Genomic DNA, 57,671 nt, shown 5'->3' with positions numbered 1-57,671 from the left:
ATTGCCCGTCTGCTGATATTGCTGGTGTTCCTGCTGGCCGGTCTGGTCATCGGATCGCTGAATTCGCAGCAGATCGTCGTCAGTTTCGGTTTCACCGACCTCCATACCACCTCCGGTATCGCCATCATCGTCTCGCTGTTCGCCGGGCTGGTGATCGGTACGGCCCTGGTGCTGGCGGCGCTGGTGATCCCGCTGTACGCCAAGCTGCGCCGCGCCAACAAGGCCGCGGTCGCCGCTTCCGCGCCGGCCGTCGCGCCGGTACCGACCTATACCCAGCCCGTGGACGGACGCTGATCTTCGATGGACTTCCTGACCGAGTGGTTCTGGTTCTTCCTGTTCCTGCCGCTGGCAGCGCTGAGCGGATGGGTCATCGGCCGCCGCGGCGGCCAGCGCCATGGCGACACGCAGGTCAGCCGGCTTTCCAGCACGTATTTCCGCGGCCTGAACTACCTGCTCAACGAAGAGCCGGACAAGGCGATCGAGCTGTTCCTGCACATCGCCGAGCTGGACAAGGAAACCTTCGAGACCCAGGTCGCGCTCGGCCACCTGTTCCGCCGGCGCGGTGAAGTCGACCGGGCGATCCGCCTGCACCAGGGCCTGGTGCAGCGCGCCGACCTGAGCGACCCGCAGCGCGTGCAGGCCTTGCTGGCACTGGGCGAGGACTACATGAAGTCCGGCCTGCTGGACCGCGCCGAGACCGTGTTCACCGAACTGGCGCAGATCGACCAGCGCGCGCCGCAGGCGCTCAAGCACCTGATCGGTATCTACCAGGCCGAGCGCGACTGGGAAAAGGCGATCGACAACGCCACTCGCTACGAGGAAGTGACCGGCGAGCCGATGGGCAAGCTGATCGCGCAGTTCGAATGCGAGCTGGCCGACCGCTACCGCGCATCCGGCACTTCCGAACTGGCGCGGGCCGCGATCGCGCGCGCCTACCAGGCCGACGCCACCTCGGTGCGTGCCGGCATCCTGGAAGGGCGCATCGACGTGGACGACGGCAACGACGAGGCCGCGATCCGCGCCTTCGAACGCGCCGCGCGCCACGACCCGGACTACCTGCCGGAGATCATGCCGGCGCTGATGGATTGCTACCGGCGCGGCCACGATCTCAGCGGCGCGCGCGCGTTCCTGTCGGAAATGACCGAGCACTACCGCGGCATCGCCCCGGTGCTGGCGCTGACCCGGCTGATGGAATCGCAGGAAGGCGTGTCCGCGGCGCGTGCCTACCTCGGCCGGCAGCTGAAGGATCGGCCCTCGGTACGCGGCGAGTCGGCCTTGATCGACCTGACCCTGGCCGAAGGCGCGGATTCCACCGCCACCCTGCAGGACCTGAAGCACATCACCGACCAGTTGCTGGTGCGCAATCCCAGCTACCGCTGCACGCGCTGCGGCTTCGGCGCACGCACCCACCATTGGCAATGCCCGAGCTGCAAGGAGTGGGGCACGGTCAAGCCGCTGCTCAACTACGCGGTGGTGTAGGTGCCGGTTGCAGGTTGGGCGCTGCTCGCGGCGCTGGCGGCGCTCAGCGCGATCGGGACGTGGCTGTCGCGCCGCTACGCCCTCAAGCGCAACTTGCTGGACGCTCCCGGCGAGCGTCGCAGCCATACGGTGGCCACGCCGCGCGGCGGCGGTGTCGCGATCGTGGCGACGGTGCTGGTGGCCTGCGCCTATGCGGCCTCGGTCTGGCCACAGCAGGGCGTGGCCATCGCGATGTTCGCTGCTGGGCTGATGCTGGTCGCCGGCATCGGCTGGTGGGACGACCACCGCCCGCTGTCGGCCGCGCTGCGGCTGCTGGTGCACGCAGTCGCCGCCGGCCTGCTCACTGCACTTGTCTACCGATTGCACCAAAACCCGTGGCTGGCCGCGCTGACTTGGTTGGCGACGATCTCGCTGATCAACATCTGGAACTTCATGGACGGCATCAACGGCCTGGCGACCAGCCAGGCGATGCTGGCGGCGCTGGGTTTTGCCGGGTTCCTGCCCGAACCGCTGCGCTGGGCGTGCCTGGTGCTGGTCGCAGCCTGCGCCGGCTTCCTGCCGTTCAACTATCCGCGGGCGCGGATCTTCCTCGGCGACGTCGGCAGCGGCGCGCTGGGCTATCTGCTCGCAGCGCTGTTCGCGCTGTGCAATGTCGCGACCGGGCTCACACCATGGTTGCTGCTGATACCGATATCGGCGTTTGCCATCGACGCCGGCTTCACGTTGTTGTCGCGCATGCTCGCCGGCGAACGTTGGTGGCAACCGCACGCGCAACATGTCTACCAACGTTGGGTCCACGCGGGCAGGAGCCATACGGTCGTGACCCTCGCCTATGCCCTGTTCAGCATTGTCGCGATTACAATTGCCTGGTTCGGTGGAACGTTGCAGACCGGGGGGCAGGTTGCATTGGCGCTTGGCTGGTATCTATCGGCAAGTGCGCTTTGGCTGACTTTGCGTAAGGGATTGCGCTGAACTCATATGGATAACTGATGCTTTCGATCCGCGACCGCTTTACCGAGATGTTCCCCAAGGCCTCCGTGGTCGTCCACGATCTGGCGATCGTCTGGATCTGCTGGCAGTTGCTGCATGCGGCGCGCTACACGATGCTGCCCGGCGAGCATCCGCTGCCGTTGTGGAACCTCAATACTGCCATCGTGCTGGCGGCGCAGGGCCTGGTGTTCTGGAAGGTCGGCCTGTATCGCGGGCTGTGGCGCTTCGCCAGCGTTCCGGACCTGTTGAACATCTTCAAGGCCAGCTTCTACGGCCTGGTCGCGATCGTGCTGGGGCTGGCCTACAGCCGCTTCGATTCCATACCGCTGTCGGTGCTGATGGTGTATCCGTTCGCGCTGTCGGCGCTGCTGGGCGCGCCGCGGCTGCTGTACCGCGCCTGGAAGGATTACCAGATCGCGCATTCGGACGAGACCGCGCGGCGCGTGCTGATCGTCGGTGCCGGCCGTGCGGCCGAGGCGCTGGTGCGCGACCTGCGCCGCTCCGGCGCCTATCACCCGGTCGGATTCGTCGACGATGCCGGCCATCTGCACGGCGCCAAGCTGCAGGGCCTGCCGATCCTGGGCCGGATCGACGAAGCCGGGGCGATCGCCAAGGAAACCGCGGCCAAGCTGCTGGTCATCGCGATCCCGTCGCTGGACGCGGCCGGCATGCAGCGGGTGGTGGCGATCTGCGAAAGCACCGGGCTGCCGTTCCGCACCGTGCCGCGCCTGCTCGACGTGCTCGAAGGCCACTATCTGCCGGGCGAACTGAAGGAGGTCGCGATCGAGGACCTGCTCGGGCGCAAGCCGGTGACCCCGGACTGGAAGCTGATCAAGGGCTGGTTGTCCGGGCGCACGGTGATGGTGACCGGTGCCGGCGGGTCGATCGGTTCGGAACTGTGCCGGCAGTGCGCGCGCCATGGCGCACGCAAGGTGGTGCTGCTGGAGATCGACGAACTGGCGCTGATCACCATTCACGCCGATCTGCACCGAACCTTCCCGGACCTGGAAATCGAGTGCGTGCTGGGCGACTGCGGCGATCCGGCGGTGACCCGCCATGCGATGCGCATCGCCGAGCCGGATGCGGTGTTCCATGCCGCGGCCTACAAGCAGGTGCCGCTGCTTGAGAAACAGTTCCGCGAGGCGGTCCGCAACAACGTGCTGTCCACCGAGACCGTGGCCCGCGCCTGCGTCGCCGCCAAGGTCTCGACCTTCGTGTTCATCTCCACCGACAAGGCGGTCAATCCGGTCAACGTGCTCGGCGCGTCCAAGCGCTACGCGGAGATGGTGTGCCAGTCGCTGGACGACCAGACCGTGGGCACCCGTTTTGTCACCGTGCGCTTCGGCAATGTGCTGGATTCGGCCGGCAGCGTGGTCCCGCTGTTCCGCGAGCAGATCCGCCAGGGCGGCCCGGTCACGGTGACCGATCCGCAGGTGACCCGCTACTTCATGACCATTCCCGAGGCCTGCCAGCTGATCGTGCAGGCCGCTGCCTCGGCGTCGCACGGCGCGATCTACACGCTGGACATGGGCGAGCCGGTGCCGATCCGTCTGCTCGCCGAACAGATGATCCGCCTGGCCGGCAAGCAACCCGGCCGCGACATCGCGATCGTCTACACCGGGTTGCGCCCGGGCGAGAAGCTGCACGAAACCCTGTTCTATGCCGACGAGAACTATCGTCCCACCTCGCATCCGAAGATCCTGGAAGCCGGCGCGCGCAGCTTTTCGCGCGAAGACATCCTGCAGGGCCTGCAGCAATTGCGTGCGGCCGTGGCCGACTACGACAGCGACGGCATCGAGAAAGTCCTGCGCACGACCATGCCCGAATTCGCGCCGTTGCGACAACAGGCCAGTCACGATAGCTCCGCTACAATCGTTCCTTTCCCCGCACGCGAGGCCAGAAGGCTCTGATGAGCAAGAGAATCCGCAAGGCAGTTTTCCCGGTTGCAGGTCTGGGTACCCGCTTTCTTCCCGCCACCAAGACGGTGCCCAAGGAAATGCTGCCGATCATCGATCGGCCGTTGATCCAGTACGCCGTCGACGAGGCGATCGAGGCCGGTTGCGACACCCTGATCTTCGTCACCAACCGCTACAAGCACGCGGTTGCGGATTATTTCGACAAGGCCTACGAGCTGGAGCAGAAGCTCGAGCGCGCCGGCAAGGTCGAGCTGCTGGAAATGATCCGCAACGTGCTGCCCAAGGGCGTGCGCGCCGTCTTCGTGACCCAGGCCGAAGCGCTGGGCCTGGGCCATGCGGTGCTGTGCGCCAAGTCGGTGATCGGCGACGAACCGTTCGCCGTGCTGCTGCCGGACGACCTGATCTGGAACCGCGGCGCCGGCGCGCTCAAGCAGATGGCCGACCTCAACGAGGCCAGCGGCGCCAGCGTGATCGCTGTGGAGGACGTGCCGCACGAGAACACCGCCAGTTACGGCATCGTCGCCACCGACGCCTTCGACGGCCGCAAGGGCCGCATCGCGCAGATCGTCGAAAAGCCCAAGCCGGAAGACGCGCCCAGCGACCTGGCGGTGGTGGGGCGCTATGTGCTCAGTCCGAAGATCTTCGAACTGCTGGAAAGCACCGGCACCGGTGCCGGCGGCGAGATCCAGCTGACCGATGCCATCGCCGCGCTGCTGAAGAGCGAGCAGGTCGACGCCTATCGCTTCGAGGGAACCCGTTTCGATTGCGGCACCCACCTGGGCCTGGTCGAGGCGACCATCCGCTTCGCGCTGGAGAACAAGAAGCTGGCCAAGCCGGCGCGCGCGAAGCTCACGCAGATGCTGGCCGAAGACTGACCGAGCTTGCCGCCGCGCCCGCTTCGTTGCGGTGCGCGGCCGGAATCCTCGTGCCGGCAACGGAAAAGGCAGCCTCTCGGCTGCCTTTTCCGTTGCTGCGCCAGCCCTGCGAACGTCTTGCCGATCGGTGAAGCGGATCGGCAAACAGGCGGGGAACGACTAATCCGATGCCGCAGGCGGCAATGGCTGGATGGGTGGCGCGGGCGGGCTGCATTCTTACCCGCGCCACGCAACCCACCAGGGGTGATTGCCTTACAGCGCCTCGATGATCCCGGCCGCGCCCATGCCGGTGCCGATGCACATGGTGACCATGCCGTACTTCTGCTGGCGGCGGCGCAGGCCGTGCACCAGCGTCGCGGTGCGGATCGCACCGGTGGCGCCAAGCGGATGCCCGAGCGCGATCGCGCCGCCGAGCGGATTGACCTTGGACGGGTCCAGGCCGCTGTCGCGGATCACCGCCAGCGACTGCGCGGCGAAGGCTTCGTTGAGCTCGATCCAGTCCAGTTGGTCCTTGCTCAGGCCGGCCTGCTTGAGCGCCTTGGGAATCGCCGCGATCGGGCCGATGCCCATCACTTCCGGACGCACGCCGGCGACCGAGAAGCTGACGAAGCGGGCGAGGGGGGTCAGCCCGTAGTCCTTGATCGCCTGCTCGGAGGCCAGCAGCACCGCACCGGCGCCGTCGCTCATCTGCGAGGAGTTGCCGGCGGTGACGCTGCCGCCGAACTGGCCGTTGCGGAACACCGGGCGCAGTTTGGCCAGGCCTTCGATCGAGCTGTCCGGGCGCGGGCCTTCGTCGGTGTCGACCAGGCGCTTGCGCAGCGCGATCACGTTGCCGGCCAGGTCGGGCTGGTGCGACAGGATCTCGTACGGGGTGATCTCGTCGCGGAACTCGCCGGCGGCGATCGCGGCGATGGCCTTCTGGTGCGAGGCCAGCGCGAACGCGTCCTGGTCCTCGCGCGACACCTTCCATTCCTCGGCCACCTTCTCGGCGGTGATGCCCATGCCGTAGGCGATAGCCACGTGGTCGTCGGCGAACACGCTCGGCGACAGCGCGACCTTGTTGCCCATCATCGGCACCATCGACATCGACTCGGTGCCGCCGGCCAGCATCAGGTCGGCGTTGCCCAGGCGGATCTGGTCCGCGGCCAGCGCCACGGCCTGGATGCCGGAGGAGCAGAAGCGGTTGATGGTCTGCCCGGCCACCGAGTTGGGCAGCCCGGCCAGCAGCACGCCGATGCGCGCCACGTTCATGCCTTGCTCGCCCTCGGGCATCGCGCAGCCGATGATCGCATCGTCGATGCGCGAGGTGTCGATGCCCGGCGCCTGCGCGACTACTGCGCGCAGCACATGCGCCAGCATGTCGTCCGGACGGGTGTTGCGGAACACGCCCTTGGGCGCCTTGCCGACCGGGGTACGGGTGGCGGCGACGATGTAGGCGTCTTGGATTTGTTTGCTCATGGCTTTCTCCGAAAGCCGGGATTGGGGATTCGGGATTGGGGATTCGTCAGAGCGGATCCCGGTACCCGAATGCGTCGTGCCCGGCGGATGAATTTGTTGGAGGCGATCGTTGCAGAGAGGGGGAGCCGCTGTCGCGAATCCCCACTCCCCAATCCCGAATCTCAGTTCCTAAGCGGCTTGCCCGTCTTCAGCATGTGCCCGATCCGCGCCTGGGTCTTTTCCTGCTGGGCCAGTTCGACGAAGTGCTTGCGCTCGAGCTTGAGCAGCCATTCCTCGTCGACCAGCGCACCGCGATCGACTTCGCCGCCGCACAGCACGGTGGCGATGCGGGTGGCGATCTCGTAGTCGTACTCGCTGATGAAGCGGCCTTCCAGCATGTTGACCAGCAGCATCTTGAAGGTGGCGATGCCGACGTCGCCGGCGACCTGGATGCGCCGTGCCGGCAGCGGCGGGCGGTAGCCGCCCTCGGCCAGCGCGCGCGCTTCGGCCTTGGCGATGTACAGCGCCTCGTAGCTGTTGAACACGACCTTGTCGGTGCCGCGCAGCAGGCCCAGTTCCTTGGCGTTGGCCGCCGAGGTGGAGACCTTGGCCATCGCCACGGTCTCGAAGGTCTTCTTCAGCTCGGCGAACACGTCGCCGCCCGGACCGGCCGCCTGCGAGGCGCGCACCGCGATTTCCTTGAGCCCGCCGCCGGCCGGCAGCAGGCCGACGCCGGCCTCGACCAGGCCGATGTAGCTTTCCAGCGCGGCCACGGTCTTGGCGCTGTGCATCTGGAACTCGCAGCCGCCGCCCAGGGCCAGGCCGCGCACCGCCGCGACCACCGGCACCAGCGAATACTTGATGCGCTGGCTGGTGGCCTGGAAGTTGGCGACCATCGCCTCGAACGCATCGACCTTGCCAGCCTGCAGCAGGCCGAGCGCGCCGGCCAAGTCGGCACCGGCGGAGAAGGGTTCCTTCTGCTGCCAGATCACCAGGCCCTTGAAGCCCTTCTCGGCGCGGCCCACCGCTTCCTGCAGGCCGTCGAGGACCTGGTCGGAGACGGTGTTCATCTTGGTCTTGAAGCTGACCACGGCGATGTCGTCGCCGTCGTGCCACAGCCGCAGGCCGTCGTTCTCGAACACGGTCTCGCCCGGGGCGAACTTCTCGCCGAGCAGCGGATCGGGGAAGCGCTGGCGCTGGTACACCGGCAGCGCCGAGCGCGGCAGCTTGGCGTTGCGCGCCGGGCTGTAGCTGCCCTCGGCGGCGTGCACGCCATCGCGGCCGTCGAACACCCAGTCCGGCAGCGGCGCGCTGGACATGGTCTTGCCGGCGACGATGTCGTCGGCGATCCACTGCGCCACCTGCTTCCAGCCGGCCGCCTGCCAGGTCTCGAACGGGCCCAGCGACCAGCCGTAGCCCCAGCGAATCGCCAGGTCCACGTCGCGCGCGGTTTCGGCGATGTCGGCCAGGTGGTAGGCGCTGTAGTGGAACAGGTCGCGGAAGGTCGCCCACAGGAACTGCGCCTGCGGATGCTGGCTCTCGCGCAGCTTGGCGAACTTCTCGGCCGGGTTCTTGATCTTCAGGATCTCGACCACTTCCGGCGCCGCGCTGCGGTCGGCCGGACGGTAATCCTGCTTCTCAAGGTCCAGCACCACGATGTCCTTGCCGACCTTGCGGAAGATGCCGGCGCCGACCTTCTGGCCGAGCGCGCCCTTGCCGATCAGCGCGTCCAGCCACTTCGGCGCAGCGAAGTACTGGTGCCACGGATCGTCGGGCAGGGTGTCGGCCATGGTCTTGATGACGTGAGCCATGGTGTCCAGGCCGACCACGTCGGAGGTGCGGTAGGTCGCCGACTTCGGCCGCCCGACCAGCGGGCCGGTCAGCGCGTCGACTTCGTCGAAGCCCAGGCCGGACTGCGCGGTGTGGTGGATGGTGGACAGGATCGAGAACACGCCGATGCGGTTGCCGATGAAGTTCGGGGTGTCCTTGGCGTAGACCACGCCCTTGCCCAGGGTGGTGACCAGGAACGCTTCCAGGCCTTCCAGCACCGCCGCGTCGGTGCCCTTGGCCGGGATCAGCTCGGCCAGGTGCATGTAGCGCGGCGGGTTGAAGAAGTGCACGCCGCAGAAGCGGTGGCGCAGTTGCTCGGGCAGCACGTCGGACAGCTTGTTGATGCCCAGGCCGGAGGTGTTGGACGCCAGCACCGCGTGATCGGCCACGAACGGCGCGATCTTCTTGTACAGGTCCTGCTTCCAGTCCATGCGCTCGGCGATGGCTTCGATGATCAGGTCGCAGCCGCGCAGCTGCTCCAGGCCGGACTCGTAGTTGGCCGGGGTGATCGCCTCGGCCAGCGACGGGCTGGCCAGCGGCGCCGGGCTCAGCTTGGTCAGGTTGGCGATGGCCTTGAGCACGATGCCGTCGGGATGGCCTTCCTTGGCGGGAAGGTCGAACAGGACGGTGTCGACGCCGGCGTTGGTCAGGTGCGCAGCGATCTGCGCGCCCATCACGCCCGCGCCCAGGACGGCGGCACGGCGGACTAGCAGGGGGTTGGACATAGCGATCAGCCTCTGTGGGTCAACGATTGCGGGTTCGGGTCTGGAAGCAGCGGGTATAGCGAAACGGTTCTTTCGGATCAGGGCACGGCGCGGGCCAGGAAGCCCGCTTCGGCGAAACGGATCAGTTCGCGCGCGGCGTGGGCGCGGTGCGCGCCTTCGCTGACGCCGGCGGGGCGCTTGATCAGGCCGAAGTCGGCCATGGCGTAGGTCAGGGCACCGGCCAGGAAATCCAGGCGCCAATAGAGTTCTTCCTTGCTCAGCTCGGGCACGCAGACGGCGATGGCCTTGCCGAATTCGCGCAGCACATGGCCGTAGTGGTCGGACAGGAACTGGCGCAGGCTGTCGTTCTTCTCGGCGTAGGCGCGGGCGATCACGCGCACGAAGGCGCCGCCGCTCTGGCGGTCCTGGGCCATCGCCAGCGCCGGCTCCACGAACGCGGCCAGCACCGGGCCGAGCTGGCCCGGATGTTGGCGCTGGGCGGCTTCCAGCTGCGCCAGGCGCGCCGCGGTCATCTCGTCCATGCGCCGCCGGAACACCTCGTTGACCAGGTTTTCCTTGGAGCCGAAGTGGTAGTTCACCGCGGCGATGTTGACGTCGGCCTGGCTGGTCACCTGGCGCAGCGAGGTGCCGGTGAAGCCGTGCTGGGCGAACAGTTCCTCGGCCGCGCTGAGGATGCGGTCCTTGGTGGAGAAGTGCGCTTGCTTTGCCATGCGGCCGCCGGAATCAATCAAACGATTGTTTGAGTCTAGGCTTCGCCAACCGGTGCGTCATGTTGCGGTGCAGCACGATTCAGCCGGCGCCCGTGCAAACCCCGCTGCGATTGGATAGAATTGTCCATCGCAATTCTGGCTAAGCCCGCGTTTTGACGCGGGTTTTTTTCATGCTAACCTCGGGCCGTCTAGTGGCCCGCCCAACGGAGAACTTCCCATGGCGCTGGAGCGCACCCTGTCCATCATCAAGCCCGATGCCGTTGCCAAGAACGTCATCGGCGAGATCTATTCCCGTTTCGAGAAGGCCGGCCTGAAGGTCGTGGCCGCCAAGTACAAGCAGCTGTCGCGCCGCGAGGCCGAGGGCTTCTACGCCGTGCACCGCGAGCGTCCGTTCTTCAACGCGCTGGTCGAGTTCATGATCTCCGGCCCGGTGATGATCCAGGCGCTGGAAGGCGAGAACGCCGTGGCCGCGCACCGCGACCTGCTCGGCGCCACCAACCCGAAGGATGCCGCACCGGGCACCATCCGCGCCGATTTCGCCGACTCGATCGACGCCAACGCCGCGCACGGTTCCGATTCGGTCGAGAACGCCGCCAACGAAGTGGCGTATTTCTTCGCCGCAACCGAAGTGGTTTCGCGCTAAGAGGTCATCGTGAACGAGGTCGCCCACACTCCGTTGGCGCTCGCCGATCCGATCCGGACCGGCGCCACGACCAAGCAGAACCTGCTCGACCTCGATCGCGAGGGGCTGGAGCGTTTCTTCGCCGAGACCCTCGGCGAAGCGCGCTACCGCGCCCACCAGGTGATGAAGTGGATCCACCACCGCTACGTCACCGACTTCGACCAGATGACCGACCTCGGCAAGGCGCTGCGCGCCAAGCTGCAGCAGCATGCCGAGGTCGTCGTCCCCAACATCGTGTTCGACAAGCCGTCCACCGACGGGACCCACAAGTGGCTGCTGGCCATGGGCACCGACGGCAAAAACGCGATCGAGACCGTGTACATCCCCGACAAGGGCCGCGGCACGCTGTGCGTGTCGTCGCAGGTCGGCTGCGCGCTGAACTGCACGTTCTGTTCGACCGCCACCCAGGGCTTCAACCGCAACCTGTCCACCGCCGAGATCATCGGCCAGGTGTGGGTCGCGGCGCGGCACCTGGGCAATGTGCCGCACCAGCAGCGCCGTCTCACCAACGTGGTGATGATGGGCATGGGCGAGCCGCTGATGAATTTCGACAACGTCGTGCGCGCGATGAGCGTGATGCGCGACGACCTGGGCTACGGCCTGGCCAACAAGCGGGTGACGCTGTCGACCTCCGGCCTGGTGCCGATGATCGATCGCCTGTCCACCGAGAGCGATGTGTCGCTGGCGGTTTCGCTGCACGCGGCCGACGACGCGCTGCGCGAGACGCTGGTGCCGCTCAACAAGAAGTACCCGGTCGCCGAACTGATGGCCGCCTGCGCGCGCTACCTGCGCGCCAACAAGCGCCGCGAGTCGGTGACCTTCGAATACACGCTGATGAAGGGCATCAACGACCAGCCCGAGCACGCGCGGCAGCTGGCGCGGCTGATGCGCCAGTTCGACAATGCGGTGCAGGCCAAGGATGCGGGCAAGGTCAACCTGATCCCGTTCAATCCGTTCCCGGGCACGCGCTACGAGCGTTCCGGCGATACCGAGATCCGCGCGTTCCAGAAGATCCTGCTCGATGCGCAGGTGCTGACCATGGTGCGACGCACGCGCGGCGACGACATCGATGCGGCCTGCGGCCAGCTCAAGGGGCAGGTCATGGACCGCACGCGCCGCCAGGCCGACTTTCAGCGCGAGTTGCAGACGCGGGCGGACCGGGATGCGGCGGCCTAGCCATCCTCTGGCCATCGCCGGATTGAGCGTGGCGCTGCTGGCGCTGTCGGCTTGTGCCGGGCGCAGCAGCACGCCGGGCAAGCTGCGCAGCGTCGAGCAGGTAGCGCCGGACTACGATTTCCGCGACGACGGTGCGGTCAAGGCGCGCTACGCGCTGCAGGAGCAGTTGGGCCTGGCCGGCAACCGGCTCAGCGGCGGCGATCTGGCCGGCGCCGAGGACCATGCGCGCAAGGCGTTGGCGCTGGCGCCGGATTCGGTGCAGGCGCAGACCTTGCTGGCCGTCGTCGCCGACCGCCGCGGCAATGCCGCCGCGGCCGGCGAGCACTACCGCAAGGCCGCCGAGCTGGCGCCGAACCGCGGCGAGACCTTGAACAACTACGGCGCCTGGCTATGCGCCAACGGCGCCGTCGCCGAATCGCTGCAATGGTTCGACCGCGCCCTGGCGGCGCCGGACTACGCCACGCCGGCGTCGGCCCTGGCCAATGCCGGCGGTTGCGCGCTGCAGATCGGCCAGCGCGAACGCGGCGCGCGCGACCTGCGCAAGGCGCTGGCGCTGGAGCCGGGCAACGCGTACGCGCTGGAAGCGATGGCGCGCGACGAAGCGGCGCAGGCGCGCTTTTTCCAGGCGCGTGCGTTCTCCGAACGGCGTTTGTCGGCTGCGCCGGCCACCGCATCCGTGTTACAACTTGCTATTCAGATTGAACAAGGGCTGGGCGACAGGGCTGCCGCCGGCCGTTACCAACAGCGGTTGCGCAAGGAGTTTCCCGACGCCGCGACCACGACTCCCGGGGCTAGTGCATTGTGATCAGCGATTCCAATCCGAACGCTTTCGACGGCGCCAAAGGTTGCGGACAACACCTCCGCGAAGCGCGCGAAGCGGCGGGCCTGAGCATCGACGACGTCGGTAACCGCTTGCGCATGCCGGTGCACGTGGTCCGTGCGCTGGAAGAGGAGCAGTGGCAGCGCCTCGGCGCGCCGGTGTTCGTGCGCGGGCAGTTGCGCAGCTACGCGCGTTTGCTCAAGGTGGATCTGGAGCCGCTGCTGGAGAGTGCGCACCTGGCGCCGGTGCAGCCGGTGGAACTGATCAGCCACACCCATACGCCGCCGTTGCGGCGCATGCTCGAGAGCGCCACCCGGCGCCTGGTGTACGTGGTGATCACCGCCGGGCTGGCGGTGCCGGTCTGGTATGCGACCCGTACCCATTTCGCCGAGGACGGCCCGAGCACCGCGTCGCTGGACGTGGTGCCGGCTGCCCCGGGCGACGTTGCACAGCCTGCGCCGTCCGGCGCAGGCAACCACGCCGCGGCCGCCGCGCCGGTCGACCGCGCCGCGCCCAGCGCCGCGCCGTATATCGCCTCGCTGACCCCGCTGCCGCGCGTCTCCAGCGAAACCGAACGCGCGTCCGGCACGGCGCAAAAGCCCGGCCTGAGCCTGTCGTTCCAGGGCGACAGCTGGGTGCAGATCATCGCGGCCGACGGCACGCCGCTGGAAAAAGCCTTGCTGAAAGCGGGCGAGAAGCGCGACTACGCGCCGGGCCAGGTGAGCCGCATCGTGCTCGGCAATGCGTCGGCGGTCCAGGTTCAGCAATCCGGTAGTACCGTGGATCTGACCCCGTACAAGCGCGCGAACGTGGCCCGCTTTGCGGTATCCTCTGACGGTTCCGTGGTGCCAGCGTCCGAGTGACGGCGGCGCGGTTCCTCAATCTCAACATTCCATGTCCCGTCGTTGCGGCGGGGCGAGAGTACGCATGGCGATCGACGACCTGCTCGACGAGCACGAACAAAGCGAACGCGTCCGCACTTGGCTCAGGAAAAACGGCGCCGGCCTGATCGGCGGCATTGCCCTGGGCATCGGCGCGATCATTGGCTGGCAGTGGTGGACCAAGCAGCATTCCAGCGACCTGGCGCAGGCCAATGCCCGCTACGACGCCGTGCTCAAGAGCATCCAGGCCAACCAGCTGGATAAGGCGGGCAAGGACATGGCGGCGCTGCAGCAGGGCCCGGCCAACATCTATGCCGAACTAGCCGCGTTGCGCCTGGCCAAGGCGCATGCCGACGCCGGCAAGTACGACCAGGCCCTGGCGACGCTGCGCGGGCTCAAGACCGAGGGCGAACTGAAGCTGCTGGTCGACCAGCGCGTGGCGCGGCTGCTGATCCAGACCGGCAAGAGCGACGAAGCGCTGAAGCTGCTGGCCTCGGCCGACGACAACCAGAGCCTGGAAATCCGCGGCGATGCGCTGATTGCGCAGGGCAAGCGCGATGCGGCACGCGATGCGTACGCCAAGTCGTTGACCACCCTGGACGTGGCGGCGCCGCAACGGCGACTGCTGGAAACGAAATTGATGGATGCGGGCGGCACCGTGCCGAATCCTGCGGAGCCGATCTGATGAAGGTAGTCATGTTCAAGCGCATCGCGACAGTCGCCCTGCTGGGTCTGGCGCTGTCCGGCTGCAGCACGGTCAAGGGCTGGTTCGCGGGCAAGGATGCGGCCGCCAAGAAGGCCGCCGAGCCGGCCGAGCTGGTCGATTTCAAGCCGTCGGTGAAGGTCGCCAAGCTGTGGTCCACCGATGCCGGCAAGGGCGAGCAGCGCATCGGCGTGCGCCAGCATCCGGCGGTGGCAGAAGGCAAGGTGTACCTGGCCGCGACCTCCGGTTCGGTCTACGCGCTGGACCTGCAGACCGGCAAGACGCTGTGGGAATACGACGCCAAGAAGGCGCGCAAGGAGCGGCTGTCGCAGGTTCAGGAGCAGCCGGAGAGCCAGGTCGAGGGCGAGTCCAGCAAGGGCCTGACCAAGGACGAGCGCGCCGCCTACAAGCAGCGCCTGCGCAACGAGAAGCAGCAGGCCAAGGAACGCAAGCGGCTGGAGAAGAACCGTCCGCTGCCGCGCTTCGCCGGCGGTCCTGGCGTGGGCGAGGGGCTGGTGGTGGTGGGCGGCCTGAATGGCGAAGTGGTCGCGCTCGACGCCGCCAGCGGCACCGAGAAGTGGCGCGCCAAGGTCCCCAACGAAGTGATCGCCGCGCCGGTGGTCTCGCAGAACATGGTGTTCGTGCGCAGCAACGACGGCCACGTCACCGCGTTCGACGCGGGCACCGGGCAGCAGCGCTGGTTCCACACGCAGGAACTGCCGACCCTGACCGTGCGCGGCAACGCGCCGGTGGTGTCCGGTCCGGGTGTGCTGTTCGTCGGCAACGACGACGGCACGCTGGCGGCGCTGGCGATGCAGGACGGGCGCGTGCTGTGGGAGCAGACCGTCGGCGTGCCGGAAGGCCGTACCGAGCTGGAGCGCATGTCCGACGTGGACGGCGCGCCGGTGCTGGACGGCACCACCCTGTACGCGGCCAGCTTCAAGAACCAGACCGTGGCGCTGGAAGGCCCGAGCGGGCGTCCGTTGTGGACCCGCGACCATGGCAGCGCCGGCGGTGTCGGCGTCAGCTCCAGCAGCGTGGTGGTAGCCGACAACGCCGGTTCGGTGTGGGCGCTGGACAAGGCCTCCGGCTCGGCGACCTGGTCGCAGCCGGCGCTGGCGCGGCGCTCGTTGACCGGCGTGGCGATCCAGGGCGACTACGCCGTGGTCGGCGACTACAAGGGTTATCTGCATTGGTTGAAGCTCGACAACGGCGAGATCGCCGCACGCGAGCGAGTGGGACGCAAGGCGCTGGTAGCGCAGCCGGTGGTAGCCGATGGCATCCTGCTGGTCCAGAACACGAAAGGCGACCTGACCGCGTTCCGGTTGGGTCAATAAAGGAAGGGAATTCGCGATGCTGCCGCTGGTCGCCCTGGTTGGACGGCCGAATGTCGGCAAGTCCACGCTGTTCAACGCGCTCACGCGCAGCCGCGACGCGCTGGTCCATGACCAGCCCGGCGTCACCCGCGATCGCAACTACGGGGTCTGCCGGCTGGAGCCGGACACCCCGTTCGTGATCGTCGACACCGGCGGCATCTCCGGCGAGGAGGAAGGCCTGGCCGGCGCCACTGCGGACCAGGCGCGCTCTGCCGCCGGCGAAGCCGACCTGGTGCTGTTTGTTGTCGATGGCCGCGAAGGGTCCTCGTCGCTCGACGACGAGATCCTGGCCTGGCTGCGCAAGCTGGCGCGGCCGACGCTGTTGCTGATCAACAAGATCGACGGTACCGACGAGGATCAGGTCCGCGCCGAGTTCGCGCGCTACGGCCTGGGCGAGGCGATCGCGGTCTCCGCCGCGCACCGCCACGGCATCGACGACCTGCTCGAGGAAGTGCTTGCGCGCTTGCCCGAAGAGGGCGCCGGCGCGACGCTGGACACCGATCCGGCGCGCATGCGCATCGCCTTCGTCGGCCGTCCCAACGTCGGCAAGTCGACGCTGGTCAACCGGCTGCTCGGCGAAGAGCGGATGATCGCCTCCGAAGTACCGGGCACCACCCGCGACTCGATCGCGGTCGACCTGCAGCGCGACGACCGCCTGTACCGGCTGATCGACACCGCCGGCCTGCGCCGCCGCGGCCGGGTCGAGGAGGCGGTGGAGAAGTTCAGCGTGTTCAAGACGCTGCAGGCGATCGAGCAATGCGAGGTCGCGGTGCTGCTGCTCGACGCCACCGAAGGCGTCACCGACCAGGACGCCAGCGTGCTCGGCGCGATCCTGGACGCCGGCCGCGCCCTGGTGGTGGCGGTCAACAAGTGGGACGGGCTCACCGACTACCAGCGCGAGCAGGCCGAAGCCTTGCTGTCGCGCAAGCTCGGCTTCGTGCCCTGGGCCGAAGCGGTGCGGATCTCGGCCAAGCATGGCTCCGGCCTGCGCGAGCTGTTCCGCTCGATCCACAACGCGCATGCCTCGGCGACCCGCGTGTTCAGCACCAGCGAAGTCAATCAGGCGCTGGAAGTGGCCTACGAGACCAATCCGCCGCCGAGCATCCGCGGCCATGTCTCCAAGCTGCGCTACGTGCATCCGGGCGGCAGCAATCCGCCGACCTTCATCGTCCACGGCACCCGTCTGAAGGTGTTGCCGGAGTCGTACAAGCGCTACCTGGAAAACTTCTTCCGCAAGCGCTTCAAGCTGGTCGGCACGCCGGTGCGCTTCATGTTCCGCGAAGGCGCCAATCCGTACGAAGGCAAGAAGAACGTGCTGACCGAGCGCCAGGTCGCCAAGAAGCGGCGCCTGATGAAGCACGTCCGCGGCAAGTAGCGCGGATGGACGCGCGGCGCGAGGTCACGCTGGGGATCCTGGCCGGCGGCCGCGCGCAACGCCTGGGCGGCCGCGACAAGGCCTGGCTGCAACGCGACGGGCAACCGCTGGTGCTGGGCCTGGCGCAAGCGCTGGCGCCGTCGGTGGCGGCGGTGCTGGTCAGCGCCAACCGCATGCTGCCGCGCTATGCCGCCGCCGGATTGCGCGCGGTGCCCGATCGGCTCGTGGCGCCCGCGGGCGCCGAACGTTCGCTGGGGCCGATCGCGGGCCTGGATGCCTTGGCCGCAGTCTGCGCGACGCCCTGGCTGCTGACCCTGCCGGTGGACCTGTGCCGGCTGCCGCCTGCATTGCTGGCCAAGCTGATCGCCGCCAGCGGCCCCGGTGCCGGCGCCTATGCCGAGGACGACGACGGCGTGCAGCCGCTGGTGGCGCTGTATCGCCTCGACGCGTTGCGTCCCGCGCTGGCGAGGGCGCTGGCGACGGCGCGTTACGCACCGAGCATCCTGCAGCAGCAGTTGGCGATGGTCCGCGTACGCCTGCCGGGTGTGACGCTCGGTAACCTCAACACGCCGCAGGACCTGCACGCAGCAGGTATCCTGCCGGCGCCATGAACGACTATCCCACCCGCATCGCCTATTCCGAGGCGCTGGCCATCGTCGCCGCCGTCGCCCAGTCGCGCCCGTTGCCGGCCGAACGCCTGGCGCTGCCGCGCGCTGACGGCCGCATCCTGCTCGCGCCGCTGGACGCGCCGATCGACCTGCCGCCGTTCGCCAACAGCGCGATGGACGGTTTCGCGCTGCGTCACGCCGATCTGGATCCGGATGCGCCGAGCCTGCTGCGCCTGGCCGGCGAGCAGTTCGCCGGCGAGGACCTGCGGCAGGCGATCGGCGCCGGCGAGTGCCTGCGCATCACCACCGGCGCGCCGCTGCCGGCCGGTGCCGATACGGTGGTGATCAAGGAAAACGTGATCGAGCGCGACGGCCAGGTGCAGGTGCCGGCCGCGCTCGTCGCCGGCGCGCACGTGCGCACGCGCGGCGAGGACGTGCGCGCCGGCGAGCGCGTGCTCGAGGCAGGCGTGGCGCTGACCCCGTCGCGGATCGGCCTGGCCGCCGCGCTCGGCGTGGCGCAGCTGGCGGTGGCGTCGCGGCCGACAGTGGCGGTTTTCGCCACCGGCGACGAACTGGTCGAACCGGGCATGCCGCTCAAGCCCGGGCAGATCTACAACAGCAACCGCGACATGCTGATGGCGCAGCTACGCCTGCTCGGCCTGGAGCCGACCGCGTGGCCGACGCTGCCGGACGATCCGCAGCGGATCGAACGCATGCTGAGCGATGCCGCCTCGGCGTTCGACGTGGTACTGACCTGCGGCGGCGTGTCCGCCGGCGAGAAGGACTACCTGCCGCGGCTGCTGGCCGAGCGCGGCCGCATCCATTTCTGGAAGGTGCGGATGCGCCCGGGCATGCCGCTGCTGTTCGGCGAGCTGGACCGTGCGCTGTTCCTGGGCCTGCCCGGCAATCCGGTGTCGGTGCTGGCCACCTTCCTGGCGATCGGGCGGCCGTTGCTGGACGCGCTGCAACAGCGCGCCGAGCCGCGGCCGCAATGGCGCGCGCGGCTGGCCTCGGGCTGGAACAAGCGCCACGACCGCCTGGAATTCCTGCGCGGACGCATGCGCTGCGACGCGCACGGCCAGCTGTGGGTGGAGCCGAACCCGGCCGACGGTTCGCATCGCCTGCGCGGCGCCGCCGACAGCGACGTGCTGCTGCGCCTGGACGAGGGCGCGCGCCAGTTCGAGGCCGGCGAAGTGGTCGAGGTGTTCGCGTACTGAGTCACGTGTGCGGTCCCCGGGCAGGGGCAGGTGAGCGCGTCAGGACGAGCGCGGGCTGCGGAGCGTCGCGCTGCCTAAGCCGACCGATTGGCGGTCTGCCGCTCTGGTGCGATCGAGATGGGCCGCGCCGTCGATGTCGGCGAAGTGGTCGAGGTGTTCGCGTATTCGTTCCGCCGTCGGCCCGTGGGCCGCCGAAAGGCGCTCGTTGGGTCGCCCGTGTGAGCAGGCGTTGCGCCGACCGGCCCCGGCCGCTGTGCTGCGGCCTGGGTACCTCGAGGCGATCGAGATGCGCCATGCAGCGCTTGGGGGAGGCGGAGCAGGGAAGAGCGAGGCAGCTTCCGTCCATCGGCCCACATACGATGCGGTCGGTACGTCGCGACGCGAACGACGCGCCGCCGGTTTGCGCCGATAATGGGCGCATGAGCATCAGCGAACTGACTCCGCAGCAGGCCCGCGCGCGCATCGCCCAGGGCGCGCGGTTGATCGACGTGCGCGAGGAACACGAGCGCGCATCCGGCATGGCCGAGGACGCGCTTGGCGTGGCCCGCGCGCAACTGCAGGACGACCCGGCCACGCATCTGGGCACGGCCGACGCCGAGGTGATCCTGATCTGCCAGAGCGGCAAGCGTTCGCACGAGGCCGCGCTGTTCCTGCAGCGGGCCGGATATTCGAGAATCGCCTCGGTGCTGGGCGGCACCACGCGCTGGCAGCGCGACGGCTTGCCGCTGCAGCGGCCGGCGCTGGCGCCGGAGCAGCAGGACTTCTTCGAGCGCTATTCGCGCCACCTGCGCCTGCCCGAGGTCGGCATCGAGGGCCAGCGGCGGCTGCAGGCGGCACGCGTGCTGCTGGTCGGCGCCGGCGGGCTGGGCTCGCCGGCGGGCTTCTACCTGGCCGCGGCAGGGGTCGGCCAGCTGCGCATCGCCGACGACGACGTGGTCGACCGCAGCAACCTGCAACGGCAGATCCTGCACACGGAGGCGCGGATCGGGCAGCCCAAGGTGGCCTCGGCCGTCGCGGCGCTGGGCGCGTTGAATCCGGGCGTGACGGTCGAGGCGGTGCGCGAACGGGTGACCGCAGCCAATGTCGAACGCCTGCTGCAGGACGTGGACGTGGTGCTCGACGGCTCGGACAATTTCCCCGCGCGCTACCTGCTCAACGATGCCTGCGTGAAGCTGGGCAAGCCGCTGGTGTACGGCGCGGTGCAGCGCTTCGAAGGCCAGGTCAGCGTGTTCGATGCCGGCCGCCATCGTGGCCAGGCGCCGTGCTACCGCTGCCTGTTTCCGGAGCCGCCGCCGCCGGAGTTCGCGCCCAGTTGCGCCGAGGCCGGCGTGCTCGGCGTGCTGCCCGGCATCGTCGGCCTGCTGCAGGCCAACGAGGTGCTGAAGCTGCTGCTGGACATCGGCGAGCCCTTGCGCGGACGCCTGCTGTATTTCGACGCACTGGCGATGCGTTTCCGCGAAACCCGCCTGGCCGCCGACCCGCAGTGCCCGCTGTGCGCGCCGGGACGGGCCTTCCCCGGCTACATCGACTACGCGCAATTCTGCGGCGCGGAAACCTGAGCCGGACGCGGAGCCGCCTTCGCTGGCCCACAGTTGCAGTCAGTTGCGCGCAAACGTCACGAAGCAAAAGCCCCTCTCCTCTCGGGAGAGGGGTTGGGGTGAGGGTACGGCGCGAAGCGTCTCGTGGTTCAGGTACACGAGGCTGCGCCCGTACACTCATCCGCCCCTGCGGGGCACCTTCCCCCAAAAAGGGGGCCATGGTCCCGCTGGGAGAAGGGAACAGCAACAGTCGACGCGCGCCTGCGTCCATGCAATACGAAAGCGACTCCCGTCGCGACCACCACGCCACCATGTCGCGCGCCGGCGCATGGGCTGGGGCCATCCCGGCCTTGTGCGTAGAATCGGCGCATGACCAATGCAGTCGACAGCAGTGAATTGATCAAGGTGGTGGCGTTGCTCGGCGCCGCGGTAGTGGCGGTGCCGGTGTTCCGTCGCCTGGGCCTGGGCTCGGTGCTCGGCTATCTCGCCGCGGGCCTGGCGATCGGGCCGTTCGGCCTGGGCTGGTTCGCCGATCCGCAGGCGATCCTGCATGTGGCCGAACTGGGCGTGGTGATGTTCCTGTTCGTGATCGGGCTGGAGATGCGGCCGTCGCATCTGTGGAGCCTGCGCAAGCAGATCTTCGGCCTGGGCACGCTGCAGATCGCGGTCTGCGCCGCGGTGCTGACCGGGGTCGGGTTGGGCCTGGGAATGCCGCTGCCGGTGGCCTTCATCGCCGCGTCCGGGTTTGTGCTCACCTCCACCGCGGTGGTGATGCAATTGCTCGGCGAGCGCGGCGACATCGCCTTGCCGGCCGGGCAGAAGATCGTCGCGATCCTGCTGTTCGAGGACTTGCTGATCGTGCCGCTGCTGGCGGTGGTGGCATGGATGGCGCCGCTGCCGGCGATGCCGGACGCGCCGTCGCGCTGGGTCGGCATCGGCGTGGGCGCCGCGGCGATCGTCGGCTTGCTGGTGGCCGGACGCTGGCTGCTGAACCCGCTGTTCCGGCTGCTGGCCGCGGCCAAGGCGCGCGAAGTGATGACCGCCGCGGCGCTGCTGGTGGTGCTGGGCGCGGCGCTGCTGATGCAGCTCGGCGGGCTGTCGATGGCGATGGGCGCGTTCCTGGCCGGGGTGCTGCTGTCCGAGTCCACCTTCCGTCACCAGATCGAGGCCGACATCGAGCCGTTCCGCGGCATCCTGCTGGGGCTGTTCTTCCTCGGCGTGGGCATGGCCTTGAACCTCGCCGTGGTCGCGCAGAACTGGCCGCTGATCCTCAGCGGCGTGCTCGCGTTCATGGCCGCCAAGGCCGCCTGCATCTACCTGGTCGCGCGCGTCACCGGCAGCGGCAACGCGCAGGCGCTGGACCGCGGCGTGCTGATGGCGCAGGGCGGCGAGTTCGCGTTCGTGCTGTTCGCCGCGGCCGGCGCGGCCGGGGTCATCGATGCCCGGGTCAACGCCAACCTGACCGCGATCGTGGTGCTGTCGATGGCGCTGACCCCGCTGTTCGTGCTGCTGTACCGGCGCTGGGCGCCGGTGGAGGCGCCGTCGCTGGACGGCGTGGAAGCGGCCGACGGGCTCACCGGCAGCGTGCTGATCATCGGCTTCGGCCGCTTCGGCCAGGTCGCCAGCCAGTCGCTGCTGGCGCGCGACGTGGACGTGACCATCATCGACAACGACATCGAGATGATCCAGAGCGCGGCCGAGTTCGGCTTCAAGATCTATTACGGCGACGGCACCCGCCTGGACGTGCTGCATGCCTCCGGTGCGCACAGCGTGCGCGCGATCGCGGTGTGCATCGACAATCGCGAGGCGGCCAACCGCATCGTGGAGCTGGCCACACAGGAGTTCCCGCACGCCAAGTTGCTGGTGCGATCGTACGACCGCGAGCACGCGCTGAAACTGATCGCCGCCGGCGTGGACTACCAGATCCGCGAGACCTTCGAATCGGCGGTGGAATTCGGCCAGGCCGCGCTGATCGAACTGGGCATGGCCGAGGACGAGGCCGCGGGCATCGCCCGCGAGATCCGCCGCCGCGACGCCGAGCGCCTGGAGCTGGAGATCGCCGCCGGCGACGTGCGCGCCGGCAGCGGCCTGATGTACGGCAACGCCGTCCCGACCGTGCCCAAGCCGACTCCGTTCACCCCGCCGCGGCGCGAGAGCCGCACGCTCAATCCGGAAGCGGTGCCGGAAGACGCGCCGTCGGGGCGGGACGACTAGGGCAGGGCGCTGCCCGGCAACGGGACGCTGCGCTCCATTCCTCGGCGAGTGGCCGACGTTCAAGGATCCATCCGGAAAGAGGCCTATTAGGGTCGGGCCGAACAGAGCCCGCCGCGCCCGGTCTGCCATCGGTGGAGATGAAGCCGGAGCCATTTCTCGAGTGTTGCGGAGAGGTTCCAAAAGCACAGGCGGCTCCTGACGGTTCGCCATGGCGCCAGCCTGAGTACCCGCTTGGCCCCACGCACCACGGCGCGTCGATTGGAACGGCGATTGACGGCCGCTGAACCTGTCTATAAAATGCGAATCATTCTTAATTGCACTCATCGGGCGCTTCAGGCATCCGCACCGACCACGCGCCGCTTCCTGAAAGCCCGCTGCCCGGTGCGAAGCCGCGCTCACCGCTTTACTCCTTAGCCCCCCAGACAGGCCAATGCGCTCAAAGAATTCCAGTCGGCTGCAATCCGCGACGTACAAGAATCCGTCGTCCTTCATGCGCGGCCGCCTGGCCATCGCGATTGGCCTGGGCCTGGCGTGCCTGTCGGGCGCCGCGCTCGCCGCGCCGCAGGACGCCGCGGCCGGCGCGCAGGGCGGCAGCGCCGACGCCGCCGCAACCGACCTGGACGCGGTGATGGTGGTCTCCCAGCGGGCCAGCCGGGTCAGCAACGGCGCGACCAACCTGGACCTGGACATCAAGGACACGCCGCAGTCGATCAGCGTGGTCAGCGCCGCGCAGATGGAGCAGTTCGGCACCGACAGCCTCAACGAGGCGCTGCGCCTGAGCACCGGCATCCAGGTCGAGGAATGGGAGACGAACCGCACCACCTTCACCGCGCGCGGCTTCGATATCGCCAACACCCAGATCGACGGCGTCGGCCTGCCCAACGGCTGGGGCATCGTCACCGGCGCGGTGGACACCTTCGGCTACGAGAAGCTGGAAGTGATCCGCGGCGCCAACGGCCTGTTGACCGGCGTGGGCAACGCCGCCGGCACGATCAACTACGTGCGCAAGCGCCCGACCAACGACCCGCGCGGGACGGTCGGCGTCAGCTATGGCTCGTGGGGCACCACGCGCGAAGAGCTGGACTATTCGACCCCGTTCACCGCCGACGGCACCTGGGCCGGCCGCGTGGTGGCCGCCCACGAGGAAGGCGGTTCCTACCTGCGCGGCAAGGACGACCAGCGCGATTTCTTCTATGGCGTGGTCGACGGGCAGATCGGCGAGAACGGCACGTTGACGTTCGGCTACTCCTGGCAGGACGCGCAGACCGACGGCAACATGTGGGGCGCGCTGGGCTTCATGTACAGCGATGGCACCCAGGCCGAATGGAGTCGCAGCGCCTCGACCACGCAGGACTGGACCTACTGGGACACCACCACCCAGACCGCGTTCGTCGAATACATGCACCAGTTCGGCCCGGACTGGCTGCTGAAGCTGTCCTACAACCGCCGCGACATCCGCAACGACGACAAGCTGTTCTACGCCACCGACCTGGCCGGCACCGGCCTGCAGCCGGGCACCAACCTGGGCTTGTACGGCTACCCATGGGGCGGCAAGGACGAACTGACCGCCGACCTGGGCGCGGCCACGCTCAACGGCCATTTCCAGATGTTCGGCCGCGACCAGGAAGTGATGCTGGGGGTGAGCTGGTCCAGGAGCGAGAACACCAATCGCGAATACGCCCAGGCGATGTGCGGCGCCGCGCCTTGCGGCTATCTCGCCATGCCCAGCTTCCCCTGGCCCGGCGACGCCATCGCCGAGCCGGTGTGGGGCGACAGTTCCGTGTACAGCACCCTGGACGAGCGGCTCAAGCGCGCCTACGGTGCGACCCGGCTGACGCTGAGCGACCGGCTCAAGGCCGTGGTCGGCGTCAACTATGCCCAATACCACCGCGACGGCGTCAACTACGGCGTGGTCTTCGACCAGACCGAGAGCAAGACCAGCCCGTACGCGGGGCTGACGTTCGACTTCAACGAACACGTGCTCGGCTACGCCAGCTACTCGGACATCTACCAGCCGCAGAGCCAGTCCGACGAGAACGGCCGCTACTTGGATCCGACCAAGGGGTCGAACTACGAAGTCGGCATCAAGGCCGACTGGCTGGACCAGCGCCTGCTGACCACGCTGGCCGTGTTCAAGGCGGAGCAGAACGGGCTGGCCACCGGCGCCGGCTACAACGCGCTCGGCCAGTTCTACTACACCGGCGTCGATGTCGAGTCCAAGGGCGTGGAACTGGAGGCGACCGGCAAGCTCACCGACGACCTCGACGTGGTGTTCGGCTACACCGCGCTGAAGCTCACCGGCCAGGACGGCGACGACACCTACCGGTGGGTGCCGCGGCGCACCGCCAACCTGATGCTCAGCGCGCGCCTGCCCAGCTACACCGCGCTGTCCTTCGGGATCGGCGGCCGCTGGCAGAGCGATATCTCCAACGTGGAGAGCAGCGGCTTCACCGTGCGCCAGGGCAGCTATGCGGTGTTCAACGGCTTCGTCGCCTGGGATTTCCTGCCCAACGCGACAGTGCGCCTCAACGCCAACAACCTCGCCGACGAGAAGTACATCAACACCTTGCGCTACAGCGGTTACTACGGCGCGCCGCGCAACTACACGCTCAGCCTGAACTGGCGGTTCTGACCCCGCTCCGACCCACGCATAGACCATCGCCGACGCCATGTCCCGCACCGCCGCAAGCTCCGCTCCCTTCGCCGCCCCGCGCCTGCGCCTGGCCTCGCGCATCGCCGCGGCGGTGCTCGGCGGCTACGCCTTCGCGTGGGGAACGGTCGCCGCAGTCACCGCCTTGCTGTTCGCGGCCGACATGGAGTTCCACGATGCCGAGTTCCTGGGCGCCATCGCCGGACTGCTCGCCTATCTGGTGGCGTTCCTGTGGGCGATCGCGGCGCGACGCCTGGCGCGGGTCTGGGCGGTGCTGCTGGGCGCCGGTGCGCTGATGGCCGCCGGCGCGTCGTACGTGCAATCGTTGCTGGCGTAATGTGCCGACCTTGAAACGGAGATAGTCGTGTTCCAGAGCTTCCGTCAATCCATGGCCTGGCTGCACACCTGGTTCGGCCTGGTCCTGGGCTTCGTGCTCATGGCCGCGTTCTTCTTCGGCGCGCTGTCGGTGTTCGACCGCGAGATCGACCGCTGGGCGATCCCGGCCACGCGCATCGAGCCGCAGCCCATGCCCTCGTTCGAGCGCGTGCTGCGCCCGGCGTTCGAGCGGATGCGGCCGACGCCCGAGGCCATCGACGCGATGCGCCCGCGCGTGAACGGCGCCATGCCCGAGCGCTTCGACACGGTGGTCAGCTGGAGCGCCTACACCACCCACCGCGACCCGGTGCTGGCGCTGTACGCCGGCTACGACGTGCCCAATGCCAAGGACCCGGAAGACGCCATCTGGGCCTACAGCACCATCGACCCGCGCAATGGCCGCGCGCTGCCCAACGACCGCCTCAAGCTCGGCAGCGAGTTCTTCTACCCGATGCACTACAGCCTGACGCTGGACTGGAAGAACCTGGGTATCTGGATCGTCGGGTTCTCGGCGCTGATGATGCTCGTCGCGCTGGTCAGCGGGGTGGTGATGCACCGCAAGCTGTTCCGCGAGTTCTTCACCTTCCGTCCGGGCAAGGCGCGGCTGCGCAGCGTGCTCGACCTGCACAACCTCACCGGCGTGGTGGCGCTGCCGTTCCACTTCTTCTTCGCCTTCACCGGGCTGGTGATCTTCGCCAGCAGCTACTACTTCCCGGTCGGCCATACCCAACTGCATGAGTTGCACGACCTGCACGAGCAGGTGGAAGCGCGCGAGACCGGGCTGCCGCACGACCGTGCCGGCGTACCCGCGGGCCTGGCGCCGGTGGATGCGATGGTCGCCGAAGCCCAGCGTCGCTGGCAGGCCAAGGGCAAGGCTGGCGAGGTCGGATTCCTGGTGCTGCAGCACGTGGGCGACGCCAACGGCTACGTCAGCGTGTACCGTGCCGGCACCGACCGCATCGCGCTGGTCGGCGACGGCGTGCACTTCAAGGCCTCGACCGGCGCGCTGATCAGGGAAGACCCGCCGACCACGCCGGTCGGGCGGGTCAGCGAGTTCCTCACCGGGCTGCACCTGCAGCACTTCCGCCATTGGCTGCTGCGCTGGTTCTACGTGCTGGGCGGGCTGGCCGGCGCGGTGTGCATCGCGACCGGCTTCGTGTTCTTCGTCGAGAAACGCAAGCGCCAGCATGCCAAGCAGGGCAGCCAGGGCGCGCGCATCGTCGACGCGCTGGCGGTGACCACGGTCACCGGCATGGTGTTGGCGACGCTGGGAATCCTGCTGGCCAACCGCCTGCTGCCGGAAGACCTGCCAGCGCGCGGCGACTGGGAGCGTTGGGCGTTCTGGGCGACCTGGATGCTGGCGCTGCTGCACGCGACCTGGCGCAGCGCGGCGGTCGCCCAGGGCCTGCCCAATCCCGCCTGGCGCGAACAGTGCTGGGCGATCGCCGCCGGTGCGTTGGCCGCGGTGGCGTTGAACTGGATCACCACCGGCGACCACCTCGTGCGTACGCTCGCGGCCGGCTACTGGCCGGTCGCCGGCATCGACCTGTTCCTGCTGTCCAGCGCCACGCTGGCGTTCGTGGCCGCACGCAGGCTGGGACGGCGCGCGCGCGTCGCGCAGCCGCGTTCGTTGGCCGAGGAGCCTGCACGTGCCTGACGCCCTCTCCTCGGCCTGCCTGTTGGCGGCGGCCGTGCTCGCTAGCGTCGCCGGCATGGGCTGGCTGGCGCTGTCGATGCAGGCGCACGCGCAGCAGGTCCTGGGCCGCGTTCCGTCGCTGCCGGCGGCGCGCGTGCTGCGTTGGATGGGCGCGTCCGCGCTCGTCGTTGCGCTGGGGCTGTGCCTGGCGGTCGATCATGCCTCCATGGCGGCCTTGGTCTGGGTGATGACCCTGACCGGCGCGTCGCTGCTCGTCGCCTTCACCCTGGCCTGGCGCCCGCATTGGCTGCGCGTGCTCGCTCCGTGGGCGCGCCCGCTGCCGGCCCACGCGGGCGAGGCACGCGCGCAGCGGCGCAGGGATCCTCTACGGGACCGATAGGCGCCAGGCGCCGGTCCGTTGTCGCGTCGTCCGCAGCCCCGCCGGCACCTTGCCGTCGCGGCCTCGGGAAAACCGAAGTTCTCCGGACGGCCCGGGAGACGCAGCCTCAGCGCAAAAACGCCCGCAACGCCTGCGCATAGCGCGGGTCGGCGCTGATGTCGTCGTGTCCTGCGCGGGGCAGGGAGACCAGCTCGGGAGGCTGCGGCAGCGCATCGAGCAGGCGCTGCGTGCTCGATGCCGGCACCACCTGGTCGCGTCCGGCGCGCAGTACTAGCAAGGGGCCGCGGTAGCCGCGCAGCGCGCTCGCCGAGTCGTAGCGGTCACGCAGCAGCCAGCGCACCGGCGCCCACGGGTAGTGCGCTTGCGCGGCGGAGGCCAGGCTGTCGAACGGAGTGACCAGCACCAGCCGCGCCAACGGCCGCCGCGCCGCCAGCTGGCTGGCGACGCCGCTGCCCAGGCTGCGCCCGAGCACGGCGATCTCGGCTTGCGGCTGGGTGGCGCGCACGTGGTCGTACAACGCCAGGGCGTCGCTGATCAGGGCGTCTTCGTTCGGCGTGCCGTCGCTGGCACCGTAGCCGCGATAGGCCAGCAGGTACACGCTGTAGTCGGGCAGCAGCGGCGCCAGCTGCGCGCGGGCATGGCGCAGGTCTTCGGCGTTGCCGCCGAAGTACAGCAACACCTTGTCGTGGCCGGGGTTGACCCGCCAGCCGCGCAACGACAGGGCGGGGCTGCGCTGCAGGGTGAAATCGGTCTGCGCCGCAGGCACCCGGGTCGCCTGCGGGAAATACAGCAGTTCGCGCTGGCCAAGGTAGAGCAGGGCGCAGACCACCAGGTAGGCGACGATCGCGATGGCCGCCACGATGCCCAGATTGCGCAGCATCTATCCGTGCCGGCGCTGCGCGTCGGCGAAGGCCGCCAGTTGCTCCGGGGTGGCCTCGGCCTGGAACTGCGCCTTCCAGTCGGCGAAGGGCATGCCGTAGACGCGTTCGCGCGCCTGCTCCTTGCTCAGGGTCTCGCCTTCGGCGGCCGCGGCCTCGCGGTACCAGTCGGCCAGGCAGTTGCGGCAGAAGCCGGCCAGGATCATCAGGTCGATGTTCTGCACGTCGCTGCGCTCCTGGTTGAGGTGCTGCAGCAGCCGCCGGAACGCGGCGGCCTCGATGCGGGTGGTGTCGGTCATGGCGGAATCAGGGACAATGGGGTCCCCCAGACTCTACACCCGCTCGCCCTGATGACCGACTCCGCGCCCGTCTCCTCCGTTCCAGCCCGCATCCTCGACGGGCGGCGCATCGCCGACGGCCTGCTCGACCAGCTCAAGGCCCGGGTCGATGCGCGGCTGGCGGCCGGGCAGCCGCGGCCGGGCCTGGCGGTGGTGCTGGTCGGCGGCGATCCGGCGTCCACGGTGTACGTGCGCAACAAGCGCCGCGCGGCGGAAAAGGTCGGCATCGAGGCGTTCGACTATGACCTGCCGGCGGGCACCGGCGAAGCCGAGCTGCTGGCGCTGATCGACCGGCTCAACGCCGATCCCAAGGTCCACGGCATCCTGGTGCAGCTGCCGCTGCCCGGCATTCCCGACGCCAGCCGGCTGATCCACCGCATCGACCCGCGCAAGGACGTGGACGGCTTCCACCCGGAGAACGTCGGCCACTTGGCGCTGCGCGAATTCGGCCTGCGCCCGTGCACGCCGCGCGGCATCGTCACCCTGCTCGGGCATACCGACCAGCCGGTGCGCGGGCGCAACGCCACCATCGTCGGGGTCAGCAACCACGTCGGCCGGCCGATGGCGCTGGAACTGCTGATCGCCGGCTGCACGGTCAGCTGCTGCCACAAGTTCACCCCGCCCGACGTGCTGCAGGCGCGGGTGCGCGACGCCGACATCCTGGTGGTGGCGGTGGGCCGTCCCGGCCTGATCCCCGGCGAGTGGGTCAAGCCCGGCGCGGTGGTGATCGACGTCGGCATCAACCGCCTCGACGACGGCCGCCTGGTCGGCGACGTCGGCTTCGACGCGGCCGCGCAGCGCGCCAGCTGGATCACCCCGGTGCCGGGCGGAGTCGGGCCGATGACGGTGGCCACGCTGATGCAGAACACGATCGAAGCGGCTGATGCAGCTGGTGCTGCCGGGACCGGGGACCAGGGACCGGGGACCCGGTAGAAGCAAACGCCGAGCCGAAGCATCGGTGGCCGATACATGTGGCTTTACCGAGAGACGTTCTTCGGGTCCCCGGTCCCTGGTCCCCGGTCCCGGCTTCTTCTCCCATAGCCTCAGCCCCCCATTTCCGGTTAAAATGCCGCGCTTCCCCACATTCGGGTCCGCCGATGCTGCGCATCCAGGCTGAAGCTCTTACCTACGACGACGTTTCGCTCGTCCCCGCCCACTCGATCGTCCTGCCGAAGGACGTCAGCCTGGAAACCCGGCTGACCCGCGACCTGCGCCTGAAATTGCCGATCCTGTCGGCGGCGATGGACACGGTGACCGAACACCGCCTCGCGGTGGCCATGGCCCAGCTCGGTGGCATCGGCATCATCCACAAGAACCTGACCCCGGTGCAGCAGGCCGCCGAAGTGGCCAAGGTCAAGAAGTTCGAATCCGGGGTGATCACCGAGCCGTTCACGGTCGGTCCGGAAACGACCATCGGCGAAGTGCTGAAACTGACCCGCGCGCGCAACATCTCCGGCGTGCCGGTGGTCGACGGCAGCGAGCTGGTCGGCATCGTCACCAGCCGCGACATGCGCTTCGAGAAGAAGCTCGACGATCCGGTCCGCCACATCATGACCAAGAAGGATCGCCTGGTCACCGTGCGCGAAGGCGCCAGCGACGAGGAAGTGCTGCAGCTGCTGCACCGCCACCGCATCGAGAAGATCCTGGTGGTCAACGACGGCTTCGAGCTGCGCGGCCTGATCACGGTCAAGGACATCCAGAAGAAGACCGACAACCCGAACGCGGCAAAGGACGCATCCACGCGCCTGCTGGTCGGCGCGGCGGTCGGCGTCGGCGGCGACACCGAGCAGCGCATCGAGCTGCTCGCCGCGGCGGGCGTGGACGTGGTCATCGTCGATACCGCGCACGGCCACTCGCAGGGCGTCATCGACCGCGTGGCCTGGGTCAAGAAGACCTACCCGCAGCTGCAGGTGATCGGCGGCAACATCGTCACCGGCGATGCCGCGCTGGCGCTGATGGACGCCGGCGCCGACGCGGTCAAGGTCGGCGTGGGCCCGGGCTCGATCTGCACCACGCGCGTGGTCGCCGGCGTCGGCGTGCCGCAGATCACCGCGGTGGACATGGTCGCCGAGGCGTTGCAGGACCGCATTCCGCTGATCGCCGACGGCGGCATCCGCTACTCGGGCGACATCGGCAAGGCGCTGGTCGCCGGCGCCTCCACGGTGATGGTCGGCGGCCTGTTCGCCGGCACCGAGGAAGCCCCGGGCGAGGTCGAACTGTTCCAGGGCCGCAGCTACAAGAGCTACCGCGGCATGGGCAGCCTGGGCGCGATGGAGAAGGGCAGCAAGGACCGTTACTTCCAGGACGCCTCCGACGCCGACAAGCTGGTGCCGGAAGGCATCGAAGGCCGCGTGCCGTACCGCGGCCCGCTCAGCGGCATCATCCACCAACTGATCGGCGGCCTACGCGCCACGATGGGCTACGTGGGCTGCGCGACGATCGAGGAAATGCGCACCAAGCCGAAGTTCGTCACCATCACCGGTGCCGGCCAGCGCGAGAGCCACGTCCACGACGTGCAGATCACCAAGGAACCGCCGAACTATCGGATGGGGTAAGTGCCGGGACTCGGGACTCGGGACTCGGGACTCGGCATAGCAGCTGGACGGCGACGGAGGAAGCGATTCCTCCTCGCCGTTTCTTCATCGTCAATCGCTACCGGATCGCGGGATCCCGAGTCCCGGGTCCCGAGTCCCGAGTCCCGATGTCAAACATCCACAGCGACAAGATCCTCATCCTCGATTTCGGCGCGCAGTACACGCAGCTGATCGCGCGGCGCATTCGCGAACTGGGGGTCTACTGCGAGATCTGGGCCTGGGACCACGATCCGCGCGAGATCGCCGGCTTCGGCGCCAAGGGCATCATCCTGTCCGGCGGCCCCGAATCGACCACGCTGCCGGGTGCGCCGGTCGCGCCGCAGGAAGTGTTCGACAGCGGCCTGCCGGTGTTCGGCATCTGCTACGGCATGCAGACCCTGGCCGCGCAGCTGGGCGGCGCCACCGAGGCGGCCGACCAGCGCGAGTTCGGCCATGCGGAAGTGGACGTGGTCGCGCCCGACGCGCTGTTCTCCGGCCTCAGCGACCATCCCGGCGCCGCGCGCCTGAACGTGTGGATGAGCCACGGCGACCACGTCTCCCAGGTGCCGCCGGGCTTCACCATCACCGCGGTGACCGATCGCATTCCGGTCGCGGCGATGGCCAACGAGGCCAAGCGCTGGTACGGCGTGCAGTTCCACCCGGAAGTCACCCACACCCTGCAGGGCCAGACCCTGCTGCGCCGCTTCGTGGTCGACGTCTGCGGCTGCGAGACCCTGTGGACCGCGGCCAACATCATCGACGACCAGATCGCGCGCGTGCGCGCCCAGGTCGGCGAGGACGAAGTGATCCTGGGCCTGTCCGGCGGCGTGGATTCGTCGGTGGTCGCCGCGCTGCTGCACAAGGCGATCGGCGACAAGCTGACCTGCGTGTTCGTCGATACCGGCCTGTTGCGCTGGCAGGAAGGCGACCAGGTGATGGCGATGTTCGCCGAGCACATGGGCGTCAAGGTGATCCGGATCAACGCCGCCGACCGCTATTTCGACGCATTGGCCGGCGTGAGCGATCCGGAGGCCAAGCGCAAGATCATCGGCAACCTGTTCGTGGAGATCTTCGACGAAGAATCGAACAAGCTGGCCAACGCCAAGTGGCTGGCGCAGGGCACGATCTATCCGGACGTGATCGAATCGGCCGGCAGCAAGACCGGCAAGGCGCACGTGATCAAGAGCCACCACAACGTCGGCGGCCTGCCCGAGCACATGAAGCTGGGTCTGGTCGAGCCGTTGCGCGAGCTGTTCAAGGACGAAGTGCGGCGCTTGGGCGTGGAACTCGGCTTGCCGCGCACGATGGTCTACCGCCATCCGTTCCCCGGCCCCGGCCTGGGTGTGCGCATCCTCGGCGAAGTGAAGCGCGAGTACGCCGAACTGCTGGCCAAGGCCGATGCGATCTTCATCGAAGAGCTGCGCAAGGCCGACCTGTACGACAAGACCAGCCAGGCGTTCGCGGTGTTCCTGCCGGTCAAGTCGGTGGGCGTGGTCGGCGACGCGCGCGCCTACGAATGGGTGATCGCGCTGCGCGCGGTGGAGACGATCGATTTCATGACCGCGCACTGGGCGCACCTGCCGTACGACTTCCTGGGCACGGTGAGCAACCGCATCATCAACGAACTGCGCGGCGTCTCGCGCGTGGTCTACGACATCTCCGGCAAGCCGCCGGCGACGATCGAGTGGGAGTGATTTTTGCCGATCCGGGCGTATCCGGACTGCGCGATGGACCTCGCCCATATTGATCAGCCGCAAAATCGGAAGTACCGTCAGAAGCGATGAGCTTGGCGGTATCTTTCGACATGAGTATCTGAGGAAGGTCATTTCCCGCCAAGACTCACTCCAAAATCGTATCCCGGTACTTTTGGAGGCGACGCGCAAATGCAGCCGGATGCCGCGATCGAGGCTCTGAAGCCGCGGAGCACGATGTGCAAGGTCGCGGCTCGAGACGGTATGTACGTGCGCGTCATGCCAGCCGTGCGATAGAGGCCGCACCTACCCAAGGTGTCGTCCGGCACGACATGTCGATCCGAGGTGCAATCGTGAGAGTTTTGATTGTTGAGGACGAGACGGAATTCGCAAACGCGCTGCGAATTGCGCTCGAGCGAGAGCGCTTCATTGTCGATCAGGCGGACCGCATATCGATGGCGCAGGAAGCGGCCATGTCGGGATCTTATGATCTGGTGCTGCTCGATCGCACTCTGCCGGATGGGGATGGGCTGTCGCTCTTGCCGATATTGCGTGAAACCCACCCTGGGCTTCCGGTCATTGTGCTGAGCGCGCGCGGCGAAGTGATCGACCGTATTGCTGGCCTGGACCGAGGCGCTGACGACTATCTCATCAAGCCGTTCGATATAGACGAGATGTTTGCCCGCATCCGCGCGGTACGGCGGCGTCCCGCAGAGTTGGGGAGCGAGGAAATCCATGTCGGCGCGCTTGTGTTCGACGTGACGAACGACGAGGCGAGCGTCGGAGGTGCCAGGCTTGATCTTGCCCGCCGAGAGTTGCGCGTTCTGACCGCGCTCGTGAAGCGTCGCGGCAGAACGGTACTGAGAGAGTCTCTCGAGCAGGCAGTCTATGGTTTTGACGACGAGGTGCAGTCGAACACGCTGGACTCCCACATCTCGCGCCTTCGCCGCAAGCTCGCCGAAGCGGGTGCGCAGGTCGAAATCCACGCCATCAAGGGCGTCGGCTACCTGTTGAAAGATCTGTCATGAAGCAAGGTTCGCCTTCGCTGAAACGCCCGCTGATCGTCAAACCGCTGATCTTCCAACTCGAGACATTGCTGATCGCCTGCACATTCTTCATGACGTTGGCGCTTCGCATGGACAGCGGCGGCCTCTACACCGACGAGGCGATTACGCCGGTGATCGCGCGCGCGATCGTCCGTGATCAGAACGGGAGTCTTTCGGTGCGCGAGACACCGGAACTGGCCGAGCTTCGCGAAAAATCTCCGGATCTCTGGTTTGTGGCCGAGGACGATTCCGGCCGAAGCGTCGCATTTGGCAGCGTGCCGTCGCAATACGCATCGCTTCTCGGGCGGCTGCGTGATCTATCCTACGCGCACCTGCGCGATCGGTCTCCACCTTACCGCCTGTCGGCGGTGATCCGGCGAGAGGTCGCCCCGGCCGGGACCTTGACGATTCTGGGACATGGCAAGCTGACCGACGTCAGTCTCGTCGTTCTTCTTGCGTCCAATTTTATCGTCATCCCAATCTTCCTCGCACTGGCACTGATCTCGCTGCTGGTGACGCCATGGATCGTTCGGCAAGCGCTCGCCGGTGTATCCAAGATCGCTCAGGAGGCCGAGCAGATCGACGCGAACCGGCGTGGGCGGCGGCTGAGCGAGGAGCATGTACCGACCGAAATCGCGCCGTTGGTGCGAGCCGTGAACGATGCCCTGCGCAGGCTTGACGAGGGCTATGAGCGGCAGCGGCGCTTCATCGCCTCCGCCGCGCACGAGCTGCGCACGCCCATCGCCATCCTGCGCTTGAAAGTGGACACCGCAGCCGAGCCGGCCACACGCAAGCTGAGTGGCGATGTGGCACGGCTAAGCAACCTGGCCGAGCAGATGCTCGATATTCAGCGGTTGGACGCCGACTGGAGCGACGAAAGCATCGATCTCGAAGCGCTCGCCCGGCGTGTCGCGGCGGATCTGGCGCCGCTACTGATTGCATCGGAGCGCTCGATCGAGTTGCAGATCGAAGGAAAACCGTCGCTTCGCGGTGATACGGGCGCGATCGAGCGGGTGATGACGAATCTCATCCAGAATGCAATCGAGCATGGCGGGCATCATGTCGTTCTGCGCGTACTGGAAGCAGGCTTCGAGGTGGAGGACGACGGTCCGGGCATACCACCAGAGGAGCGTGAACGCGTGTTCGAACCGTTCCATCGCTTGCGACCACGTTCGACCGGGAGCGGACTCGGCCTCAACTTGGTGCAGCAGATCATTGAAAGGCACGACGGACGGGTTTCGATCTCAAGCGCGCCTGGCGGCGGCACGATCGTGCGTGCCGAGTTTGCTTCGCGCTGACGTTTTTTGCTCGAGCCCAGGTTCCCGCAATCTTGGCCTGCTTTCCTAGCGGTGTCGCCGATGACGGCACCGAAAGGAGTGCAAGGAAATGACCAGAAAAAATCCGATCAGCTTGTATCGATCCGCATTGATGACGCTCGCCGCGATTCTGGCCACTGCTGGCGTCGCGGGCAGCGCATCCGCGATCGATTGGGGGCGCGAAGCCCACCAAGAAGACCGTAGAACTTGCGAACGGTTTGGGGCGGATCACGGCAGGGATTTCACGAGGTGCATGCTTGAACAGCAGCGCCGCCGCGACGACGCGTTGCTCAACGCGTCCGAGCAGCAGCGGAACAATGCTGAAGCCGCGCGGGACAATGTGGAGACAGTCCGCAGGATGCGGTGCAACCGTGAGGCCGAGCGAGGGCGAGAACGCGGCGAGCGGCCGGAGTGGTGCCGTTGATCTCCCGACGACGGTTCGGGAAAGCACTATGCGTGTCCGCCGTGTTGGCGGGTGCGCAGACGGCTTGCTTCGATGGTGGGAGCACGGCGAAAGAATCTTCGCCCGGCCCGGACACCATGCAGATCGCGTACCCGGAGACAACGCGCGGTATGGTGGCCGACAATCGGTTCGGCGTATCCGTTCCGGATCCCTATCGTTGGCTCGAAGGGGATTCCCGCACCGACAAGGACGTCGCAGCGTGGATCCACGCGCAGCAGCGCTTGACGACGGCGTACCTTTCCAACCTTCCCGGCCGTGAGGTCTTCCGCCGATCGCTCGCCTCGACCTATGACTATGAGCGCCTCGGCATCCCGCAGAAGAGCGGGGGCCATTACTTCTTCACGCGCAAAGCGGGCGATCAGAACCAACCCGTGCTGGTCATGCGCGACGGCGCGGGCGCCGAGCGCGTCCTGATCGATCCCGCGGCATGGTCGAAGGACGGCACCGTCGCGTTTGCGGAATGGAGGGCATCACGAGACGGGACGCGCGTGGCCTATGCCGTGCAGGATGGCGGCAGCGACTGGCGCACGATCCGCGTCCTCGACGTGACAACCGGGAAGGCGACGGGTGACGTCGTGCAGTGGGCACGGTTCACGCAGATCGCATGGGCCAATGACGGATCGGGTTTCTACTATTCCCGATATCCCGAACCCAGGCGCGGCGCCGCCGACGCCGCAAGTCTTCTCAATCACGCCATTTATTTCCATCGGATCGGCACGCCACAGGCGGACGACACGCTGTTCTTCGCGACACCATCGAAGCCTGGGCGGATCAACTCCGCCGGCCTCACCGCCGATGGCCGTTATGCGATCGTCTATTCGAGCGATGATCTGGTGCATGCCGACGTCTCGGTGGTCGACCTGGGGCGGCGCGGCCGATCGCCCCGCCCATTGATCGAGAACGCACGGGATCGATGGTCGGTCATTGGCAATGTCGGCACGAGGCTCCTGCTGATGACCGACAAGGGCGCCGAACGATCGAAAATCGTGAGCGTGGATCTCGATGCGCCGAGGCCAGTGTTCACGGACCTGCTGCCGCAGCAGGACGCCATCTTGACCGGCGGATATCTGTCCGGGGGGCGGCTCCTCGCGACCTACCTTGTCGACGCCAAATCGGAGATCCACCGCTTCAAGCTTGATGGCAGCGCCGAGGGCATTGTGAATTTGCCCGGCATCGGCAGCGTGAGCACTGTCGTCGGCGAGCTGGAGGATCGCGAAGCATTCTTCGTCTACGCGAGCTTCAACCAGCCCAATACGGTCTATCGATATGACGTCGCGAGCGGACGAGTGGGTGCATGGGTAACGCCAAAGATCGGCGCCGACCTGGCCTCGATCACCGTCTCGCAACATTTCTATCGGTCGAAGGACGGCGCGCGGGTGCCGATGTTCATCGCACGGCGGAAAGGTACGTCTGGCCCCGTTCCGACCCTCCTGACCGGCTATGGTGGCTTCGCGATCAGCATGCCGCCGGGTTATTCCGCCATGCTGACTCCGTGGATTCTGCAGGGCGGCGCTGTCGCGTTCGTCAACATGCGCGGCGGCGGCGAATATGGCGCAGCGTGGCATGCGGCAGGGCGCGGCTTGAAGAAGCAGAACGGCTTCGACGACATGATCGGCGCGGCCGAGTATCTGCGCGCGAACAAGATGGCGCCGTCCGACGGCGTCGCGATCTATGCCGACTCCGCGGGCGGATTGATGGTCGGCGCGGTCGTCAACCAGCGTCCCGACCTGTTTGCGGCGGCACTGCCGAGCGTCGGCGTCATGGACATGCTGCGTTTCGGCAAGTTCACCGGCGGCGCCTTGTGGCTTGGCGAGTACGGCGATAGCGAGCGCGAGGCCGATTTCCGCAACCTCCTGTCCTATTCGCCCTATCACAATGTCAGGGCAGGCAAGCCGTATCCCGCGATCCTAGTGATGACCGCCGATGCGGACAATCGCGTCGTGCCGGCGCATAGCTATAAATATGTCGCTGCACTGCAGGCTGCGGACCTGGGGCCCCGGCCGCGGCTGCTGCGGGTCGATGCCCGAGCGGGCCATGGCACAGGCAAGCCGACCAGCAAGGTGATCGAGGAGGCGGCCGACATGCTGGCGTTCGCGGCGCGTTGGACGGGCCTCAACGTAGGAGACGAGAGCAAGCGATGGGTGGAATGACCCGGCCGCGATCTACGGTTTGTCTTTCGTGCATGCCTGGGCGCCGCTAGATGCATCCTGGAGCGCTATGTCGGTGGACGGCGAAACGGAACATGCGCTGCAGCCCGTCGAACGCCGGGGCAATGCGCTGTACTGGCTCGGTAAAGCTCGTCGTGAGGCTTGCGACTTCATGGCCGTTGGGCTACGGCTGTGCCGCCGGCGGGCTTTCCGGCGCTGGGAGCGCCAAGGGCCTTCGCCGAGATTGCGCTCGAGCGTGAGGGAGACGTGCCGGAGGGCGCTCTCACGGTGCACGCGACCGTCCCAAGGTCCATCGAGACGGTTCCGGATCTTCCGGCGTACCCGGACGAACTTTGCAGTTGCTGTTTTTTCGGGTCAGGAGCGCTGCCGTTGCGGGCGCTCCATCACCAGCAGGGTCGAGGTCGCGCTGGCATAGATGCGCGCGTTGGCGTCCTTCAGCGTCGCCTCGGCAAAGGCGGCACGGCGGCCGACGGACAGGACGCGGCCTTCCGCGCGGAGCGGGCCGGTATCGGCGGTGATCGGGCGCAGGTACGAAACCTTCAGTTCCAAAGTGGTGTAGGCCTGGTCCGCCGACAACGTGGAGTGTACGGCGCAACCGCACGCCGAATCGAGCAGCGTCGCGGCATAGCCGCCGTGGACAGTGCCGATCGGGTTGTAGGCGTGCACGCCGGGCGTGCCTGCGAAGACGGCCCATCCATCGCCGGCTTCGACGAAAGTGAAGTCCAGCGAATCGCCGATCGGCGGTCGGCCTCCGGCGGCGATCAGCGCCTGCAGGGTCTCAAGCCCGGAAAGGCCGGGGGCGATTTCGTCGACGAGATTCACTGGCATGTCTCCAATGTGGGCCGGCCGCAGGGCGCGGACGGCTTCGGCAAGATTGGCGTCTGCAGGGCGCATCGCCTTTCTGTTTATATGATGACCATAATATATGGCCGTGCCAAGCGGCGGCCCTGACGGGGGCGTGGCCGACATTTCGCGCGGCTGCATGGCCACGCGCTCCTCGGTCGGCAGCGAAGGCCATGCGGGACTCGGCGAACTGGTGAAATCGCCCGGGCGGTCACCCTGGACGCCTCGAGTCACGTCTGCGCCGTGCCATTGCCGATGCAGAGATCCCGGCTCGACCGATGTCCGCGCTCTCGCCGCTTCGTCCAGACCGTGCAGACCGGCATGTCGATCTGGTCCGCGACGGTGCCAGCCACAAGGAACTGGAAGACGTGGCGCGGGTTGCCATGCTGGAGTGGGCCGCGCGCATCGCAGAAGCTCGTAGGCAGGTGCTTGTCCCCAGCTTGGGACGATCGCCATGCTTGGAACATCTTCGATATTGGGGATCGAGGGAAAGCCGCGGCCCGATCGGGGGTCAGCAGGGCAGGGCGGCGGCAGCGCCGGCGACGCGCAGCGGAGGCTGGATCATTTTTGCCGCGGCGCCAACAGCGTCCCCAGCCGATCCGGCTGCCCCGCGATCCGTTCCAGGTGCGGGTAGCGCAGCGTGCCGCGGTAATCCAGGGTGCGGGCGACAGTGCGGCCGTCCTGCTCGAACGTCACGTTGATCGGAGCGTGCGCCGCATGGCGCACGGCTTCGATCAGCCCCTCGCCCGTGAACGGCACGCCGCCGACGGACACGATCTTCGTCTTTGGGCCGATTCCCGCCCGGTAGGCCGGACCATCCCACGCGATCGAACGGACCAGTCCGCTATCGGCCACCGTCAACCCGATCGAGTAGGACAGATCGGTCACGTCGAGTTCCTTCTCGTTCTGGCGGTAGGTAGCGGTCGCGGTGTCGCTGTAGGCCAGCCGCCATCCCTGGCGTGCCAGCCCCTCGGACACATCGAGTTCCGCGTGGCCGTCGAGCCAGCGCCGGAGGAAGCGGGGCCAGTCATACGGCGCGACAGCGTTCAGCGCCTTGGCCACATCGTCGAATACGTAGGTCCGCGTCGGCGCATCGGGCGCGGCGCCGGCGAAAAAGATCCTCGCAAAATCATCGATCCCGCGCCGCCCGCCGCTCTGCTTGCGCAACAGGGCATCGACGTCGAGCCACAGCAGGACGCCCTCCAGATAATAGTCCCGGCGGCGTTGCCAGTCGCGCCATGGAACCGCCTTGCGCAGCATGAACGAGGGATAGTTGACGTCGTCCGACAGCGGTCGCCAGGCCCGGCCCGGGCGGTTGGCGATTTCGGCCGCATCGAGCGCCAGCTTGTCGAGCGTCTCCTCGCGCGTGCGCAGCCCCGATCGCGCGGCGAGCACGCGGCCCCAGAACTCTGTCTGTCCTTCGTAGACCCAGAGCAGGCTGCCGCCCTGCGGCTCGTTCGGCGTGGGCGTCCACAGATCGGCAGGCGACCGATAGAGGCCGTTCCAGGCGTGGACGAATTCGTGCGCGAGGATATCGCGGTTGTTGAGCTGCGCTTCCCAGTCGGAGAAGTAGTTCGAGGGCAGGGAAATCTCGCTCGACCTCCGGTGCTCGGTTCCCCCGGCCGACCCGTCGTCCTCCATCCGGGCGAGGAAGGCATAGCGCCCGAACGGTGCCGCGCCGAACACGGCGCCCGCCTGCTCCACCATGCGGCTCAGTGCATCGATGCGCTCCGGCGCCACGGCCAGATCGTCGGGCCGGCGCGCGATCAGGTCGACCGACACCGTCGCCGGTCCCAGCGCGGACAACGGCAGCTGCCGAGCGTGGCGCGCAGCGTAGACCGGCGCGTCGAGCAGGGTTTCGAGCGAGACTGGCGCGAACCGCGATCTGCCGTCGCGGCTGTCGAGCGCCACGAGCGAGGTGAAGGGCTGCAGTCCAGCGGGGAATGTCACGGTCGCGGCAATGGTCAAGTTGCGCGCGTACCAGCCGGCCGGGTACAGGATCAGCCGCTGCCAGGGCACGACCACCAGGTCCGGCGAGAGCTCATCGTCGGCGCCCACGATCTGGAACCGCACCTCGATCGTCCGCGTGCCGGCAGGCACCTCCAGATCGAAGGCGTGCGGATCGCGCGGATTGCGGCGCCATGCCAGCGGCCGGCCATCGGCTTCTACCTGCAGCCCGGCGAGATCGACTACCGAGAGGCTCGGTCCATGGCTCGCCGCTTCCCAGCGCGGGTAGAGCAGCGTCATGGCGCCCGCCTGCTGTACCGGGATGCGCTCGCGAACGACGAACAGCTTGTGCGCCACATCGGCCTGCTCGACGTCGAGTTCGATCGTGCCGGCAAAGACGTGGTCGTCCGGCCGCGCGATCGATGGACTCTCCAGCGTCTGGACCGGAAGCGTCGGCGTGTGCGCGACGGCCGTGGAGACGCCGACAAGACACGCCGTTGCGGCGACGAGCAACCGCCAGCCACTTCGCCAAGCGAACGCTGTCGCAATCATGTCAAAACTCCTTCCCATCGTTTGCGCCGGCTTCTCGGTAGAAGCCAAACGCGGTTTCGAATGCGCCGGTCTCTCGCTCGCAGTGCCGGACCTTCACAGAGCTCGTCCGAGATCAGCGGCTCCAGCCACAGCAAATTGCGGCGAAGATTACCTGCAATGGCCTCGGCTTGGATCGCTGTGGATCAGGACATGCAAATTCCACGACCAAGGCGTCGAATACCGTGCGGTAGCGCGTGCCGGTTTTCGGATCTTCGGCGAGCACGGACGAAGATCGCGCTGGCTATCCGCAAGCCGATCAGAGCCGACGGATCCGACCGCTGATCCGATCAACGCGCCGGCTTCCCGGCGGCGTTGTTCGAAGGCGTTGTCAGGATGGCGCTGGTGATCATGTCAACGAGATGATCGGCCCGCAGCGCAAACCCGGGTTGGCCACCGAGCCCGCGCCCGCTGCGCATCCCGCCGGCGCCGGCGCGGGTGGCGCCGACCGAAGCCGGCCGGCCAAGGCAATCCACCATGGCGGCTAGGAAGCGCCGTTTGCAACAAGCGAAGCCCCTAGCGTCCCGCCGGCTGGCTGTCCTGCACCGGGCGCGGCAAGGGCGCGCGGGCGATTCGCTGCAACGGGGACGAAATCCACAAAAAACTAACAAATAGCTGGCTACTTTGAGTGCACTTCACAGCGCCACCTTGATTGAATGCGCATTCCGCTTGCGACCGAAGCAGACCGGCTGCTCCTGCAGAGCGTGACCGACTACGCGATCTACATGCTCGATCCGGACGGCTTCATCCTCAGCTGGAATACCGGCGGCCGCCACATCAAGGGCTACGAAGAGGCCGAGATCATCGGCCAGCATTTTTCCAGGTTCTATACCCCGCAGGACGCCGCCGACGGCTTGCCGCGGAAGGGGCTGGACACGGCCAAGCGCGAAGGCCGCTACGAGGCCGAGGGCTGGCGGGTGAGGAAGGACGGCTCGCATTTCCGCGCCAGCGTCGTCATCGATCCGGTGTGGAAGGATGGCGCCCTGGTCGGCTATGCCAAGGTCACCCGCGACGTCACCGAAAAGTTCAACGCCGCCGAAAACCTGCGCAGGGCCGAACGCGCCCTGGCGCAGGCGCAGAAGGTGCAGGCCATCGGCCGCTTGACGCTGGGCATCGCGCACGATTTCAACAACCTGCTGGCGATCATCGTCGGCAGCCTGGACCTGCTGGCCAAGAGCCAGCACGACGCGCGCAGCAAGCTGCTGATCGGCGCGGCGACCGATGCGGCCGAGCGCGGCAGCAGGCTGTCGCAGCAGATGCTGGCCTTCGCCCGCGGGCAGGATCTGGTGCCCGAGCCGAACGAGATCAATATGCTGATCGTCGAGGCCGCCGAGCTGTATCGGCGGGTGGCCGGCGAGAGCATCGCCTGCGAGTTCGAGCTTGCCGAGGCGCTGCCGACGGTCGTGGTCGACGCCAGCCAGTTCGAGGCGGCGCTGATGAACCTGGTCGCGAACGCGCGCGATGCGATGCCGCACGGCCGGATCGTGATTTCCACCCGGCTCTGCCGGTCCGACGCGACCCAGCACGTGGAAGCCAAGCCCGATCACGACTACGTCTGCGTCGCGGTGCAGGACGACGGCCCGGGCATGACCGAGGAGGTGCGGCTGCGCGCCATGGAGCCGTTCTTCACCACCAAGGACGTCGGCAGCGGCAGCGGCCTGGGCTTGAGCCAGGTGTTCGGATTCGCCGGCCAGTCGGGCGGGTTCGCGACCATCGAAAGCGAGGAGGGGGAAGGCACCCAGGTCACCATGTACATCCCCGTTGCGAATTGACGCCATGACCAACAGAAAGATCCTGTACGTCGAGGACGACGCGTTGCTGCGGATGGTGACGGTCCTCGCTCTGAAGGATGCCGGATTCGACGTGCTCGAGGCGGCCAACGGCATCCAGGCGCAGGCGGAACTGGCCATCGGCCAGTTCGACTGCGTGATCAGCGACATCAGCATGCCCGGCGGCGTGAGCGGCATCGAGGTCGCGCGGACCGCGCAGGCGATGAATCCGGACTGCGTGACGATCCTGGTGTCCGGCTACGCGCTCTCGCAGCTGCCGCCCTTGCCGCCGACCGCGCGTTTCCTGTCCAAGCCGTATCGCATGCACGAGTTGTTGGGGACGCTCGATTCGCAAGGCAGCGCATGACGTCGCCACCGCGCCGCGCCACGGCGTGTCGGATCGGCCGCGCTGTAACGCTAGGACAGCTCGAAAAAATCGGTTCGTTTCAGGAACCGGCGTCGTCGCAATGGTCCCGCAAGCAGGCCGGCGATCGGCGCGTGGTTGCGGCGCGTGTGAGATGAGGCCAACGGCGGCGAGCCCGGCGCCGCTTGCCTACACAAGAAAATCACTTTGCCGAACGTAGTGTGCTTCACGTCGATGATGCGTGAGCATGGCGGTGCGCAGGTGATGCGTGCGCCGGCCGCGACATCCTGGACAAGGCGTGCTGGCGAAGGCGAACTCCACCCCGAGTCGCTGCGCCTGGCCCGCGGAAGCGCCGTGGAGAGCAACGCCTTTCAAATCCAAATGCAACCAAAAAGGACGACCATGACGCCCCATCGGCAGCCCGAGCACGTGAACAGCGATGACCTGCCACGCATCTCGACCGGCAGTGTGGGTCTGGACAACATCCTTGGCGGCGGCGTCGATGCCAACCGCCTCTACCTGTACGAAGGCCGCCCAGGCACCGGCAAGACCACCATCGCCCTGCAGTTCCTGCTGGAAGGCGCGCGGCATGGCGAGCGCGTGCTCTACATCACCCTGTCCGAGACCCAGCGCGAACTGCGCCTGGTGGCTGCCCGCCACGGCTGGAGCATGAATCAGGTCGAGGTGTTCGAACTGGTGCCGCCGGAGACCGCGCTGGATCCGGAGCGCGAACTCACCGTGTTCCATCCGGCGGAAATGGAACTGACCGAGACCACCAAGCTGATCTTCGACAAGGTCGAACAGCTCAATCCCAGCCGCGTGGTCCTGGACAGCCTGTCGGAACTGCGCCTGCTTGCGCAGAGTCCGCTGCGCTATCGCCGCCAGGTGCTGGCGCTGAAGCATTTCTTCGCCAGCCGCCAGTGCACGGTGATCCTGCTCGACGACCTGTCCTCGCAGGAAAACGACCTGCAGCTGCATTCCATCACCCATGGCGTGGTGCTGCTGGAACAGTTGGCCATCGACTACGGTGCCGAACGCCGGCGCCTGCGCGTGGTCAAGATGCGCGGCATCCAGTTCCGCGGCGGCTACCACGATTTCACCATCGAAAAGGGCGGGCTGGAGATCTATCCGCGGCTGATAGCGGCCGAGTACAAGCATCACCAGATCGAAGAAGTCGCCCCCAGCGGCAATGCCGAGCTGGACCGCCTGCTCGGCGGCGGGCTGGAGCGCGGCACCAATGTCCTGCTGTTGGGCGCGGCCGGCGTGGGCAAGTCCTCGCTGGCGTTGAGCTTCGCCATCGCCGCGGCCGAGCGTGGCGAACACAGCGTGTTCTTCGCCTTCGACGAGGGCCGCAGCACGGTGGAGGCGCGCGCCCGGACCTTGGGCCTGCCGCTGCAGGAAAAACTCGACAACGGGCTGATCCGGTTCCAGCAGATCGATCCGGCGGAGATGTCGCCGGGCCAGTTCGCCGCGACGGTACGCCGCAGCGTGGAGGTGGAAGGGGCCAAGGTGGTCGTCATCGACAGCCTCAACGGCTACCTCAATGCGATGCCGGACGAGCGCTTCCTGATCCTGCAGATGCACGAGCTGCTCAGCTACCTGGGCCAGCAGGGCGTGCTGACCATCCTGGTGCTGGCGCAGCATGGCCTGGTCGGCCCGATGGAAACGCCGCTGGACCTGAGCTACCTGAGCGATTCTGTGCTGATGCTGCGCTATTTCGAGGTGAACGGTACGGTGCGCCGCGCGCTGTCGGTGGTGAAGAAGCGCAGCGGCAGCCACGAGAACACCATCCGCGAATTCCGCCTCAGCAGCGATGGCATCCACGTCGGTCCGCCGCTCAAGGGATTCAGCGGCATCTTCTCCGGAACGCCACGCTACAGCGGGGAGGATCTGCCGCTGCTGGATACGCTTGCATGAGCAGCAGCGACGCGACCGAACACCGCGTCCTCGTGCATGCGCCGATCGGGCGCGACGGCGCGGCCTCGGTGGAACTGCTGCGGCGTGGCGGGGTGGTGGCCTACAACTGCGCGAACCTGGACGCGTTGGTGCGGGAGTTGAACGTCGGCGCCGCGGCGGTGTTCGTCGCCGAGGAAGGCCTGTTCGGCAAGGATGCGGCGGCACTGTATGCCTGGGCCGATGCGCAGCCGGCCTGGTCGGACCTGCCGTTCCTGGTGCTGACCAGCCATCAGGAACAACCGTCCGTGGTGGCCTGGCGCCGCAACCTGGTGGCCTCGCTGCGCAACGTCGCGCTGCTCGAACGGCCGGTGCAGGCCATCACCTTCACCAGCACCATCCGTGCCGCGCTGCGCGCCCGCGCCCGCCAGTACGAAGTGCGCTCGCTGCTGCAGGTGCAGGCCTCGGCGGCGCAGGAACTGGAAGCGCAGGTGGTGGCGCGCACGCGCGAGCTGGAAGAGGCCAACCGCCTGCTGCGCACACAGATGGACGAACGCGCCCGGGTCGAGGAAACCCTGCGCCAGGCGCAGAAGATCGAGGCGATCGGGCAATTGACCGGTGGCGTCGCGCACGATTTCAACAACCTGCTGATGGTGATCTCCGGCGGCCTGGCGATGCTCGACACGCAGGCTGATCCGGCCATACGCAAGCGGCTGATGGACGGCATGCAGAAGGCCGCGCAACGCGGCGCGGGACTGACCCGGCAACTGCTGGCGTTCTCGCGGCGACAGGAACTCAAGCCAGAGCCGGTCGGCCTGACCCGGCAGATCGGCGGCATGCGCGAACTGCTGGACCGCAGCCTGCGCGGCGACGTGCACGTGGATTTCGATTTCGCCGAGGACCTGTGGCCGATCGAAGTGGACCCGGGCGAACTGGAACTGGTGGTGCTCAACCTCACGGTCAACGCGCGCGATGCGATGCCCAACGGCGGCACCATCGTGGTGCGGGCGCAGAACGTGGCGGGCGCCGGCAAGACCGATCCGGATTTCATCCGCCTGTCGATCATCGACACCGGCACCGGCATGGCGCCGGAGGTGAAGGCGCGGGTGTTCGAGCCGTTCTACACCACCAAGGACATCGGCAAGGGCTCGGGCCTGGGCCTGGCGCAGGTGCACGGGTTCGTGCAGCAATCCGGCGGTTCGATCCATATCGACAGCGATCTCGGGCAGGGCACGGCGATCCACCTGCTGCTGCCGCGCTCGTTCCGCGCGCCGGCGCCGGACGAGCGGCACCTGGTGGACGTGCAGGTCGCGCGCCGTGCCCCGGGCGAAGCCGGCTATGTGCTGCTGGTGGAGGACGACGACGAGGTCGCTGCCCTGGTCGGCGAGATGCTGCGCCAGCTGGGTTACCAGGTCACCCGCGTGGCCAGCGCGGCGGCGGCGCTGGGCGCGCTGGCCAACGAGCGCGCGGTGGACATCGTGTTCTCCGACATCATGATGCCCGGCGGCATGAACGGCCTGGAACTGGTCCACGAGATCCGTACGCGGCGCAAGGCGCTGCCGATCCTGCTCACCAGCGGCTATGCGGAAGCGGCGAAGTCCGCGGCCGAGGCCGAAGGCGTGCAGATCCTATCCAAGCCCTATCGGTTGGACGAACTGGCCGCCGCGCTGCAGCAGGTGCGGGCCAACGCCGACACGTCCGGCAAGTCGGAGACCGCGCCGTTGTGTTCGTGACCCGGCCACGCCGCGCTGCCCAGGCGGCAGCCGCGGCTCAGTGCAGCAGGGTATCGGCGAGCAGCTTCACGTTCAGCGCCACGATCAGCGCGGCGATCGCCCACGACAGCCTGATCAGCCAGCGCGGCGCCACCAGCGCGCCCATCTTGCGTTTGTCGGCGACGAAGCGCACCAGCGGGATCACCGCGAACGGCAACTGCATCGACAGCAGCACCTGGCTCAGCACCAGCAGCTTGGCGGTGCCTTGCTCGCCGTACAGCCAGGTCACCACCACCACCGGCACGATCGCCAGGCCGCGGGTCAGCAGCCGCCGCGCCCACGCCGGGATGCGCAGGTGCAGGAAGCCTTCCATCACGATCTGTCCGGCCAGCGTCGCGGTCACCGTGGAGTTGATGCCCGAGGCCAGCAACGCCACCGCGAACAGGGTCGAGGCCAGGCCGACGCCGAGCATCGGCGCCAGCAGTTCGTAGGCCTGCTCGATCTCCTCCACATCGGTGCGGCCGTGCGCATGGAACACCGCCGCGGCCAGCACCAGGATCGCGGCGTTGACGAACAGCGCCAGGCTCAACGCGATGGTGCTGTCGGTCAGCGCCCAGCGCAGCGCCGAGCGGCGGCCCTGGTCGCTGCGTTCGTAGGCGCGGGTCTGCACGATCGACGAGTGCAGGTACAGGTTGTGCGGCATCACCGTGGCGCCGATGATGCCGATCGCCAGGTACAGCGCGGCCGGGTTGGTCACCACCTCGGCACGCGGAATGAAGCCGGCCAGCACCTCGCGCAGCGGCGGCGCGGCCAGCGTGATCTGCACCAGGAAGCAGGCGAAGATCACCAGCAGCAGCGCGATCACGAATGCCTCCAGGGTGCGGAAGCCGCGCCGCATCAGATACAGCACCAGCAGCGCGTCGACCGCGGTGATGATCGCGCCGACGGTCAACGGGATGCCGAACAGCAGCTTCAGCGCGATCGCCGTGCCGATCACCTCGGCCAGGTCGCAGGCCACGATCGCCGCCTCGCAGGCCAGCCACAGCAGGAAGTTGACCGGCCTGGAATAGTGCTCGCGGCAGGCCTGCGCCAGGTCGCGGCCGGTGGCGATGCCCAGCCGCGCCGCCAGGCCCTGCAGCACGATCGCCATCAGGTTCGACAGCAGGATCACCGACAGCAGCAGGTAGCCGAAATGGGAGCCGCCGGCGATGTCGGTGGCCCAGTTGCCCGGGTCCATGTAGCCCACCGAAACCATGTAGCCCGGCCCGAGGAAGGCCAGGAAGCGGCGCCAGCCGAGGCCGCCGCTGGGCACGGCGACGCTGCCGTTCATGCGCCCGAGGCTGCGCCGCGGCGGGTCGCTGGCCTGCGGCCAGGCGGCGTTGGAATCGGGCAGGGGCAGGGGATCGGCCATGGCGGAAGCGCGCGAGGAAGGAGCGCGAGAAGTATATAGCACTTGCTATGCTACTTAGCATTGGCAAATACAATCGCGGCGATAGCCGCGATTTCGGCCAGAATAGGCGGCGGCCGGCATGCGCCGGCACCGGACAAGGGCGTTGCGATGCAGAAAAGCGGGAAGTTGACGGCGCCAGGGGCGGTGCTGCTCGACGCGCAGGTACAGGTCGAAAGCTTCCGCCAGGTGCGCGAGGCGCACCGCCTGGAGCTGATCGAGGACTATGTGGAGTTGATCTCCGACTTGCTGGCGGATGGCGGCGAGGCGCGGCAGGTGGACATCGCCGCGCGCCTGGGCGTGGCCCAGCCGACCGTGGCGAAGATGCTCAAGCGCCTGGTCAAGGGCGGCTGGGTGGTGCAGCGGCCCTATCGCGGCGTGTTCCTGACGCCCGAGGGCGAGGCGCTGGCCGCCGCCAGCCGGCAGCGGCACCAGACCGTGGAGCAGTTCCTGCTGGCCTTGGGCATCGACGAGGACATCGCGCGGCGCGACGCCGAGGGCATCGAACACCACGTCAGCGAAGCCACGCTGGCGGTGTTCGCCGAGTTCGTGCGCAAGCACGCCGCGGCGCGATGAACGGCACCGGCGACAGCGCCGCGCGCGACGAGCGCTGGATGCTGCACGCGCTGGCCCTGGCCGACCGCGCCGAGCGCGAGTTCGACGAGATCCCGGTCGGCGCGGTGCTGGTCTCGGCCACCGACGAGGTGCTGGGCGAGGGCTGGAACCTCAACATCGCCGAGCACGATCCCAGCGCGCACGCCGAGATCGTGGCGCTGCGCCAGGCCGGGCGCCGGCTCGGCAACCATCGCCTGGTCGGCAGCACCCTGTATGTGACCCTGGAGCCGTGTGCGATGTGCGCGATGGCGGTGGTGCATGCGCGGGTGGCGCAGCTGGTGTTCGCGGCGGCGGATCCGAAGACCGGCGCCTGCGGCAGCGTGTTCGACCTGGTGGCCGATCCGCGCCACAACCACCGCGTGCAGGTACGCGGCGGGGTGCTGGCGGCACCGGCCGGGCTGCGCCTGACCAACTATTTCCGCGCCAAGCGCGGCAGGCCGCTGCTCGGCGGCTGAGCGCTGCCGCCGGGCGTGAAGCCGCTGCGCGGCGCGCGCTATCATGCGCGACCGATACGAAACCCCCGCGCCGGCATCGCCGCCGCGAACGACTGGATGGTGCTATGGCGGAACCGCGCGTGGACAACGATCGTCTGATCTGGATCGATCTGGAAATGACCGGATTGGATACCGACAAGGATTCGATCATCGAGATCGCCACGGTGGTCACCGACACGCAGCTCAACGTGCTGGCCGAGGGTCCGGAATTCGCCATCGCCCATCCGCTGCAGACGCTGCAGGCGATGGACGAGTGGAACCGCAACCAGCATCGCCATTCCGGGCTGTGGCAGCGCGTTCTCGACAGCAACGTCACCCTGGGCCAGGCCGAGGCGCAGACCGTGGCGTTCCTGGCGCAGTGGTGCAAGCCGGGCGCTTCGCCGATGTGCGGCAACTCGATCTGCCAGGACCGGCGTTTCCTGCACCGGCAGATGCCGCGGCTGGAGCGCTTCTTCCATTACCGCAACCTGGACGTGTCCACATTGAAGGAACTGGCGCGGCGCTGGGCACCGGCGATCGCCTCGGGACTCAACAAGACCTCCTCGCACACCGCGCTCAGCGACGTGCACGACTCGATCGACGAACTGCGCTACTACCGTCCGTTCATGGGCGCGCTGGGCGGGCAGGGCGGCGGCGCCGCGCGCTGAAGTCCCGCGATGCAGCGCGTAGGACCGTGCCTGGCGGGCACGGTCTTGCGGCGCGCCTGGATGGCCTCAACGCGCCAGCGGCGGGCCCTGCTTGGTCTCGCCGTCGTCGGTCACGCCTTTCAGCAACAGCTCGGCGATCGGGCGGCCATCGGCATCGTGGTGGTACACGTGCAGATCGCGCTGCGGATAGGGAATGCTGAGCCCGTTCTCCAGCAGCTGGTTGCGGATGTTCTCCAGCGTGGTGCTCTTGGCCGCGCCGAAGTCGCTGTTCCTGGCGTAGGCGAACAGCATCAGGTCCACCGTGCTCTCGCCCAGGTTGGTGACCTGCACGAACGGCGCCGGCGTCTCCAGGATGGCCGGATTGTCCTGGGCGATCTGCAGCAGCAACTGCTGGGCTTTCTTCAGGTCGTCGCCATAGCCAACGCCGACGGTGATCTCCAGGCGCCGGTTGGGCAGGGTGCTGTAGTTGACGATCGGCGCGGTGGTGATGGTGCTGTTGGGCAGGGTGATCATGCGCTCGTCGAAGCTGCGGATGCGGGTCTGGAAGATCCGGATCTCGTCGACGATGCCTTCCTGTCCGGCTATGACCACGTGGTCGCCGTCGCGCATCGGCCGCAGCACGATCAGCATCACCCCCGAGGCGATATTGGACAGCGAATCCTTCAGCGCCAGGCCGACCGCCAGGCCGGCCGCGCCGAGCACCGCGAACAGCGACGTCGGCGGCACCCCGATCTTCTGCAGCGCCGACACGAACACCAGCACCAGCAGCAGCGCATAGGCGACGTTGCGCAGGAAATTGCTGAGCGTGGTTTCCACCCGTGCGCGCATCAGCGCACGGTGCAGCCACTGGCTCAGGCGCTTGGCGATCCACATCCCCAGCACCAGGATGACCAGCGCCACGCCCCAGTTGAGCGCGTACTGCGCCCAATCCAGGTCCCGCCAGCTCAAGGTTTGCCGCACCTGTGCCGGCGCGGCGGGGGCGGCCGTCGCGGCCGCCGCCAGCAACGTCGCTACCGTCCCCATCAGCTGGCGGCTTTCAGCTTGGCCAGGCGCAGCCAGGTATCGACCACGGTGTCGGGATTCAGCGATACCGACTCGATGCCTTCCTGCATCAGCCACTCGGCCAGGTCCGGATGATCCGACGGACCCTGGCCGCAGATGCCGACGTACTTGCCCTTGGCGCGCGCGGCCTTGATCGCCATCGACAGCATCTTCTTCACCGCCGGATTACGCTCGTCGAACAGGTGCGCCACGATCGACGAATCGCGGTCCAGGCCCAGGGTGAGCTGGGTCAGGTCGTTGGAGCCGATCGAGAAGCCGTCGAAGATCTCCAGGAACTCGTCGGCGAGCAGTGCGTTCGACGGCACCTCGCACATCATGATGATCTTCAGGTTGTTCTCGCCCTGGCGCAGCCCGTTCTGGGCCAGCACCTCGATGACCTTGCGGCCTTCCTCGAGGGTGCGCACGAACGGGATCATCACCCACATGTTGTCCAGGCCCATCTCGTTGCGGACCTTGAGCACGGCCTTGCATTCCAGCGCGAACGCGGCCGAGAAGCTCGGATCGACGTAGCGGCTGGCGCCGCGGAAGCCGATCATCGGGTTCTCTTCGTGCGGCTCGTAGTTGCTGCCGCCGATCAGGTTGGCGTACTCGTTGGACTTGAAGTCCGACAGGCGCACGATCACCGGGTTCGGCGCCACCGACGCGGTCAGCGTGGCGATGCCTTCGGCCAGGCGGTTGATGTAAAAACTGACCGGATCGGCGTAGCCGGCGATCTTCTCGTCGATCTTCTTCTTGGTCGCCGCGTCCTGCTTGGCGTACTCCAGCAGCGCGTTGGGATGGATGCCGATGTGCGCGGCGATGATCATCTCCAGCCGCGCCAGGCCGATGCCGGCGTTGGGCAGCTGGCCGAAGTCGAACGCGCGCTCCGGGTTGGCCACGTTCATCATGATCTTCAGCGGCGCCGGCGGCATGTTGCCCAGGTCGGTGGTGGTGCGCTCGAACGGCAGCAGGTCGGCATAGATGAAGCCGGTGTCACCCTCGGCGCAGCTGACCGTGACCTCGCGGCCGTCCTCGATCAGTTCCATCGCGTTGCCGGTGCCGACCACCGCCGGCACGCCCAGCTCGCGGGCGATGATCGCCGCGTGGCAGGTGCGGCCGCCGCGGTTGGTGACGATCGCCGAGGCGCGCTTCATCACCGGCTCCCAATCCGGATCGGTCATGTCCGCGACCAGCACGTCGCCGGGCTGCACCCGGCTCATGTCGTCCAGGCTGCGCACCACGCGGGCCACGCCGGCGCCGATCTTCTGGCCGATGGCGCGGCCTTCGGCGATCACCGTGCCGCGCTTTTCCAGCGCGAAGCGCTCGATCTGGGTGGCATGGCCGCGCGACTTCACGGTTTCGGGACGCGCCTGCACGATGAACAGCTTGCCGCTGACGCCGTCCTTCGCCCACTCGATGTCCATCGGCCGCTGGTAGTGCTTCTCGATCACCAGCGCCTGCTTGGACAGCTCCTGCACGTCCTCGTCGCTGATCGAGAAGGTGTTGCGCAGTTCGGCCGGGGTGTCCTCGATGCGCACGCGCTCGCCGGGCACATCCGAATACACCATGCGGATCAGCTTGCTGCCCAGCGAACGGCGCAGGATCGCCGGCTTGCCGGCATTGAGGGTGGGTTTGTAGACGTAGAACTCGTCGGGATTGACCGCGCCCTGCACGACCATCTCGCCGAGGCCGAAACTCGAGGTAACGAACACCACGTCGCGGAAACCGGACTCGGTGTCGAGCGTGAACAGCACGCCGGAGGCGCCGACGCCGGAGCGCACCATCAGCTGCACGCCGGCCGACAGGAACACGTCCTCGTGCTTGAAGCCGTGGTGCACGCGGTAGGCGATGGCGCGGTCGTTGTACAGGCTGGCGAAGACTTCCTTGACCTTGTGCAGCACGTCGTCGGCGCCGGTCACGTTGAGGAAGGTCTCCTGCTGGCCGGCGAAGCTGGCGTCGGGCAGGTCTTCGGCGGTGGCCGAGGAGCGCACCGCGACGGCCACGTCGCCGCCGCCGTTCTCGGCGCACAGCTGCGCGTAGGCGTCGCGGATCGCCTGGTCCAGCTCCGGCTGCAGCGGCGCCTCGGTGACCCAGCCGCGGATTTCCTTGCCGGCCACGGTCAACGCGCCGACGTCTTCCACGTCCAGCGTCGCCAGTTTGTCGAAGATGCGCTGATACAGATTGTTGTGGGCGACGAACGCCTTGAACGCTTCGGCGGTAGTGGCGAAACCGCCGGGCACCGAGACGCCGAGTCCTGCCAGGTTGCCGATCATTTCGCCGAGGGAAGAGTTCTTGCCACCGACGCGGGCCAGGTCGGTCAAGCGCAACTCGTGCAACCAAAGGATGTTCTCGTTCAAGCGCGATGCTCCGTAGGGCCATCGCCCGAGGCGGGCAGAGTGGCCGCGTCCGTGGGGGAAGAAGCCGATATCATGCAGTGCGCACCCGAGTGGGCACAAGCTCAAGCGGGTGCATCCGTTGGGTTTCAGCAAGGAGAATGCAGGCTATGTCGACGATCCGACCGGTGTTCTACGTGTCCGATGGAACCGGTATCACCGCTGAAACCATTGGGCATAGCCTGCTCACCCAGTTCAGCGGTTTCAGCTTCGTCACCGACCGCATGTCGTTCATCGACGATCCGGAAAAAGCGCGTGAAGCGGCGCAGCGCATCCACGCCGCGGGGGAGCGTTACCAGGTGCGGCCGATCGTGGTCAACTCCTGCGTCGATCCGCAGCTGAGCATGCTGCTGTCCGAAAGCGGCGCGCTGATGCTCGATGTGTTCGCGCCGTTCATCGAGCCGCTGGAGCGCGAATTGAACGCGCCGCGGCATTCGCGGGTAGGGCGGGCGCACGGCATGGTCGATTTCGAGACCTATCACCGCCGCATCAACGCGATGAACTTCGCGCTGGCCCACGACGACGGCATCGCGATCAACTACGACGAGGCCGACCTGATCCTGGTCGCCGTCTCGCGCGCCGGCAAGACGCCGACCTGCATCTACCTGGCGCTGCACTACGGCGTGCGCGCGGCCAACTATCCGTTGACCGAGGAGGACCTGGAACACGACCGGTTGCCGCCGCGGCTGCGTCCCTACCGCAGCAAGCTGTTCGGGCTGACCATCGACCCGGACCGCCTGCAGCAGATCCGCCAGGAGCGGCGGCCGAATTCGCGCTATTCCAACCTGGAGACGTGCCGGCGCGAGGTGTCCGCGGCCGAGACCATGTTCAGGATGGAGCGGATCCCGACCCTGAGCACCACGCATACCTCGATCGAGGAGATTTCCAGCAAGGTGCTGGCGACGCTGGGCCTGCAGCGCGAGATGTTCTGAATGCGACGGCGCCAGAGGGAGGGCGCATCGGGCAGGGCGCAAAACGTCGTGCCGAGACCTCCAAGGTAGGCCCGCACGGGCGATCCGTCAATGCTGCCGCGCGGGCGTTTCAACGTGTAGCATCGGCTCCATGCAGCACGCCCTGACCCGCAGCGAACGCATCCCCCGGCTCAGCCGATTCGGCTGGCTGATGGGGCTGTACGCCGAGAACTACGTTCACCTGAATCGCCTGTTCGTCCCGTCGGACCTGGCCGTGGGCAGCTACCTGTCCTCGATCGGCGACGGCCTGGACCTGCGCCTGGACGTGATCGAGCACCACCGCTACACGGTGGAACTGCGCCTGACCTACGACCTGTGCGACCCGCTCACCGGCGAGCCGGACCCGTCGGCCTACGTGCGCCTGTACCGCGACGCGCGCCAGGCCGAGACCACGCATTGCTACGTCGGCCGCCGCTGGCAGGACGTGATGGGGCTGTATCCGCCGCCGGCGGAACTGATCAGCCACCGCATGCGCATGAACACCTTCCTCAGCAAATGGCTGGAATACCTGGCCGAGCGTGGCCATGGCGTGGCCACGCTGAAGCCGGCCGCGCCATTGCCGCGGCCGGCGCAGGACGCGCCGGTGCCGCTGCTGTAAGCGTGGTGGCATAGACCGCTCGCCGCGGCGGATGCGGCATACTGCGCGCCCACCGACTCGCCCGACCGCCGCATGCCTTACACCCCGATCGTCGCCACGCTGGGCTACGTGCTGTCGCCCGACCGTTCCAAGGTGCTGCTGATCCATCGCAATGCGCGGCCCGGCGACCATCACCTGGGCAAGTACAACGGCCTGGGCGGCAAGGTCGAGGCGGACGAGGACGTGCTGGACGGCATGCGCCGCGAGATCCGCGAGGAGGCCGGCATCGAATGCGAGTCGCTGCAGTTGCGCGGCACCATCAGCTGGCCCGGCTTCGGCAAGCACGGCGAGGACTGGCTGGGCTTCCTGTTCCTGATCAGCGCCTACAGCGGCGAACCGTTCGCCGAGAATGCCGAGGGCACGCTGGCCTGGGTGCCGGTGGCGGACATGCCATCGCTGCCGCTGTGGGAGGGCGACCGCCATTTCCTGCCGCTGGTGTTCGACGCCGATCCACGTCCGTTCCACGGGGTGATGCCGTATCGCGACGGGCGCATGCTGTCGTGGCGCTACTCGCGGGCCTGAGTGCCGCCGCGCCTGCGCTGTGCTTGTCCACAGCGGCTGTGGATCGATCCTGCACAAGCCTGTGGGCAAGCGTGGCAAGTCGCTGATACGGCTGGCCGATTTTGCCGACTGGCGAAACTTTCGCCAGCCGCTGCCGCGCTTCTCCACAGCGGGTGTGGATGGAACCGGCCGAAGTCTGTGGATAAGAGTGCGGCCGCGTTGCAGCGCAACGCCCGCCGCCGCATTGGCGAAAAATTCGCCAGCAAGGATCGCCCTTCCGCAACCCCATTGTTGCCGGCACACGCCGTAGCGCTATTGCGCAGTCCAGCCACCGTCGATGGCGATGGTCTGCGCGGTGATGTTGCGCGCCGCCGGCGAGGCCAGGAACGCGACGCAGCCGGCCAGTTCGTCGTAATCGATGAACACGCCCTTGGGCATCGGCTTGAGCATCACCTGCGCGATCACGTCGGCCTCGGAGATGCCGCGGGTGCGCGCCTGGTCGGCGATCTGCTTGTCCACCAGCGGCGTCTTCACGTAGCTGGGGCACAGCGTGTTGATGGTGATGTCGGTATCGGCGGTCTCCAGCGCGACGGCCTTGGAAAACCCGACCAGGCCGTGCTTGGCGGCGACGTAAGCGCTCTTGTACGGGCTGGCGACCAGCGAATGGATGCTGCCGATGTTGACGATGCGGCCGAAGCCGCGCGCGCGCATGCCCGGCAGCAGCGCCTGGGTCAGCCGCGCCACGCCGGTCAGCATCACCTCGACCAGCAGGCTCCACTTGGCCATCGGGAAGTCCTGCAGCGGCGCCACGTGCTGCAATCCGGCGTTGTTGACCAGCACGTCCACGGGCCGCGAGATCGCCGCCAGGGCCGCATCGATGCTGGCCTCGCTGCTCACGTCCAGGACCACCGCTTCGGCCGAGCCGCCGGCCTCGCGCAGTTGTGCGGCCACTGCGGCGGCCGCGTCCGCATCCAGGTCGCTGACGACGATGTGGCGGCCGCCGGCGGCCAGTTCGCGGGCGATGCCGGCGCCGATGCCGCTGGCGGCGCCGGTGATCAGGACGGTCTGCATGGGAAACACCTGTGGGCGAGGGGGCGACAAGCGTAGCAGCGCGCCGCGACGCCGCCATGGCGGCGATCCTCGCCACTGCGCTGGCGCCACGCTACCCTGTGCCGGTCGCACCCTTCTCACGCCGGATCCGCCACGCTATGCCGATGAAACGCCACTTCTCCATGCTGCGCGAATTCCAGTTGGCCGACTGGTTCACCCTGGCCAACGCCTTCTGCGGCACCGGCGCGGTGTTCGCGTCGATGCGCTTCCTGCAGGAGGGCCGGCGCAGCGACCTGCTGATCGGCATGGCGCTGATCCCGCTGGCGTTCGTGTTCGATGCGCTGGATGGGCGCGTGGCGCGCTGGCGCAAGTCCTCGTCCACCCTCGGCCGCGAACTGGATTCGCTGGCCGACGTGATTTCCTTCGGCGTCGCCCCGGCGGCGCTGGCCTACGCCTGCGGCATGCAGGGCGGCTGGGACTGGCTGGTGCTGAGCTTCTTCGTGTGCTGCGGGGTCAGCCGCCTGGCGCGCTACAACGTCACCGCCGAGCAGCTGGCCGGCGACGGCGACAAGGTCCCGTATTTCGAAGGCACGCCAATCCCCAGCAGCCTGGCGTTGGTGATCGTGCTCGCGGTCGCCGCGTACCTGGGCCACATCGGCGACGCGCTGTGGTG

General features: G+C 67.8%; 49 protein-coding genes (2 of these 49 cut by a window edge). 38 read left to right on the top strand and 11 right to left on the bottom strand.

The window, feature by feature from the left end; genetic code table 11:
* The 5 genes in view from VDQ83_RS09535 to galU are tightly spaced (at most 17 nt apart) and all read left to right on the top strand, a layout consistent with a single transcriptional unit that may run on beyond the window.
* Positions 1-294: the 3' portion of a hypothetical protein gene (locus VDQ83_RS09535; RefSeq protein WP_455434732.1), read on the top strand. The gene continues 6 nt to the left of window position 1, outside the view; the window shows 294 of its 300 coding nt (coding positions 7-300); its start codon lies beyond the left edge, outside the window; the stop codon is at positions 292-294.
* A gap of 6 nt (positions 295-300) precedes the next feature.
* On the top strand, positions 301-1,479 hold the full coding sequence (lapB, locus tag VDQ83_RS09530) for a lipopolysaccharide assembly protein LapB (RefSeq protein WP_263394666.1): 1,179 nt from the start codon (positions 301-303) through the stop codon (positions 1,477-1,479).
* Positions 1,480-2,451 carry an MraY family glycosyltransferase gene (locus VDQ83_RS09525; RefSeq protein WP_455434731.1) on the top strand — a complete coding sequence of 324 codons (972 nt, stop codon included), beginning with the start codon at positions 1,480-1,482 and terminating at the stop codon, positions 2,449-2,451.
* Positions 2,452-2,468: 17 nt separating this feature from the next.
* A complete protein-coding gene (locus VDQ83_RS09520) occupies positions 2,469-4,379 on the top strand; it encodes a polysaccharide biosynthesis protein (RefSeq protein ID WP_455434730.1) in 1,911 nt (636 codons plus the stop codon).
* A complete protein-coding gene (gene galU, locus VDQ83_RS09515; RefSeq protein ID WP_263394663.1) occupies positions 4,379-5,260 on the top strand; it encodes a UTP--glucose-1-phosphate uridylyltransferase GalU in 882 nt (293 codons plus the stop codon). Before VDQ83_RS09520 ends, galU begins: the two co-directional genes overlap by 1 nt.
* Positions 5,261-5,512: 252 nt before the next feature.
* Here the strand turns inward: galU and VDQ83_RS09510 are convergent, their stop codons facing one another.
* The 3 genes from VDQ83_RS09510 to VDQ83_RS09500 all read right to left on the bottom strand — a co-directional run bounded on the left by VDQ83_RS09510 (position 5,513) and on the right by VDQ83_RS09500 (position 9,962).
* On the bottom strand, positions 5,513-6,718 hold the full coding sequence (locus tag VDQ83_RS09510; RefSeq protein WP_455434729.1) for an acetyl-CoA C-acyltransferase: 1,206 nt from the start codon (positions 6,716-6,718) through the stop codon (positions 5,513-5,515).
* A gap of 161 nt (positions 6,719-6,879) precedes the next feature.
* Positions 6,880-9,252, bottom strand: a complete 2,373-nt coding sequence (locus VDQ83_RS09505) for a 3-hydroxyacyl-CoA dehydrogenase/enoyl-CoA hydratase family protein (RefSeq protein WP_455434728.1) — start codon at positions 9,250-9,252, stop codon at positions 6,880-6,882.
* A 77-nt stretch (positions 9,253-9,329) separates the two neighbouring features.
* On the bottom strand, positions 9,330-9,962 hold the full coding sequence (locus VDQ83_RS09500; protein WP_263394660.1) for a TetR/AcrR family transcriptional regulator: 633 nt from the start codon (positions 9,960-9,962) through the stop codon (positions 9,330-9,332).
* A gap of 217 nt (positions 9,963-10,179) precedes the next feature.
* Between VDQ83_RS09500 and ndk the strand changes: the two genes are divergently transcribed.
* The 15 genes from ndk (at position 10,180) to VDQ83_RS09425 (ending at position 27,613) form a co-directional block, all read left to right on the top strand.
* The gene (gene ndk / locus VDQ83_RS09495) at positions 10,180-10,605 is read left to right on the top strand and encodes a nucleoside-diphosphate kinase (protein ID WP_002812972.1); all 426 of its coding nucleotides are present in this window, start codon (positions 10,180-10,182) and stop codon (positions 10,603-10,605) included.
* A 9-nt stretch (positions 10,606-10,614) separates the two neighbouring features.
* Entirely contained in the window at positions 10,615-11,820 is a 1,206-nt protein-coding gene (gene rlmN, locus VDQ83_RS09490) for a 23S rRNA (adenine(2503)-C(2))-methyltransferase RlmN (RefSeq protein WP_455434727.1), read from the top strand.
* 13 nt (positions 11,821-11,833) lie between these two features.
* The gene (locus tag VDQ83_RS09485) at positions 11,834-12,625 is read left to right on the top strand and encodes a type IV pilus biogenesis/stability protein PilW (protein ID WP_455434768.1); all 792 of its coding nucleotides are present in this window, start codon (positions 11,834-11,836) and stop codon (positions 12,623-12,625) included.
* Positions 12,622-13,503 (top strand): helix-turn-helix domain-containing protein, encoded by an 882-nt coding sequence (locus VDQ83_RS09480; protein WP_455434726.1) that lies wholly within the window; start codon positions 12,622-12,624, stop codon positions 13,501-13,503. The genes VDQ83_RS09485 and VDQ83_RS09480 overlap by 4 nt, the downstream gene beginning before the upstream one ends.
* Before the next feature lie 64 nt (positions 13,504-13,567).
* Positions 13,568-14,206 (top strand): YfgM family protein, encoded by a 639-nt coding sequence (locus tag VDQ83_RS09475; protein ID WP_263394658.1) that lies wholly within the window; start codon positions 13,568-13,570, stop codon positions 14,204-14,206.
* Positions 14,206-15,561 carry an outer membrane protein assembly factor BamB gene (gene bamB, locus VDQ83_RS09470; RefSeq protein ID WP_455434725.1) on the top strand — a complete coding sequence of 452 codons (1,356 nt, stop codon included), beginning with the start codon at positions 14,206-14,208 and terminating at the stop codon, positions 15,559-15,561. Before VDQ83_RS09475 ends, bamB begins: the two co-directional genes overlap by 1 nt.
* Positions 15,562-15,577: 16 nt before the next feature.
* On the top strand, positions 15,578-16,975 hold the full coding sequence (gene der / locus VDQ83_RS09465) for a ribosome biogenesis GTPase Der (RefSeq protein ID WP_455434724.1): 1,398 nt from the start codon (positions 15,578-15,580) through the stop codon (positions 16,973-16,975).
* A gap of 5 nt (positions 16,976-16,980) precedes the next feature.
* Positions 16,981-17,586, top strand: a complete 606-nt coding sequence (gene mobA / locus VDQ83_RS09460) for a molybdenum cofactor guanylyltransferase (protein WP_455434723.1) — start codon at positions 16,981-16,983, stop codon at positions 17,584-17,586.
* Positions 17,583-18,800, top strand: coding sequence for a molybdopterin molybdotransferase MoeA (locus VDQ83_RS09455; protein WP_455434722.1), 1,218 nt, complete (start codon positions 17,583-17,585; stop codon positions 18,798-18,800). The genes mobA and VDQ83_RS09455 overlap by 4 nt, the downstream gene beginning before the upstream one ends.
* A gap of 419 nt (positions 18,801-19,219) precedes the next feature.
* On the top strand, positions 19,220-20,359 hold the full coding sequence (gene moeB / locus VDQ83_RS09450) for a molybdopterin-synthase adenylyltransferase MoeB (protein WP_455434721.1): 1,140 nt from the start codon (positions 19,220-19,222) through the stop codon (positions 20,357-20,359).
* A 348-nt stretch (positions 20,360-20,707) separates the two neighbouring features.
* On the top strand, positions 20,708-22,552 hold the full coding sequence (locus tag VDQ83_RS09445) for a monovalent cation:proton antiporter-2 (CPA2) family protein (RefSeq protein WP_309920588.1): 1,845 nt from the start codon (positions 20,708-20,710) through the stop codon (positions 22,550-22,552).
* Between the two features lie 490 nt (positions 22,553-23,042).
* A complete protein-coding gene (locus VDQ83_RS09440) occupies positions 23,043-25,184 on the top strand; it encodes a TonB-dependent siderophore receptor (RefSeq protein WP_455434720.1) in 2,142 nt (713 codons plus the stop codon).
* Between the two features lie 37 nt (positions 25,185-25,221).
* Positions 25,222-25,539, top strand: a complete 318-nt coding sequence (locus VDQ83_RS09435) for an iron uptake protein (RefSeq protein ID WP_263394651.1) — start codon at positions 25,222-25,224, stop codon at positions 25,537-25,539.
* A 27-nt stretch (positions 25,540-25,566) separates the two neighbouring features.
* Complete coding sequence (locus tag VDQ83_RS09430; protein WP_455434719.1) at positions 25,567-27,234, top strand: PepSY-associated TM helix domain-containing protein; 1,668 nt, start codon at positions 25,567-25,569, stop codon at positions 27,232-27,234.
* Positions 27,227-27,613, top strand: coding sequence for a DUF3325 domain-containing protein (locus tag VDQ83_RS09425; protein ID WP_455434718.1), 387 nt, complete (start codon positions 27,227-27,229; stop codon positions 27,611-27,613). Before VDQ83_RS09430 ends, VDQ83_RS09425 begins: the two co-directional genes overlap by 8 nt.
* A gap of 106 nt (positions 27,614-27,719) precedes the next feature.
* Here VDQ83_RS09425 and VDQ83_RS09420 read toward each other — a convergent pair whose 3' ends face one another.
* The gene (locus tag VDQ83_RS09420; RefSeq protein WP_455434717.1) at positions 27,720-28,493 is read right to left on the bottom strand and encodes an alpha/beta hydrolase; all 774 of its coding nucleotides are present in this window, start codon (positions 28,491-28,493) and stop codon (positions 27,720-27,722) included.
* Positions 28,494-28,790 (bottom strand): DUF1244 domain-containing protein, encoded by a 297-nt coding sequence (locus VDQ83_RS09415; protein WP_263394647.1) that lies wholly within the window; start codon positions 28,788-28,790, stop codon positions 28,494-28,496.
* Positions 28,791-28,841: 51 nt separating this feature from the next.
* Here VDQ83_RS09415 and folD point away from each other — a divergent pair, with 51 nt between their 5' ends.
* The 7 genes from folD (at position 28,842) to VDQ83_RS09380 (ending at position 38,068) form a co-directional block, all read left to right on the top strand.
* Positions 28,842-29,762 (top strand): bifunctional methylenetetrahydrofolate dehydrogenase/methenyltetrahydrofolate cyclohydrolase FolD, encoded by a 921-nt coding sequence (gene folD / locus VDQ83_RS09410; protein ID WP_455434716.1) that lies wholly within the window; start codon positions 28,842-28,844, stop codon positions 29,760-29,762.
* A gap of 164 nt (positions 29,763-29,926) precedes the next feature.
* Positions 29,927-31,384 carry an IMP dehydrogenase gene (gene guaB, locus VDQ83_RS09405; RefSeq protein WP_263394645.1) on the top strand — a complete coding sequence of 486 codons (1,458 nt, stop codon included), beginning with the start codon at positions 29,927-29,929 and terminating at the stop codon, positions 31,382-31,384.
* 146 nt (positions 31,385-31,530) lie between these two features.
* On the top strand, positions 31,531-33,096 hold the full coding sequence (guaA, locus tag VDQ83_RS09400; protein ID WP_455434715.1) for a glutamine-hydrolyzing GMP synthase: 1,566 nt from the start codon (positions 31,531-31,533) through the stop codon (positions 33,094-33,096).
* 350 nt (positions 33,097-33,446) lie between these two features.
* Positions 33,447-34,121: a response regulator gene (locus VDQ83_RS09395; protein WP_455434714.1), complete on the top strand. Its 675-nt coding sequence runs from the start codon at positions 33,447-33,449 to the stop codon at positions 34,119-34,121.
* Complete coding sequence (locus VDQ83_RS09390) at positions 34,118-35,437, top strand: sensor histidine kinase (protein WP_455434713.1); 1,320 nt, start codon at positions 34,118-34,120, stop codon at positions 35,435-35,437. The genes VDQ83_RS09395 and VDQ83_RS09390 overlap by 4 nt, the downstream gene beginning before the upstream one ends.
* A gap of 88 nt (positions 35,438-35,525) precedes the next feature.
* Positions 35,526-35,879 carry a hypothetical protein gene (locus tag VDQ83_RS09385; protein ID WP_455434712.1) on the top strand — a complete coding sequence of 118 codons (354 nt, stop codon included), beginning with the start codon at positions 35,526-35,528 and terminating at the stop codon, positions 35,877-35,879.
* 32 nt (positions 35,880-35,911) lie between these two features.
* Positions 35,912-38,068 (top strand): prolyl oligopeptidase family serine peptidase, encoded by a 2,157-nt coding sequence (locus VDQ83_RS09380; protein WP_455434711.1) that lies wholly within the window; start codon positions 35,912-35,914, stop codon positions 38,066-38,068.
* Positions 38,069-38,440: 372 nt separating this feature from the next.
* Here VDQ83_RS09380 and VDQ83_RS09375 read toward each other — a convergent pair whose 3' ends face one another.
* Together VDQ83_RS09375 and VDQ83_RS09370 are read right to left on the bottom strand one after the other, a co-directional pair.
* Positions 38,441-38,908, bottom strand: a complete 468-nt coding sequence (locus tag VDQ83_RS09375; RefSeq protein ID WP_455434710.1) for a PaaI family thioesterase — start codon at positions 38,906-38,908, stop codon at positions 38,441-38,443.
* Between the two features lie 582 nt (positions 38,909-39,490).
* Positions 39,491-41,428, bottom strand: coding sequence for a M61 family metallopeptidase (locus VDQ83_RS09370; RefSeq protein ID WP_455434709.1), 1,938 nt, complete (start codon positions 41,426-41,428; stop codon positions 39,491-39,493).
* Positions 41,429-42,120: 692 nt separating this feature from the next.
* Between VDQ83_RS09370 and VDQ83_RS09365 the strand changes: the two genes are divergently transcribed.
* From VDQ83_RS09365 to VDQ83_RS09350, 4 genes are all read left to right on the top strand, one after another.
* Positions 42,121-43,236 (top strand): ATP-binding protein, encoded by a 1,116-nt coding sequence (locus VDQ83_RS09365; protein ID WP_455434708.1) that lies wholly within the window; start codon positions 42,121-42,123, stop codon positions 43,234-43,236.
* 4 nt (positions 43,237-43,240) lie between these two features.
* A complete protein-coding gene (locus VDQ83_RS09360) occupies positions 43,241-43,600 on the top strand; it encodes a response regulator (protein ID WP_263394635.1) in 360 nt (119 codons plus the stop codon).
* 399 nt (positions 43,601-43,999) lie between these two features.
* The gene (locus VDQ83_RS09355) at positions 44,000-45,514 is read left to right on the top strand and encodes an ATPase domain-containing protein (protein ID WP_455434707.1); all 1,515 of its coding nucleotides are present in this window, start codon (positions 44,000-44,002) and stop codon (positions 45,512-45,514) included.
* Positions 45,511-47,223, top strand: coding sequence for a response regulator (locus VDQ83_RS09350; RefSeq protein WP_455434706.1), 1,713 nt, complete (start codon positions 45,511-45,513; stop codon positions 47,221-47,223). The genes VDQ83_RS09355 and VDQ83_RS09350 overlap by 4 nt, the downstream gene beginning before the upstream one ends.
* A gap of 37 nt (positions 47,224-47,260) precedes the next feature.
* On the opposite strand, the gene VDQ83_RS09345 is transcribed toward VDQ83_RS09350, so the two are convergent.
* The gene (locus VDQ83_RS09345) at positions 47,261-48,613 is read right to left on the bottom strand and encodes an Nramp family divalent metal transporter (protein ID WP_455434705.1); all 1,353 of its coding nucleotides are present in this window, start codon (positions 48,611-48,613) and stop codon (positions 47,261-47,263) included.
* Positions 48,614-48,760: 147 nt separating this feature from the next.
* On the opposite strand from VDQ83_RS09345, the gene mntR reads away from it, so the two are divergent.
* The 3 genes from mntR (at position 48,761) to orn (ending at position 50,405) form a co-directional block, all read left to right on the top strand.
* Positions 48,761-49,225 (top strand): manganese-binding transcriptional regulator MntR, encoded by a 465-nt coding sequence (mntR, locus tag VDQ83_RS09340; RefSeq protein WP_263394632.1) that lies wholly within the window; start codon positions 48,761-48,763, stop codon positions 49,223-49,225.
* Positions 49,222-49,719 carry a tRNA adenosine(34) deaminase TadA gene (tadA, locus tag VDQ83_RS09335; RefSeq protein WP_455434704.1) on the top strand — a complete coding sequence of 166 codons (498 nt, stop codon included), beginning with the start codon at positions 49,222-49,224 and terminating at the stop codon, positions 49,717-49,719. Before mntR ends, tadA begins: the two co-directional genes overlap by 4 nt.
* A 104-nt stretch (positions 49,720-49,823) precedes the next feature.
* A complete protein-coding gene (gene orn / locus VDQ83_RS09330; RefSeq protein WP_455434703.1) occupies positions 49,824-50,405 on the top strand; it encodes an oligoribonuclease in 582 nt (193 codons plus the stop codon).
* A 66-nt stretch (positions 50,406-50,471) separates the two neighbouring features.
* Here the strand turns inward: orn and VDQ83_RS09325 are convergent, their stop codons facing one another.
* Positions 50,472-51,428, bottom strand: coding sequence for a mechanosensitive ion channel family protein (locus VDQ83_RS09325; RefSeq protein WP_455434702.1), 957 nt, complete (start codon positions 51,426-51,428; stop codon positions 50,472-50,474).
* On the bottom strand, positions 51,428-53,803 hold the full coding sequence (gene ppsA / locus VDQ83_RS09320) for a phosphoenolpyruvate synthase (RefSeq protein ID WP_455434701.1): 2,376 nt from the start codon (positions 53,801-53,803) through the stop codon (positions 51,428-51,430). Before ppsA ends, VDQ83_RS09325 begins: the two co-directional genes overlap by 1 nt.
* Positions 53,804-53,949: 146 nt before the next feature.
* On the opposite strand from ppsA, the gene ppsR reads away from it, so the two are divergent.
* The 3 genes from ppsR (at position 53,950) to VDQ83_RS09305 (ending at position 55,969) form a co-directional block, all read left to right on the top strand.
* Complete coding sequence (ppsR, locus tag VDQ83_RS09315) at positions 53,950-54,771, top strand: posphoenolpyruvate synthetase regulatory kinase/phosphorylase PpsR (RefSeq protein ID WP_263394627.1); 822 nt, start codon at positions 53,950-53,952, stop codon at positions 54,769-54,771.
* A 130-nt stretch (positions 54,772-54,901) separates the two neighbouring features.
* A complete protein-coding gene (locus VDQ83_RS09310) occupies positions 54,902-55,408 on the top strand; it encodes a DUF1249 domain-containing protein (RefSeq protein WP_455434700.1) in 507 nt (168 codons plus the stop codon).
* A 72-nt stretch (positions 55,409-55,480) separates the two neighbouring features.
* Positions 55,481-55,969, top strand: a complete 489-nt coding sequence (locus VDQ83_RS09305) for an NUDIX hydrolase (RefSeq protein WP_455434699.1) — start codon at positions 55,481-55,483, stop codon at positions 55,967-55,969.
* Between the two features lie 291 nt (positions 55,970-56,260).
* Here VDQ83_RS09305 and VDQ83_RS09300 read toward each other — a convergent pair whose 3' ends face one another.
* Positions 56,261-57,019 carry a 3-hydroxybutyrate dehydrogenase gene (locus VDQ83_RS09300; protein ID WP_455434698.1) on the bottom strand — a complete coding sequence of 253 codons (759 nt, stop codon included), beginning with the start codon at positions 57,017-57,019 and terminating at the stop codon, positions 56,261-56,263.
* A gap of 143 nt (positions 57,020-57,162) precedes the next feature.
* On the opposite strand from VDQ83_RS09300, the gene VDQ83_RS09295 reads away from it, so the two are divergent.
* Positions 57,163-57,671, top strand: partial view of a CDP-alcohol phosphatidyltransferase family protein gene (locus VDQ83_RS09295; RefSeq protein ID WP_263394623.1) — the 5' portion only. The gene runs 106 nt beyond the window's last position; only the first 509 of its 615 coding nucleotides appear in the window; it begins with the start codon at positions 57,163-57,165; the stop codon falls past the right edge of the window.

The sequence above is a fragment of the Xanthomonas sp. WHRI 7945 genome, from assembly GCF_035026585.1.
This window is presented reverse-complemented; position numbering and strand designations above follow the sequence as displayed.

Excerpts from the sequence above, each read along its gene's own strand:
- VDQ83_RS09520 (WP_455434730.1), top strand. The coding sequence starts at position 2,469 with ATGCTTTCGATCCGCGACCGCTTTACCGAGATGTTCCCCAAGGCCTCC.
- VDQ83_RS09505 (WP_455434728.1), bottom strand. The coding sequence starts at position 9,252 with ATGTCCAACCCCCTGCTAGTCCGCCGTGCCGCCGTCCTGGGCGCGGGC.
- VDQ83_RS09445 (WP_309920588.1), top strand. The coding sequence starts at position 20,708 with ATGACCAATGCAGTCGACAGCAGTGAATTGATCAAGGTGGTGGCGTTG.
- VDQ83_RS09300 (WP_455434698.1), bottom strand. The coding sequence starts at position 57,019 with ATGCAGACCGTCCTGATCACCGGCGCCGCCAGCGGCATCGGCGCCGGC.
- der (WP_455434724.1), top strand. The coding sequence starts at position 15,578 with ATGCTGCCGCTGGTCGCCCTGGTTGGACGGCCGAATGTCGGCAAGTCC.
- lapB (WP_263394666.1), top strand. The coding sequence starts at position 301 with ATGGACTTCCTGACCGAGTGGTTCTGGTTCTTCCTGTTCCTGCCGCTG.
- VDQ83_RS09500 (WP_263394660.1), bottom strand. The coding sequence starts at position 9,962 with ATGGCAAAGCAAGCGCACTTCTCCACCAAGGACCGCATCCTCAGCGCG.
- galU (WP_263394663.1), top strand. The coding sequence starts at position 4,379 with ATGAGCAAGAGAATCCGCAAGGCAGTTTTCCCGGTTGCAGGTCTGGGT.
- ppsR (WP_263394627.1), top strand. The coding sequence starts at position 53,950 with ATGTCGACGATCCGACCGGTGTTCTACGTGTCCGATGGAACCGGTATC.
- mobA (WP_455434723.1), top strand. The coding sequence starts at position 16,981 with ATGGACGCGCGGCGCGAGGTCACGCTGGGGATCCTGGCCGGCGGCCGC.
- VDQ83_RS09350 (WP_455434706.1), top strand. The coding sequence starts at position 45,511 with ATGAGCAGCAGCGACGCGACCGAACACCGCGTCCTCGTGCATGCGCCG.
- bamB (WP_455434725.1), top strand. The coding sequence starts at position 14,206 with ATGAAGGTAGTCATGTTCAAGCGCATCGCGACAGTCGCCCTGCTGGGT.
- VDQ83_RS09305 (WP_455434699.1), top strand. The coding sequence starts at position 55,481 with ATGCCTTACACCCCGATCGTCGCCACGCTGGGCTACGTGCTGTCGCCC.
- ndk (WP_002812972.1), top strand. The coding sequence starts at position 10,180 with ATGGCGCTGGAGCGCACCCTGTCCATCATCAAGCCCGATGCCGTTGCC.
- guaA (WP_455434715.1), top strand. The coding sequence starts at position 31,531 with ATGTCAAACATCCACAGCGACAAGATCCTCATCCTCGATTTCGGCGCG.
- VDQ83_RS09325 (WP_455434702.1), bottom strand. The coding sequence starts at position 51,428 with ATGGGGACGGTAGCGACGTTGCTGGCGGCGGCCGCGACGGCCGCCCCC.
- guaB (WP_263394645.1), top strand. The coding sequence starts at position 29,927 with ATGCTGCGCATCCAGGCTGAAGCTCTTACCTACGACGACGTTTCGCTC.
- VDQ83_RS09475 (WP_263394658.1), top strand. The coding sequence starts at position 13,568 with ATGGCGATCGACGACCTGCTCGACGAGCACGAACAAAGCGAACGCGTC.
- VDQ83_RS09440 (WP_455434720.1), top strand. The coding sequence starts at position 23,043 with ATGCGCGGCCGCCTGGCCATCGCGATTGGCCTGGGCCTGGCGTGCCTG.
- tadA (WP_455434704.1), top strand. The coding sequence starts at position 49,222 with ATGAACGGCACCGGCGACAGCGCCGCGCGCGACGAGCGCTGGATGCTG.
- VDQ83_RS09385 (WP_455434712.1), top strand. The coding sequence starts at position 35,526 with ATGACCAGAAAAAATCCGATCAGCTTGTATCGATCCGCATTGATGACG.
- folD (WP_455434716.1), top strand. The coding sequence starts at position 28,842 with ATGACCGACTCCGCGCCCGTCTCCTCCGTTCCAGCCCGCATCCTCGAC.
- mntR (WP_263394632.1), top strand. The coding sequence starts at position 48,761 with ATGCAGAAAAGCGGGAAGTTGACGGCGCCAGGGGCGGTGCTGCTCGAC.
- orn (WP_455434703.1), top strand. The coding sequence starts at position 49,824 with ATGGCGGAACCGCGCGTGGACAACGATCGTCTGATCTGGATCGATCTG.
- VDQ83_RS09420 (WP_455434717.1), bottom strand. The coding sequence starts at position 28,493 with ATGCTGCGCAATCTGGGCATCGTGGCGGCCATCGCGATCGTCGCCTAC.
- VDQ83_RS09390 (WP_455434713.1), top strand. The coding sequence starts at position 34,118 with ATGAAGCAAGGTTCGCCTTCGCTGAAACGCCCGCTGATCGTCAAACCG.
- moeB (WP_455434721.1), top strand. The coding sequence starts at position 19,220 with ATGAGCATCAGCGAACTGACTCCGCAGCAGGCCCGCGCGCGCATCGCC.
- VDQ83_RS09310 (WP_455434700.1), top strand. The coding sequence starts at position 54,902 with ATGCAGCACGCCCTGACCCGCAGCGAACGCATCCCCCGGCTCAGCCGA.
- VDQ83_RS09415 (WP_263394647.1), bottom strand. The coding sequence starts at position 28,790 with ATGACCGACACCACCCGCATCGAGGCCGCCGCGTTCCGGCGGCTGCTG.
- VDQ83_RS09510 (WP_455434729.1), bottom strand. The coding sequence starts at position 6,718 with ATGAGCAAACAAATCCAAGACGCCTACATCGTCGCCGCCACCCGTACC.
- VDQ83_RS09365 (WP_455434708.1), top strand. The coding sequence starts at position 42,121 with ATGCGCATTCCGCTTGCGACCGAAGCAGACCGGCTGCTCCTGCAGAGC.
- VDQ83_RS09360 (WP_263394635.1), top strand. The coding sequence starts at position 43,241 with ATGACCAACAGAAAGATCCTGTACGTCGAGGACGACGCGTTGCTGCGG.
- VDQ83_RS09435 (WP_263394651.1), top strand. The coding sequence starts at position 25,222 with ATGTCCCGCACCGCCGCAAGCTCCGCTCCCTTCGCCGCCCCGCGCCTG.
- VDQ83_RS09355 (WP_455434707.1), top strand. The coding sequence starts at position 44,000 with ATGACGCCCCATCGGCAGCCCGAGCACGTGAACAGCGATGACCTGCCA.
- VDQ83_RS09345 (WP_455434705.1), bottom strand. The coding sequence starts at position 48,613 with ATGGCCGATCCCCTGCCCCTGCCCGATTCCAACGCCGCCTGGCCGCAG.
- VDQ83_RS09455 (WP_455434722.1), top strand. The coding sequence starts at position 17,583 with ATGAACGACTATCCCACCCGCATCGCCTATTCCGAGGCGCTGGCCATC.
- VDQ83_RS09370 (WP_455434709.1), bottom strand. The coding sequence starts at position 41,428 with ATGATTGCGACAGCGTTCGCTTGGCGAAGTGGCTGGCGGTTGCTCGTC.